Consider the following 49,431-nt stretch of genomic DNA (forward strand, 5'->3'; position numbering starts at 1 on the left):
AGCGCACCCAGAACCTGGGGTGGGTGGGCCGCGACCCTTTGTTTGTCGTGGGGGGGTGGTTCCAAAACAGCCCGCCGCAGGCACCAAGACCCGTCGGACGCCCTCCAGCCCCGGGTGGGCGACGCGGCCCGAGACGCATCAGCCCCGTCCCGGTCAACCGGCCGTGCCCCGGGGGCCCGTGCGTCGTCCTCGCGGGCCGTGGCGGTGATGTCCGGTGATCTAACATCTGGCAGGTGCCGCGCTCACATGTACACTCCGCCGAGGCCGCTCCCGACGGGGAAACCCTGAGCGCCCTGCTCCGCCGCTATGACACCGCCGGTGAGGCCGTCTCCTGCGAACCGCTCACCCAGGGGCTGCTCAACCGGGGCTACCGCCTCGCCACCACCCGCGGCCGGTTCTTCCTCAAACACCACCTCGACGGCGACCGCACCGCCATCGCCCGCCAGCACCGCGTCACCCAGCGGCTGGAGGCGCTGGGGGTGCCCGTCGCCCCGCCGGTTCCCGACGCCGACGGCCGTACGGTCGCCGTCATCGGCGGACGCTGCTACGCGTTACACCCCTGGATCGACGGGCGGCACCGCGACGGCGGTGAGCTGACCGCCCCGCAGTGCTGGCGGCTGGGCGGGCTGCTCGGGCTCGTCCACACCTGTCTGGAGCGCGTCATGCGGGCCCGTACGGGCGACCGCAGGCCGCCCGTGGAGGCCGCCGCCGACCCCGAGGACACCTTCGCCGTCATCGACGAGCTGCTCACGCTGATCCGGGGGCGCCGGAACCGCGACAGCTTCGACGAGCTCGCCGAGCACCGGCTGGTCGAGCGGCGGACGCTGGTGGAGCGGCACGCCCACCGCCGCCCGGAGGCGGACGCCGTCCCGGTCGCCGGCTGGGTGCACGGCGACTTCCACCCGCTGAACCTGCTCTACCGCGACACGGAACCGGCCGCCATCGTCGACTGGGACCGGCTCGGGGTGCAGCCGCGCGCCGAGGAGGCGGTCCGGGCCGCCGCGATCTTCTTCGTACGGCCCGACGGCACCCTGGAGCTCACCAAGGTGCGGTCCTACGCGCGGGCGTACCGCTGCGCGGCGGGGGCCGGGACCTCCGAGATGGCCGCGGCCGTGCACCGGGTGTGGTGGGAGCGACTCAACGACTTCTGGATGCTGCGCTGGCGCTACCAGCGCGGGGACCGGCGCGCCGATCCGCAGTTCCCGGCGGCCGCCGCACTGGTGGTGTGGTGGACCCGGGAGTACGACGCGGTCCGCGACGCCTTCTGCGGGTGACGGGGGCGCCTTCTGCGGGTGTTGGGGCCGCCTTCCGCGGATGACGGGGGCGCCGTGGGGCGCCCCCGGCCGTCAGGGGGTGCCGGCCCCACCGTCCGTGGCACCCGCCGTGCCACCGGTGGGCTCGCCGGTGCCCGGGTCCGTCTCCGGGCCCGTCGGCGTGGTGCTCTCCTGGCCGCCGCCCGGGGTGGTCTCCTCGCCCGTCGGCTCGCCGGTGCCGGGGTCCGTCTGCGAGTCCGTCGGCCCGTCCGTGGGCTCGTCCTGGTACGTCGGCGTCGGGTCCGCGGTCGGGGTGTAGTCGCCGCCCGTGTCCCCAGAGGTGGCCTCGCCGTCGCTCGGGGCCGTCTCGTCGTTCGAGGTGTGGCTCGGCTTGTCGGTCGGCTTCTCCGTCTTCTTCTGGGGGGCCGACGTCTGGTGCTTGCCCGGCTGCTTCCCGCCGTCCTTGTCGCCGGCCTGGAGGGCGAAGGCGACCCCCGCCGCGACCGCGATCACCGCGAGCACCGCGATCAGCCACATCCTGCCGCGGCCCTTACGGCGGCCGGAACCGCCGTGGTAGCCGCCGCCCCCGCCACCGGGGCCGGTGACGATCGGCTGCTGGGAGGTCTCGCCGTGGCCCGGGTGCGGCAGCGCGGTGGTGGCCCCGACGCCGGGCATGCCCATGGCGGGGGTGGCGGCGCCCAGGTGCTGGGTGACCGGGCCGGTGTTCCACATGCCGGTGTGGCCGCCGGCCTCGTGGAGCATCTGGAGCGCGTACTGGACCAGTCCGCGCATCTCCTCGGCGCTCTGGAACCGGTCGTCCGGGTCCTTGGCGAGGGAGCGCATGACCAGGCCGTCCAGCTCCGGCGGCACGGTGCCGGAGGTCTCCGACGGGGGCACCGGGATGTCCTGGACGTGCTGGTACACCACCGACAGCGGGGTCTCCCCGGTGAACGGCGGGCGCAGCGCCAGCAGCTCGTAGAGCAGGCAGCCGGTGGCGTAGAGGTCGGAGCGGTGGTCCACGGCCTTGCCGAGAGCCTGCTCCGGCGAGAGGTACTGCGGTGTGCCCATGACCATGCCGGTCTGGGTCATCGTGGACTGCGCGCCGTGCAGGGCGCGGGCGATGCCGAAGTCCATGACCTTGACCGCGCCGCTGTGGGTGATGATCACGTTGGCGGGATTGATGTCACGGTGCACGATGCCGTGCTGATGGCTGTAGGCGAGCGCCTCCAGCACCCCGGAGACGATGATCAGCGCCTGGTCCGGCGGCGGGGCCTCGGCGTTGAGCAGCAGATCGCGGATGGTCCGGCCCTCGACCAGCTCCATGACGATGTACGGCACGGTGTTCTGGCCGACCGTGTCCTCGCCGGAGTCGTAGACGGCCACCACGGCGTGGTGGTTCAGCCCGGCCACGGACTGTGCCTCGCGGGTGAAGCGGGCCTTGGACACCGGGTCCTCGGCCAGATCGGCGCGGAGCAGCTTCACCGCGACCGTACGGCCGAGCCGGAGGTCCTCGGCGGCGAACACCTCCGCCATACCGCCGCGGCCGAGTCGACTGGTAAGCCGATATCGGCCATCGCCGACAAGCCCCCCGTTACCCCACACCTCGGGCATATCCGGCATTCCGGACCCACTGGCGTCAGGTTCGGAGGGCCCCTGGGCGCCCTGGGTCTGTGCCATCGGTCCTCGCCGTCTCGTTCTCGGTGGGGGTGGGGTCGAGATCGCCCCGCCCACGGGCGGTACGGTTCCCGCTAGGCACGCTACAGCCTTCGCGCCGTATATCGGTTGGTGATGGACCGGCCATCAAACCTGTTGACGGTGAAGCGATGCAAATCGCGTGACGGGTTCTTACGCATCCGGTCACGGAACGGGCAACGCGGCTTGACGTGTCCGTGGCCTGGGGCAGACTTGGCCACGATATCCAGAACATCAAGATCAATGCGTCGAAACGTGCGCGTCAGAGTAGTGAGTGCGCCAAGGGGGAAGTACGAAATGAGCCAGTACGGCGCATCGGGCAGGCATCAAGGCCAATCTCTGGCGAACGGCCGATATCAGCTGCGTGACCTGCTGGGCGAGGGCGGCATGGCCTCCGTCCACCTGGCCTATGACACCGTGCTGGACCGCCAGGTCGCCATCAAGACGCTCCACACCGAGCTGGGACGCGAGCAGTCCTTCCGCGAGCGGTTCCGCCGCGAGGCCCAGGCGGTGGCGAAACTCACGCACACCAATATCGTCTCGGTCTTCGACACCGGCGAGGACGCCATGGACGGCTCCCTGATGCCGTACATCGTCATGGAGTACGTCGAGGGTCAGCCGCTGCGCTCGGTTCTGGACGGCGATGTCCGGCAATACGGCGCGATGCCGACCGAAAAGGCACTGAAGATCACCAGCGATGTGCTGGCGGCGCTGGAAATCAGCCATGAGATGGGGCTGGTCCACCGCGACATCAAGCCAGGTAACGTGATGATGACCAAGCGTAATGTGGTCAAAGTCATGGACTTCGGCATCGCCCGCGCCATGCAGTCCGGGGTCACCTCCATGACCCAGACCGGCATGGTCGTCGGCACCCCGCAGTACCTCTCGCCCGAGCAGGCGCTGGGCCGCGGCGTGGACGCCCGCAGCGACCTGTACTCGGTCGGCATCATGCTCTTCGAGCTGCTCACCGGCCGGCTGCCCTTCGACGCGGACTCGCCGCTGGCCATCGCGTACGCACACGTCCAGGAGGAGCCGGTCGCGCCCTCCTCGATCAACCAGTCCATCCCCCCGGCGGTGGACGCGCTGGTCGCCCGCGCGCTGAAGAAGAACCCGAACGAGCGCTTCCCGACCGCCGAGGCCATGCGCGACGAATGCGCACGAGTCGCCCGTACCGGGCAGACCGGCGCCTCCCCGATCATCATCAGCGGCGGCCCCCCGGCCCGCAGCGGCTCCGGTGTCGGCTCGGCGGTCTTCCCGCCGATCGACCAGCAGGCGCCCGCCCCCGGCCCCGGCAGCGTCCAGACGCCGTACCAGCCGCAGCACTCCCCCGGGCAGTTCGGCGCCTTCGGCCCGTCCACCCCGCCGCCCCCGGTCGGCCAGGGGCCGTCCACGACACCGCTGGGGCAGGGGGGGTATCAGACCCCGACGCCGTCGTACCAGGGCCCCAGCACCCCGCCGCCGTACAACATCTCGCCCTCGCCCTCCGGGAGCGGCGGCGGCAGCGGCAACAAGCGCGTGATCATAGGCTCGGCCGTCGTCGCGGCGATCGCGGTCATCGCCGTGATCCTGGTCATCGCGCTCCAAAGCGACGGCGGCTCCAAGGACCAGAGCAAGAAGGGCGGCCGCGCCAAGTCGGCGTCGCCGACGGCCTCCGACAACGCCGCGGGCTTCCGCATGGGCGACAAGACCAAGACCATCGAGGCGAAGAAGTGCACCGACGCGTACGAGGACACTGACGAGAAGGGCACGTATTCGGTGCCCGACTTCCAGAACCTCTACATCGACTCGGTGAAGAAGTGCATCCGCGCGGCGGGCTGGAAGTACCGCGTGGTGCCCCAGGACGAGAATCTGTGGGGCAAGGGCACCGTCCTCAATTACACGTACCGGAACTACGAGCCGTACAACCCCAAGACGGACACCATCGAGCTGACCGTCTCCACCGGCAACCCGGGGTAGGGGCGGCTCCCGCTCGCTCCGCCTCCGGCACGACGACGCCGCGGGCCTCATCGGAAGGTGAGGCCCCCCCCCGGGGTTTTGTGTGTGCGGGGCGTGTCCCGTAGTTGTGTCCGGGGCGGGGGCCGCGCCAGGGCCGGGGGGTGTGCCGGCCCCCCCTCCCCCCCCCGCCGCCCCGCGCCCCCCGGGGCCCCCTCGGATTGGTGAGGCCCGCGGCGTCGTTTTGTTGTGTCCGGTGCGTGTCCGGTCGTTGTGTCCGGGGCGGGTCCGGCGCATGGCTCGGGGAGCGGCTCAACGGCTCAACGGCTCAACGGCTCAGAGGTACGGCCCCGAGCGGGCGCCGCCCTGCTTGGGCAAGTCCTCGTCCTCCTCGCCCCCGCCGATCCCCGGCGGCAGCGCCCGGCGCATCTGCTCCAGCTGGGCGCGCGCCGCCATCTGCTGGGCGAACAGGGTGGTCTGGATGCCGTGGAACAGCCCCTCCAGCCAGCCGACCAACTGAGCCTGGGCGATGCGCAGTTCCGCCTCAGTGGGCACCGCATCGTCCGTGAAGGGCAGCGACAGCCGCTCCAGCTCCCCGATCAGCTCGGGGGCCAGCCCGTCCTCCAGCTCCTTCACCGAGCTGGAGTGGATCTCCTTGAGCCGGACCCGGCTGGCCTCGTCGAGAGGTGCGGCACGGACCTCCTCCAGAAGCTGCTTGATCATGCTGCCGATCCGCATGACCTTCGCCGGCTGTTCGACCATGTCCGTCACGGGAACCTCGCGCGACTCGTCGTCACCACTGCCCTCGCCAGAAGCAGGAGCGACGCCGCCGAGTGTCATGCCGTCCGGACCGACGACCAGGACGTGCGGGCTCTCCTGCGCTCGTTCGTTCATCGGCTGGTTCATACCCCTATTGTTCCGCACCGGCACCCGGTACGACGGGCGAGGGTCGAGGTTTCGGCGGCGATCACCGGCGACGGCCGTCAGCGGCGGCCATCAGAGCGGTCGCGGTGATCAGCGGCGGCGCAGTCGCAGGCCGAAGAACGCCAGGCCGAGGCCGAGGCCAGTGAGCGCGAGACCGGTGCCCAGCGGCAGCACCCGCATCGCCCGCCCGCTGGGCTCGGCGGCGGTCCGCCGAGCGCCGTAAGGCTGTCCGGACGGGAGCGATTCGCGCGCCTGGTGCCGGTCCGGCCGCTGCGGGACGGGGAGGGAGGACGGCGTCCACTCGGGCACCACCGAGAACCGCCCGGTGCCCTCGTCGTCCCCCGTGTCGGCCGAGGGGTCCCCGTCCGGCGACGAGGGGGTCGGCGTCCCGGTGCGGCCGGGGTGCGCACGGCCCTCGCCCGCGCGCGTGCCCGCCAGCCCGCCGCCGTCGTCGGCGGGGGCGGAGGCGGCGAGGGCGGCGGACGCGGCGGGGGCCGCGGCCAGGGCGGTGCCCGCCAGCAGGGCCGCAGCGGGGAGTGTGCGAAGCGTCGCAGGGTTCACGGTGGTCACCCTCCCGTGCCGAACCGTTGCGTAACGGGATCAGCATCACATGAGGGTAGGGACCGGGCATTCTGAACGCCGCCGTACGGACTCCGGTACGACCGTAAGGACCGCGGCGCCCGCCGTAAGGGCCGTGGCGGCGCCGTAAGGGCCGTGGCGGCGCCGTAAGGGCCGTGGCGGCGCCGTAAGGGCCGTGGGGGCGCGTAAGGGCCGTGGGGGCGCCGTAAGGGCCGTGGCGGCGCCGTAAGGATCGCGGCGGCGCCGCCGTACGGACCCGCGGCCCTCAGGTCGTCAGCAGGATCTTGCCCACATGCGTGCTGGACTCCAGCAGCCGGTGGGCCTCCGGGGCCTCCCGCATCGGGACGGTGCTGTCGACGATCGGGCGGACCCGGCCGCCGCCGATCAGCGGCCAGACATGCTCCCGTACCGCCGCGATGATCGCCGACTTCTGCGCCAGCGAGCGGCCCCGCAGCCCGGTGGCCGTCACGGCGGCGCTCTTGGACAGCAGGGTGGCCAGGTTCAGCTCGGCCTTCACACCGCCCTGGAGCCCGATGATCGCCAGCCGTCCGTTGAGGGCGAGCGACTCCAGATTCCGGGCGAGGTACTTCGCGCCGACGATGTCCAGGATGACGTCCGCGCCCGCGCCGTCGGTGGCCCGGCGGATCTCCTCGACGAAGTCCTGCTCGCGGTAGTCGATCAGGATGTCGGCGCCCAGCTCCTGGCAGGCGGCCAGCTTCTCCGGACCGCCCGCGGTCACCGCCACCCGCGCCCCGACCGCCTTCGCGAGCTGGATCGCCATGGTGCCGATGCCGCTCGATCCGCCGTGCGCCAACAGCGTCTCGCCCGGCCGGAGATGGGAGATCATGAAGACGTTGGACCATACGGTGGCGGTCACTTCGGGCAGCGCCGCGGCCGTGACCAGGTCCACGCCCTCGGGAAGGGGCAGCAGCTGCCCCGACGGAACCGCCACCTTCTCGGCGTATCCACCGCCCGCGAGCAGGGCGCACACCTCGTCGCCCACCGCCCAGCCGGTGACGCCGGGGCCGAGCGCCGAGATCCGGCCCGAGCACTCCAGACCGGCGTAGGGCGAGGCTCCGGGCGGCGGCGGGTAGTGGCCCTGGCGCTGGAGCACATCCGCGCGGTTGACACCGGCGGCCGCCACGTCGACCAGGACCTCGCCCTCACCGGGCACGGGATCGGGGACCTCCGCCCATACCAGGGCTTCGGGGCCACCGGGTTCGGGAATCGTGATCGCATGCATGGGCGCGAGGCTACTCCTGGACCATCGGCGCGCGAACGATCGTGATCAAGCGGTCGGCCGCCTGCAGCGGGCTGGCGTCGGGGTCGTCGTACGCGAGGAGGCGATGACCGCGCAGCACGGACACCACGAGGTCCTCCGTGTCCCGCACCGACTTGCCCACCTCGGCCTTCACCACCGTGCGCTCCACCAGGTCCAGGCCGGTGCCCTGCTGAATCAGATCCTCGATCACCGCACCGGCCGTCGGGCTCTGCACGCTCATGCCCAGCAGGCGGCCCGCCGCGCTGGCGCTGGTGATCACCGCGTCGGCCCCGGACTGGCGCAGCAGCGGCGCGTTCTCCTCCTCGCGCACCGCCGCCACGATGTTGGCGCCCCGGTTGAGCTGCCGGGCCGTCAGCGTGACCAGGACGGCGGTGTCATCGCGCTGGGTGGCGATCACGAACTGGCGGGCGCGCTGCGCCTCCGCCCGCAACAGCACATCGCTGCGGGTCGCGTCGCCGACCACCCCCGCGAACCCCTCCGCGTTGGCCGCCTCGATCACCTTGTGGTTGGGGTCGACCACGACCACCCGGTTCTTGGGCAGCCCCGTCGCGCAAAGGGTCTGCACCGCGGACCGCCCCTTCGTACCGAAGCCCACTACGACGGTGTGATCACGCAACGCTGACCTCCAGCGGTTCAGTCGGTACTGCTCGCGGGTGCGTTCGGCCAGGACTTCCAGGGTGGTGCCGACCAGGATGATCAGAAAGAGCACGCGCAGCGGCGTGACCAGCAGGATGTTACTGAGCCGCGCGCTGTCGCTGTACGGCACGATGTCGCCGTAACCGGTCGTGGACAGCGTGACGGTCGAGTAGTAGACGGAGTCGAGGAAGTCGACCTGGTCGTCGGCGTTGTCGTGGTAACCCGCGCGGTCGACGTACACGATGGCCACCGTCAGCACCAGCACCAGCAGCGCCAGCAGCAGCCGACGGCCGACCTGGCGCAGCGGGCCCGCGGGGAAGTGGGGCAGATGGACGCGGTGGCCGCCGTCCCCGGGGGTGCGGGCGGCCGCGTCATGGCTGGGCAGCTTCACGCCGGGCCCTCCTGGGGGGATATGTCCTCGCCATCGGCCGCCTGGGCCGTGCGTTGGCGTGCCTGGTCCGCGTGGCTCGGTTGCTCTGTCGCGCTCGCCGACCACGGGAGATCCAGTACGTCGACCTCCGTGCCGCGCTTCGCCCCGCCGGGCGGGATCACGGCGAGGCCGTCGGCCACCGCGATGCCGCGCAGCATCGCCGGGCCGTTGAAGCGCAGCGGCACGGCCGCGTCCTGCCGGAAGGTCACCGGGACCAGCCGGGTGTCCCGCGGATGCCCCTGCACGGCCTCGGCCAGCGGGGCCGGGCCGGGGTCGGGGGCCGGGCGGCCGGTCAGCGTCCGCAGCAACGGCTCGGCGAGGGTCAGCAGACCGGACACCGCCGCGAGCGGATTGCCCGGGAGCCCCACCAGATGCCGAGCCGGGCGGGACGGACGTTCGGGGGTTGCGGGGGGTTCGGCGGTTTTGGGTGCTTCGGTGCTTTCGCGGTTTCCGGGGTTCTCGCGGTTTCCGGGGTTCTCGCGGTTTCCGGGGTTCTCGCGGTTTCCGGAGTTTTCGCGGTTCGCGCGGGCGAGGCGGGCCAGCAGCATCGGGTGACCGGGGCGCACCGCCACCCCGTCCACCAGCAGTTCGGCGCCCAGGCGGCGCAGGGTGGGGTGGACATGGTCCACGGGGCCCGCGGCCGTGCCCCCGGTCGTCACGACGACATCGGCGGAGGACTCGGCCACCGCCGCGTACACCACGTCCGCCTCGTCGGCCAGCCGCCGGGTGCCCAAGACCTCGGCGCCGAGCGCCCGCAGCCATGGCCCGACCATCGGCCCCAGCGCGTCCCGGATCCGGCCGTCGTGCGGCAGTCCCTCGGTGAGCAGCTCGTCGCCGAGGACCAGCACCTCGACGCGCGGCCTGCGCACCGTCGGCAGCTCGTCATACCCGGCCGCGGCGGCCAGACCCAGGACGGCGGGGGTGACCAGGGTCCCGGCGGGGAGCAGCTGATCGCCGCTGCGGCACTCCTGGCCACGGGTGCGGATGTCCTGGCCGAGGACGACGGGGTGGGCGGCGGACGCGTGCAGCCAGCCGTCGCCCGCGTCGGTGCCGTACTCGCTGCGCAGTACGGCGGTGGCGCCGGGCGGGACGCGGGCGCCGGTGGCGATGCGGACCGCGTGGCCGTCGGGGAGGGGGGCCGTCTCGCCGTGTCCGGCGAGGATGCCCTGGTGGTCCTGGTCCTTTGTGCCGGTTGGCAGCCGCCAGGGGCCGGGGCCCGAGAGCGCCCAGCCGTCCATGGCGGAGGTGTCGAAGGGCGGCAGATCGGTGAGCGCGGCGAGCGGCGCGGCCAGCACCTGGCCGAGCGCCTCGAACAGCGGCCGCATCACCGGGGCCGCGTGGACGGCCTCCTTGACGGCGGCGCGGGCGGCGATGGCGCGGGCGTCGGGCCAGGAGACGGGGCTGCGGTGCGGTGGGTTCATGGAGGGATGCGGGTGGGGCGTCGGTGCGCCGGGGGCGCGTTTCGGGTGCGGGGCCGGGGCCTGATGGACGGGGGCCCTGGACCGCGTGCCTTTGGCGCCAGTGGCCTCCGATGTCGGACTACCCGAGGATCGGCTCCTCGAATACACCTCTGGCCTTCGGCGTACGTGGCCCTGGGCATCCAGGGCCGCCGCAGGCTCCTCCGCCGTTTCCCGTGCCGTTTCCCGCGCCAGGTCGAGCGCGGTCTCGACCCAGTCCGTCCGGATCGGGTCGCCGGTGTCGGCGATGTCGCCCGTGTTGCCAATACGGTCGATGTCGCCCATGTCGCCCACGTTGCCGATGCCGTCGGTCTCGCCGGGGCTTCGCTCCCGGGTGGGCTGGCCCGGGCGGCCATTGGCCAGGCTGAGGGCGGCGTCGGCCCAGTCCTCCTCCGATTCCGTTCCGGGCGGCTCCGGGCCCTGCGGCGGCGATTCATTGGCGAGCGCCAGCGCCTCGTCGACCTCGCGGTCGAGCGGGTCCCCGTCCCGGGGTTGGCGAGGTGTCACTGCTCCTCGGCCCAACGCGCCGCCAGCGCCGCGGCCTTCTCGGTGGCGGCGGCCAGCGCCTCGGGGCCGCCGCCCTTCTGGGCCGCGGCGTAGCCGACGAGAAAGGTGGTCAGGGGGGCGGCGGGCCGGGCGACGCCATGTGCGGCGTCACGGGCCAGATCGAGTAGGGCCGCGGTGTCGACATCCAGGTCGATCCCGAGCTCGGCCTTGACTGCGGCAATCCATTCGTCCAACACGTGTCCATGCTCCCTGATGCGTGCTCGAGCCGTGGTGATGTCTTCCCAGGTGTCGCAGTCGAACGACGCGGTGGGGTGCTGGAGGCGGGCCAGGGCCAGCTCGGAGACGAGGAGGCGGAGGGGCAGCCCGCCGAGGCCGCGGTGTTCGGTGGCGAGGAGGGCGATCTCGCGGCGCAGCGGCTCGGCGCGGTAGGCGGCGACAAGGGGCTGCTCCCGGCCGTCGGGGTCGATGAGCACGGCCCCTTCGGCGCCCTGGAGACCGGTGAGGAGGGTCTCGACGGTCTCGTGGGTGAGGAAGGGCAGATCGGCGGAGAGGACGAGGACGACCGGAGCCGTGGTCTGCCGGATGCCCGCGTCGACGGCCGCGACCGGGCCGCCGCCGGGGGGCTCCTCCCGGGCCCACCGCACCGGCCGCGCCGTGGGCCTGCGCGGGCCGACGACGACGGTCCGCCCGGCGCCGCGGCATGCGTCCAGCACCCGGTCGAGCAGGGCTCGTCCGCCCACCCGCAGCGCAGGCTTGTCCACCCCACCGAGCCGCCGAGCGGCGCCCCCGGCCAGGATCACTGCGTCATACGCACCTGGAGTCACCCCATGAGTATGGCGCCGCCGGACATCCGCTACAGCCGCCGCAACAACACCATGGGCCGCTCCACGCAGTCGGCCACGAACCGCAGGAATCCGCCGGCTGTGCCCCCGTCGCACACCCGGTGGTCGAAGGTGAACGACAGCTGCACCACCTGGCGCACCGCCAGCTCACCCTGGTGCACCCACGGCTTCGGGGCGATCCGCCCGACCCCGAGCATCGCCGCCTCGGGGTGGTTGATGATCGGCGTCGAGCCGTCGACCCCGAACACCCCGTAGTTGTTCAGGGTGAAGGTGCCGCCGGTGAGCTGCGCGGGGGCGAGGGTCCCGGTCCGCGCGGCCTCGGTCAGCCGGGCGATCTCCTCGGAGAGCCCCTCTATGGTCCGCGTGTGGGCGTCGCGCACCACCGGGACCACCAGACCCCGGTCCGTCTGGGCCGCGAAGCCGAGGTGGACGTCGGGGAGCCGGATGATCTCCCGGCCTTCCATGTCCACCGTGGCGTTGAGCTCGGGGAAGCGCGCGAGGGCCGCCGTGCAGATACGGGCCAGGAGGGCGAGCACGGAGACCTTGGCCTCGCCCGCGGCGTTCATCGCCGTACGGGCGGCGAGCAGTTCGGTCGCGTCGGCGTCCACCCAGCAGGTCGCGTCGGGGATCTCGCGCCGACTGCGCGCGAGCTTGTCGGCCACGGCGCCCCGCACCCCTCGCAGCGGGACCCGCTCCCCCTCCGGGGCGGGGGCCGCGGAGGCGGGCGCGGCGGGGGCGGGCGCGGCGGGCGCGGGCGCGGCGGAGGCGGGCGCCGTGCCCGCGACCGCCCGTTCGACGTCCGCCCGCAGAATCAGCCCCTCGGGGCCCGAGCCCCTGAGCCGCCGCAGATCGACATCGTGCTCCCGGGCCAGCCGCCGCACCAGGGGCGAGATCACCGGTAGGGGCCCGGCGGGGGCCGTCACGGTCTCGGGCACCGGCCTGGCGGAGGCCGCCGTCGTCTCGCGCACGGGCACGGCGGGGGCCGCCGCCGTCTTCGGCAGCGGTCCGCCAGGGGCCGTGGGCAGCTCGCGCGGCGGCCCGGGGGAGGGCCGGACGCGACGGCGCCGTGCGGCGGGACCGGCCGTGCCATAGCCGACCAGCACATTGCCCGACGCGCCGTCGATCGCGCCCTCGGTGACCGGCGGACCGGATCCGCCGTCCGAGCCCTCGGGCACGGCGACCGTGATCAGCGGCGCCCCGACCGGCACCTCCGCGCCCTCCTCGCCGTAACGGGCCGTCACCACACCGCCGTACGGGCAGGGCACATCCACCATCGCCTTGGCCGTCTCGACCTCGACCACCGGCTGGTCGACCGCGACCACATCGCCGACCTGGACCAGCCAGCGCACGATCTCGGCGCCGGTCAGCCCCTCGCCCAGATCGGGCAGGGTGAACTCCCGTACGACAGCCATCAGACCGCGCTCCCCTCGGTCCACTCCGACTCCCACTGGAGGCGGGCGACGGCGTCCAGCACCCGGTCCACCCCGGGCAGATGGTGCCGCTCCAGCATGGGCGGCGGGTAGGGGATGTCGAATCCGGCGACCCGCAGCACGGGCGCCTCCAGATGGTGGAAGCAGCGCTCGGTGACCCGGGCGGCGATCTCCCCGCCGGGCCCGCCGAAGCCCATGGACTCATGGACGACGACCGCGCGGCCGGTGCGGCGCACGGAGGCGCACACCGTCTCGTCGTCGAAGGGGACGAGCGAGCGCAGATCGACGACCTCCAGGTCCCAGCCCTCGGCCCGGGCCGCCTCGGCCGCGTCGAGGCACACCGGCACGGAGGGGCCGTAGGAGATCAAGGTGGCGCCGCGCCGACCGCCGCCGCCGGGCCCGCGGACCACCGCGCGCCCGATGGGCGGCACCTGCTCGGGGGCGTCGGCCGACCAGTCGGCCTTGGACCAGTACAGCCGCTTGGGCTCGAGGAAGATCACGGGGTCGTCGGAGGCGATGGCGGCGCGCAGCAGTCCGTAGGCGTCGGCGACGGTCGCGGGGGCGACGACATGGAGGCCGGGGGTGGCCATGTAGTAGATCTCGGAGGAGTCGCTGTGGTGCTCGACGCCGCCGATGCCGCCCCCGTAGGGCACTCGGACGGTGATCGGCATCGGCATCGCGCCCCGGGTGCGGTTGCGCATCCGCGAGACATGGCTGATGAGCTGCTCGAAGGACGGGTAGGCGAAGGCGTCGAACTGCATCTCGACCACCGGCCGCAGCCCGTACATCGCCATGCCCACGGCGGTACCGAGGATCCCCGCCTCGGCCAGCGGCGTGTCCGTGCAGCGGTTCTCGCCGAACTCCTCGGCGAGCCCGTCGGTGATCCGGAAGACGCCTCCCAGGGTGCCCACGTCCTCGCCGAGGACATGGACGGACGGGTCGGCGGCCATGGCGTCGCGCAGCGCGCGGCCGAGGGCCTGGGCCATGGTGGCGGGCTTACGGGCGGTGTCGGCCCCAACGGCGGTGGTCATCACTCCCCCTTCCCTGCGTCCGCGGCCTCGGCGTCGAGCTCGGCGCGCAGCTGGGCCGCCTGCTCGCGCAGCTGGCTGGTCCGGTCGGCGTAGACATGCTCGAAGAGCGCCATGGGGTCCAGGACCGGGTCCTGGTGCATCCGCGTCCGCAGATCGGCGGCGAGCCGCTCCGCGGACTCCCGCGCGGACCGGACCCCCTCGTCGTCCAGCAGATGGCGGTCCCGCATGGCCTCCTCCAGGAGCGCTATCGGGTCGTGGGCGCGCCATGCCTCGACCTCGGAGTCGGGGCGGTAGCGGGTGGCGTCGTCGGCGTTGGTGTGCGCCTCGATGCGATAGGTGACCGCCTCGACCAGGGTGGGGCCGCCTCCGCCGCGGGCCCGGCGCACCGCCTCCGCCAGGACCTCGTGGACGGCGGCCGCGTCATTGCCGTCCACGAGACGGCCGGGCATCCCGTATCCCACCGCCTTGTGGGCGAGGGAGGGCGCGGCGGTCTGCTTGGCGAGCGGGACGGAGATCGCGAAGCCGTTGTTCTGGACGAGGAAGACGACCGGGGCGTGCCAGACGGCCGCGAAGTTGAGGGCCTCGTGGAAGTCGCCCTCGCTGGTGCCGCCGTCGCCGACCAGGGCGAGGGCCACCACATCGTCGCCCTTGAGGCGGGCGGCGTGGGCGAGACCGACGGCGTGCGGCAGCTGGGTGGCCAGCGGGGTGCACAGCGGGGCGACGCGGTGGGCGTGGGGGTCGTACCCGGAGTGCCAGTCGCCGCGCAGCAGGGTCAGGGCGTCGACGGGGTCGAGGCCGCGGACGACGGCGGCCAGGGTGTCGCGGTAGCTGGGGAAGAGCCAGTCGCGGTCCTCCAGCACCAGCCCGGCCGCGACCTGGCAGGCCTCCTGCCCGGTGGAGGAGGGGTAGACGGCCAGCCGGCCCTGCCGGGTGAGGGCGGTGGCCTGCGTGTTGTACCGGCGGCCGCGCACCAGCTCGCGGTGGAGCCGGGTCAGCAGATCGGGGGAGATGTCGGCGGCAGCGGCGGCGCCCAGCAGGCGGTACGGCTCCGCGTCGGGCAGCAGCGGCGCGGCGTCGACGCGGGGCTGCCAGCCGGGCGGGGGAGTGGGCCGGTAGGCACCGGGCTGCTCAAGGACCGTCATGACGCGACCTCCTGGGCGTGGCGTACGGCGGGAGGGCGGGGCGTGCCGGGCGGCATCGCCCTCCCCTACCGATTGTTCGGTCGTTGACGCATTTTGGCTACAGGCGACCCAAGCCTGTGGACAAACGGTTCTGCTCCCCCTGTGATGAAGACAGGACGTCCATGAAGGGGAGGCGGGACGATATGCCGGGCGAACAGATGGCCAATCCGGACGGCAAACCCCCGGCACGCCCGCTGGACGCCATCGACCGCGACATCCTGCGTCTGCTCCAAATGGACGGCCGCGCCTCCATACGCTCCGTGGCCGAGCAGGTGCATGTCTCCCGCGCCAACGCCTACGCCCGGATCAACCGCCTGATCGACGACGGAGTGATCCGCGGCTTCAGCGCCCGGGTGGACCAGGAGCGGGCCGGGCAGGGCGCGTCCGCGTACATCACTCTGAAGATCGTCCAGAACTCCTGGCGCACCGTGCGCGAACAGCTCCGGCAGCTCCCCGGGGCCACTCACATCGCCCTGGTCAGCGGGGATTTCGATGTGCTGCTGCTGGTGCACACCGAGGACAACCGCTCACTGCGCGAGCTGGTCCTCACCCGGATCCAGGCCATACCGGAGGTGCTGAGCACCCGGACGCTGCTGGTCTTCGAGGAGACGGACCTGGACTCGGAGCCGTAGCGGGGGCCAGGGCCGGGCGCGGGCGCCGCGCGTCACGTCCGGGGGCGGGCGTACCACCCCGCGGGCGCCGCGCGTCAGGTCTGGATGCGGGCGTCGCGCGTCAGGTCTGGGTGCGCAGGCCCGCGAAGGCCGTACGGATCACGGCCTCGGCCACCTCATGGGAGGTAGCGGCCCCGCCGCGGCCCGGCCGGTACCACTCCACAATGGAGTTGATCATGCCGAAGAGCAGCCGGGTCGCCAGCCGGGCATCCACGTCCGACCGCAGGTCGCCGTCGGCCGCCGCCCGCTTGAGCAGCTCGGCCACCTGGTGGTCGAACTCCCGGCGCCGCTCCATGGCCCACCGCTCGGTGTCCGTGTTGCCCCGGACGCGCAGCAGCAGCGTGACGTAGGGCAGCTCCTCCATCAGCACCTCGGCGGTGCGCCGGGCCACGTGCTCCAGCCGCTCGATCGCCTGTCCCTCGCGTGCGGCGGGCTCTTGCAGGATGCCGAACAGCCCGTCCAGGGCACGGCTTATGGCCAGTCTGAGCAGCTCCTCCTTGCCCTTCACATGGTGGTAGATGGAGGACTTGGAGATCCCGGCGGCCCGGGACAGGTGCTCCATGGAGGTGCCGTCGTAGCCGCGCTCGTTGAACACCTCCACGGCGACCGCGAGCAGCGATTCGGGCGTGTAGGTGTCGCGCTTGGCCATGGTCATGATTAGAGCAGCTTCTCATCGGCGGCCGCACGCCGGATCAGTGCCTGGGAAGGGGCGTAGCGGCCGGTCGGACAGGTGTGGTGGAGGTTGCGCAGGGTGTCGCGCACCCAGGGGGCGCCGAGCGCGCGCCCCCAGGCCAGCGGTCCGCGCGGGTAGTTGACGCCGGTCAGCATGGCGGTGTCGATGTCCTCGGGGCTCGCCACCCCGCGGGCGGCGGCGTCCTCGGCGAAGTCCACGAGCATCGCGACCGTGCGGGCCACGACCATGCCGGGAACGTCCTGGACCACGCTGACCTCCTTACCGAGCGCCTGAAACAGGCCGATCGCGGACCGCAGGGACTCCTCGGGGGCGGCTGTGGACGCCGCGAGGGCGACGCGGGTGGCGGTCCGGTAGTCCAGCGCCAGGTCGAAGCGGACCGACGCGGCGAAGGGGTCCTCGGTGGCGGTCGTGCCGTCGGCCAGGGACAGGCGGGTGCCGTCGGGCAGGGCGAGATGGGCCCCGACGGGCTCGCGGGTCACCGGGATGCCCGCCGCCTCGATGACGCCGATCAGCCCTTGTGCGGGCCCCAGGTCGCCGTGGAGGGCGACCTTGCCGGGCGGGTCGCACGGCTCCGCGGTGTGCGGGGCGGGCCGCCCGGCGCCCTCGGAGTGGTCGTACCAGCCGTGGCCCGTCTTGCGTCCGTGCCGCCCGGAGGCGACGAGCTGCCGCTGGGCGAGGGACGGGGTGAATTTCGGATCGTGGAACAGCGCTTCCCACACGGATCGGGTGACGGCCTCGTTCACGTCCTGGCCGATCAGGTCGGTGAGCTCGAAGGGGCCCATCCTGAAGCCGCCGGACTCGCGCAGCACGGCGTCCAGGGTGGCGGGGCCGGCGGCGCGCTCCTCGTACGCCCGGAACGCCTCGGCGTAGAAGGGGCGGGCGATCCGGTTGACGATGAACCCGGGGGTGTCGGCGCAGCGCACCGGGGTCTTCCCCCAGGCCGCGACGGTGGCGTGGGCACGGTCGGCGGCGGCCTCGTCCGTGGCGGCACCGCGCACCACCTCCACCAGTGGCATCAGCGGGGCCGGATTGAAGAAGTGCAGACCGAGGAGGCGGCCGGGGCGGCGCAGGACGCCCGCGACGGCGGTGACGGAGAGGGAGGAGGTGTTGGTGGCGAGCAGACAGCCGTCGGAGACCACCGACTCCAGCGCGGTGAACAGCTGCTGCTTGGCGCCGAGTTCCTCCAGGATCGCCTCGACCACCAGCTCCGCCTCGGCCAGGTCCGCGAGGTCGGTTACGGGGGCGAGCCGGCCGAGGGCGGTGTCACGGTCGGCGGCGGTGAGGCGTTCCTTGGCGACCAGCCGGCCGAGCCGGTCCGCGATGGCGTCGGCGGCCCGGGAGGCCCGGCCGGGCGCGGCGTCGTAGAGCCGCACGGGATGGCCCGCGGCCAGCGCCACCTGGGCGATCCCCTGGCCCATCGTGCCGGTGCCGACGACGGCGACGAGGCCGGCGCGGTCGGTCCCACGGTCGATCGCAGTCATGCCGCAGATCCTTTTCGACGAAGTTGTCCACAGGGACGAAGTTGTCCACAGGTTCGCCAGGCCCTCTTGTCCCGACCGATCGTTCGGTTACTCTAACCCTGTCGCCCATTCCAGCCCAGCCCCAGCTCGACGAGGAGTTGGTCAGTCGTGACCGCCGCACTCACCACCGCGCAGTTGACGCAAGAGCACCGCCCCACCCTCGACCAGGCCCTGGAGGCGATCCGTACCCGCGCCTATTGGTCCCCGCACCCCGAGCACCCGAAGGCCTACGGCGGCGAGGGCCAGGGCGGGCGCCCGAGCCTGAGCGTCGCCGAGGGTCAGGCGGCGTTCGAGGCGCTGCGCGGCAAGCGCTTCGAGCTGGACCAGCCGGGCACCGACGGCTGGGCGGGCTCCGAGGTCTCTCCGTTCGGAGCGGAGATGGGCATGGAGTATCCGCATCCGGACATCGAGGTGCTCCTCCCGGCGATGCGGGCGGGGATGCCCGCCTGGCGAGACGCCGGTCCCGAGGCGCGGGCCATGGTGTGCCTGGAGATCCTGGCCCGGATCGGCGCCCGGTCGCATGAGTTCGCCCAGGCCGTCATGCACACCAGCGGACAGGCGTACATGATGGCGTTCCAGGCCGGCGGCCCCCACGCCCAGGACCGCGGCCTGGAGGCGGTGGCGTACGCGTTCGCCGAGCAGACCCGCACTCCGGGCGCCGCGGACTGGTCCAAGCCGCAGGGCAAGCGCGACCCGCTGCGCCTGCGCAAGACGTTCACGGCCGTCCCGCGCGGTATCGCCCTGCTGATCGGCTGCAACACCTTCCCGACGTGGAACGGCTATCCGGGGCTCTTCGCCTCGCTCGCCACCGGCAATCCGGTGCTGGTCAAGCCGCACCCCCAAGCCGTGCTGCCCCTGGCGCTGACCGTCCAGGTGGCGCGCCAGGTGCTGACGGAGGCGGGGTTCAGCCCCGATCTGGTGGCGCTGGCCGCCGAGCGGCCGGACGAGGGAATCGCCAAGGTCCTCGCCGTCCGCCCCGAGATCCGCGTCATCGACTACACGGGGTCCACCGCCTTCGGCGACTGGCTGGAGACCCACGCCCGCCAGGCCCAGGTCTTCACGGAGAAGGCGGGGGTCAACACGGTGGTGATCGACTCCACCGACGACTACCAGGGCATGCTCGCCAATCTGGCGTTCTCCCTGTCCCTCTACAGCGGCCAGATGTGCACCACCCCGCAGAATCTGCTGATCCCCCGCGACGGCATCACCACCGACGCCGGTCCCAAGACCTATGACGAGGTGGTGGCCGACCTGGCGGCGGCGGTGGACGGGCTGCTGGGCGACGACGCACGGGCGAGCGCGCTGCTCGGCGCGATCGTGGGGCCGCGGGTCCAGGAGCGGCTGGAGGCCGCCCCCGGCCTGGGCGCGGTCGCCCTGGCCTCCCGCACGGTGACCCACCCCGACTTCCCGGGCGCCACGGTCCGCACACCGCTGATGGTCAAGGCGGACGGCGCGCGGATGTTCTGGGAGGGGGCGGACGCGGACGCGCCCTATCTGGCCGAGTGCTTCGGCCCGGTCTCCTTCGCCGTCGCCGTCGCCTCCACGGAGGACGCGGTCGCGCTGCTGCGCCGGACCACCCGGGACAAGGGCGCGATGACGGTCGGGGCGTACACCACCTCGCCGGCGGCGGAGCGGCTGATCGAGGAGGCGTGTCTGGAGGAGTGCGCCCAGCTGTCGCTCAATCTGACCGGCGGGGTGTATGTGAACCAGACCGCGGCCTTCTCGGACTTCCACGGCACGGGTGGCAACCCGTCGGCCAACGCCGCGCTGTGCGACGGGGCGTTCGTGGCCGGCCGCTTCCGGATGGTCGAGGTCCGCCGCCCGGCGGAGTGACGGGTCCGGTGGGTGGGGCATGCTCGCGCACGCCCCACCCGGACGTGGCCTAGGCCGGGCGGTCGGGGCCGCCCCAGTGGAAGAGGGCCATGGCCACGCTGGTGGCCAGGTTGTAGCTGGACACCTGCGGCCGCATGGGAAGGGCCACCAGCCTGGTGGCCCGCTTCCGCAGCTCCGGCGAGATCCCGTGCCGCTCGGAGCCGAAGGCGAGCAGCGCGTCATCGGGGATGGTCAGGGACCGGATGTCCTCCCCCTCCGGGTCCAGGGCATACAGCGGCCCCTCCGGAAGCGCGTCGCCCGGCAGCCGCTCGACCGCGGTGGCGAAGTGCAGCCCGGCGCCCGAGCGCACGGCGTTCGGATGCCAGGGGTCGATATCGCCGGTGGTGACCACGCCGGTGGCCCCGAACCCGGCGGCGAGCCGGACCACGGCCCCGACGTTCCCCAGGTTGCGGGGGTTGTCCAGGACGACCACCGGGGCCTGCCGGGGCCGCTGGGACAGCTCGTCCAGATTCGCCCGGCGGCCGCGCCGGACCGCCAGGGCGGCGACCCGTGTGGGATGCACCCGGGGCACCAGATCGCGCAGGGTCCCGGCATCGACCTCCACCAGAAGGTCCGCGATCGCCTCGGTGAGGTCATCGGCCAGGTCATCGGCGAGTTCCACGGCGGCCGCCTTGTCGCTGGTGACCGCGGCCCGCACCTCCGCGCCGAACCGCAGCGCGTGCTTCAGCGCGTGGAAGCCGTCCAGCAGCACGGTGTCGGGGGCCGTCGCGCGCCAGTGCCGTACGGCCCGCGCGGACTCGTCATCGATCATCCCCTCAGCGTACGAGGGTGCCGGCCGCGGTTTCCTCGTCGCTCCCCCGCGTTCGCTGCCCCGGCAGCCACACGGCGCGCGCCGCCAGCCGGTCCCGGGCCCGGCCCAGCCGCGCCTCGGCCCAGCGCAGGAGGTTCGTCGGCAGGAAGACCGAGTCCGCGGCGATCACGGCGAGCGAGAAGAACGGCAGCCCCAGCATCACCGCGATGCCGAGGTGCTCCATCATCAGCAGGACGAGCATCGCGTTCTTGGCCCGCCGGTTGAGCAGGGTGAACGGAAAGGCCACCTGGACGATGACCGTGCCGTAGGTCAGCACCATCACCAGGGTGCCGCTGGACGCCATGATGTCGGCCAGCCAGGGCCAGGGCGAGAAGTAGTCCAGATGCAGCGGGTAGTAGAGGGCGGTGCCGTCCTGCCAGCGCGAACCCTGGACCTTGTACCAGCCGGCCGAGGCGTAGAGCAGACACACCTCGGCCATGATCACCAGCAGGGCGCCGTTGTGCGCCACATTGGCGAGCGCGTCCAGGACGGTGCGCGGCTCCCCCGGCGCGTAACGCCTGACGAACCACCATCCGGCCTGGACGAGCCACAGCCCCCACAGGACGGTGCCCCAGCCCAGCCCGGGCAGCGGGCCGTCGGCGGTCAGGGAGAGCCGAGCGTCGGTGAACAGCTGCGCCCAGAGCAGGGCGGTCCCGGTGACGGCCCACAGCACGACTCCGGTGGTGTCGCGCGGCGGCCATTCGCGGTCCGCGTGCCGGGCCGCCCGGCGCGCGTCCAGGGACCACATCTGACCGCATCGGGTCAGCACCAGATACATCGACATCAGATGGATGAGGTTGTCGCCGCCGTCCCCCACGAAGATGCTGCGGTTCTGCAGCGACAGCACCCCGATCATGAACAGCACGGACATGGTGCGGGTGCGCCAGCCCACCAGCAGCAGCGCGCTGGAGACGATGGCGAGGGCGTAGACGATCTCGAACCACACCGTGCTGTCGGACCACATGAGCGCGGTGAAGGCGCGGTTGCCGTCGATCAGCCGGGCGGCCATCTCCCAGTTCCACGGGCCGTCCGGCCCGTACAGCTCCCGGCGGTGGGGCCATTCGCGCACCAGGAAGAGCAGCCAGGTGAAGGAGAAGCCGATGCGCACGACGGCGCTCTGCCGGGGGCCGAGCGCGGACGCGGTGACGCGCGTGTAGCCACGCGCCACGGCGGTCTGGAGGCGGGCGGAGGGAGTCACCGGCGCTTCGCCTCCGGGAGGTCATCGGAGGTCACGGTCCACCAGGGCAGCGTGCGGTAGACCGTCTTGGTGTCGATCTTCTCGTCGCTCCAGGGCGGCGGGGCCACCGGAGCGGTCGCGGAGCGCACCTGTATTCGCTCCACGGTGCCGCCGTCCTCCTCGCGGCCGAGGCGGAGCATCACGATCCGGCGGATGTACTGCTCGGAGAGGTTGCCGCGCATCCCCTGCGGCCGCTCCCGCACATCATGCGAGCCGACGTAGAACTCCCAGCCGCGGCGCAGCTCGTTCTGCTGGGTGTGACTGGGCAGCGGGTTGTGGTGGATGGCCGCGCCGTCCTGGGCCGAGAGGTCGCGCCAGCCGGTGGTCGCGGTGCCGCCGTCGGAGGTGCGGATCTCGGCGCGGGCCTGGACGGCGATGTTCTGCTGGAGCGGGTTGGGGGCGAAGAGCTTCCAGACCCGTTCGAACTCCGGATAGACGTAGTCGTCTATCGCCGCGCCGTGCCGCTTGGTGAGGGTGTTGGGCGGTGAGACGTTCAGGAAGGCCGCCGAGAGATGGATCGCGGCGGCGACGGCGGCGACCGCGATGGCCACCGCGATGATCAGCTGTGCGGGCAGGGAGAGCGTGGTGAGCGGTTCCGCCACGTCGCCGTCCGGCGCCGATTCCGTCGAGTCCGTCGAGTCCGTCGAGTCCGATTCAGCCGGTTCCGGTTTCGTCGACTCCGCTCGCGTCGGCTCCGATCCCCCCGGCTCCGGTCCCGCCTGCTCCCCTTCCTGCGGCTCCGGTCCCGTCGGCTCCCGTTCCGCCGGTTCCGGCTCCGTGTCCGCCATACCCCGCCCCGCTCCCGATGGTCCAGGCCTTCGCGCACGCCGGTCGGCCGCGCGCCCCCGTGGCCCCCACGCCCCCGGCACCGTACCGATGCGGAACCACTCGGCACAGCGTCCTCAGCGTTATCCACAGGGTTGACACCCTACGTTCCTCAGCACACCATTGAACCGAACGATCGGTCGGTCGGCTGGCCGGTCGGCGGAGACGAACGGCGGAGGGGCTTCGCATGACGACGATGGCGGCGGACGCGGGAGCGTACGAGGCGGTGTTCGACGCCGCCCTGGCCGCGGACGAGCGCATCGAGCCGCGCGACTGGATGCCCGATGAGTACCGGGCCACGCTGGTGCGGCAGATGGCCCAGCACGCCCACTCCGAGATCATCGGCATGCAGCCGGAGGCGAACTGGATCACCCGTGCCCCCTCGCTGCGGCGCAAGGCGATCCTGATGGCCAAGGTCCAGGACGAGGCGGGCCACGGCCTGTATCTCTACAGCGCGGCGGAGACCCTGGGCACCAGCCGGGACGAGCTGCTGGACAAGCTCCACAGCGGCCGCCAGAAGTACTCCTCGATCTTCAACTACCCCACGCTGACCTGGGCCGACGTCGGCGCCATCGGCTGGCTGGTGGACGGCGCCGCGATCACCAACCAGGTCCCGCTGTGCCGCTGCTCCTACGGGCCCTACGCACGGGCGATGGTCCGCATCTGCAAGGAGGAGTCCTTCCACCAGCGCCAGGGGTATGAGCTGCTGCTGGCCCTGAGCCGGGGCACCGAGGCCCAGCACGCCATGGCGCAGGACGCGGTGGACCGCTGGTGGTGGCCGTCGCTGATGATGTTCGGCCCGCCGGACGACGCCTCGGCCCACTCCGCGCAGTCCATGGCCTGGAAGATCAAGCGCCACTCCAATGACGAGCTGCGCCAGCGCTTCGTCGACATCTGCGTCCCCCAGGCCGAATCCCTCGGCCTCACCCTCCCCGACCCCGAGCTGCGGTGGAGCGAGGAGCGGGGGCATTACGACTTCGGCCCGATCGACTGGGACGAGTTCCGCGAGGTGCTGCGGGGAAACGGGCCGTGCAACGCACAGCGGATCACCCAGCGGCGCCAGGCCCATGAGGAAGGCGCCTGGGTGCGCGAGGCAGCCGCGGCGTACGCGGCCAAGCACGGGAAGGCACAGGCATGAGCGGCAGCCCGAGCGCCGAGTGGCCACTGTGGGAGGTGTTCGTCCGCAGCAGGCGCGGACTCTCGCACACCCACGCCGGATCCCTCCACGCCCCGGACGCGGAAATGGCTCTGCGGAACGCACGGGATCTGTACACCCGCCGCTCCGAGGGCGTCTCGATCTGGGTGGTGCCGTCCGCCGAGATCACCGCCTCCTCCCCGGACGAGCGGGATCCGTTCTTCGAGCCGTCCGCCGACAAGCCCTACCGCCACCCCACCTTCTACGCGATCCCGGAAGGGGTGCGGCACCTATGACCGCGGCCCTCGCCCTGGGCGACGACGCGCTGGTGCTCTCTCACCGGCTGGGGGAGTGGGCCGGGCAGGCGCCCGTGCTGGAGGAGGAGGTGGCGCTCGCCAATATCGCCCTTGACCTGCTCGGCCAGGCCCGGGTGCTGCTCTCCCTCGCCGGCGACGAGGACGAGCTGGCGTATCTGCGCGAGGAGCGGGCGTTCCGCAACGTCCAGCTGGTCGAGCAGCCCAATGGGGACTTCGCCCGGACCATCGCCCGCCAGCTCTACTTCTCCACCTACCAAGAGCTGCTGTACGAGCGGCTGGCGCGCGGCTCCGGCCCCTTCGCCCCGCTGGCCGCCAAGGCGGTCAAGGAGGTGGCCTACCACCGCGACCACGCCGAGCACTGGACCCTGCGGCTCGGCGACGGCACGGACGAGAGCCATGAGCGGATGCGGCGCGGGCTGGACGCGCTCTGGCGGTTCACCGGTGAGCTCTTCGAACCGGTCGAGGGGTGCGAGGTGGAGTGGAGCACCCTGCACGACGCCTGGCTGACCCGGATCACCTCGGTCCTGGAGCGCGCCACCCTGACGGTGCCCGAGGGGCCGCGGCGCGGCGGCTGGGCGGCCGGCGCGGGGCGCCAGGGCATCCACAGCGAGCCGTTCGGCCGGATGCTCGCCGAGATGCAGCATCTGCACCGCAGCCACCCGGGGGCGACATGGTGACGCCCAGGCCCTCCACGGCGCCCGCGTCCTCCGCGTCCGGCACCGGCCTCACCCCGCTCGAGGAGGAGCTGCTGCGGCTGGCCGGATCCGTACCGGACCCGGAGCTGCCGATGGTGTCCCTGGCCGAGCTGGGGGTGATGCGCGGGCTGCGGCTGCTGGGGCCGGGCCGGGTCGAGGTCGAGCTGACCCCCACCTACACCGGCTGCCCGGCGCTGGAGTCGATGGCCACCGATATCGAGCGGGTGCTCCATGACCATGGCGTCCCCGAGGTCGCCGTGCGTACGGTCCTCGCCCCGCCCTGGACGACGGACGCGATCAGCGCCGAGGGCCGCCGCAAGCTGGCGGAGTCCGGGATAGCGCCGCCCGCGCCGCTCGACGCGACGGCGGGGGGCGGTCCGGTTCCGGTGACCCTGGCGGTGCGCTGTCCGCACTGCGGCTCGACCGAGACCGAGCTGCTCAGCCGCTTCTCCTCCACCGCCTGCAAGGCGCTGCGCCGCTGCGCGGCCTGCGGCGAACCGTTCGACCACTTCAAGGAGTTGTGATGGCCGCGGAGGCGGTGCAGCGGGTCACGCCCCGCCACGGCGCGTTCCACCCGCTGCGGGTGGCGGCGGTCGACCGGCTCACCGAGGACGCGGTGGCGGTCACCCTCCTGGTGCCGCCCGCGCTGCGGGAGACGTTCCGCTTCGCGGCGGGACAGCACATCGCGGTGCGCCGGTTCGCCGACGGCGCGGAGATCCGCCGGACGTACTCGATCTGCACCCCGGCCCCGGGCGTGGAGGGCCCGGAGTTCCTGCGGATCGGGGTGCGGCTGGTCGAGGGCGGTGAGTTCTCGACCTATGCCCTCAAGGAGCTGGCGGTCGGCGAGGTCATGGAGGTGATGGCCCCGGCCGGCCGTTTCGTCCTGGAGCCCCGTCCCGGTCACTTCGCGGCGGTCGTCGGCGGCAGCGGTATCACCCCCGTGCTGTCCATCGCCGCCACGCTGCTCGGCCGGCAGCCCGAGGCGCGTTTCTGCCTGATCCGCAGCGACCGCGCCGCGGCCTCGACGATGTTCCTGGAGGAGGTCGCCGACCTCAAGGACCGCTGGCCCGACCGGTTCCAGCTGGTGTGCGCGCTCTCCCGGGAGGAGCAGCAGGCCGGGCTGGTGTCCGGGCGGCTCGACGAGGAGCGGCTGACCGGACTGCTCCCGGCGCTGCTGCCGGTCGCCTCGGTGGACGGCTGGTTCCTGTGCGGGCCCTACGGTCTGGTGCGCGCCGCCGAGCGGGCGCTGCGCGGCCTCGGGGTCTCCCGCGGCCGGGTCCATCAGGAGATCTTCCATGTGGACGCGGCCCCCGCCGAGGGCGTCCCCATACCGGGCGCGGCCCTGGCCGCCTCGCACAGCTCGGTCACGGCGACCCTGGACGGCCGCTCGGGCACCTGGCCGGTCCAGGACGGGGAGCCGCTGCTGGAGACCGTGCTGCGCAATCGGTCCGACGCGCCGTACGCGTGCAAGGGCGGGGTCTGCGGCACCTGCCGGGCCTTCCTGGTCTCGGGCGAGGTGCGGATGGACCGGAACTTCGCGCTGGAGCCGGACGAGGTGGAGGCGGGCTATGTGCTGGCCTGTCAGTCCCATCCGGTGGGCGAGCGGGTGGAGCTGGACTTCGACCGCTGACGAGGTCCGGCACGGCACCGGCGTTCCCTTCTTGTAGAACCTGTTCTATCTTGACGGCCCGTCAGATATAGCCGCGGCGCGGGAGGTACGGACAGTGGACTTCACCTTCACCGAGGAGCAGCAGGCGGCCGTCGAGGCGGCGAAGGCCGTCTTCTCCTCCGTCACGCCGGACAGCGTGCCCAGCCCCGCGCTGACCGCGGGCGCCGTCGCCGACGACTTCGACCGCGCGCTGTGGCGGAAGCTCGCCGAGGGCGATCTGCTGGGCCTGACCCTCGACCCCCGGTACGGCGGCTCGGGCCTGGACCCGCTCGCCCTCTGCCTGATGCTGCGGGAAGGCGGCCGGGTGCTGGCCCGGGTGCCGCTGCTGGAATCCAGCGCCGCCGCGCTGGCCGTGCAGCGCTACGGCGGGGAGGAGCTGTGCGCCGACGTGCTGCCCCGGGCCGCCCGCGGTGAGCTGGTCCTCACCGCGGCCTCCAGCGGCCGCACCGGCCATGGCCCGGCCGAACTCGCCGTCCAGGCACGGCGGAACGGCGAGGGCTGGGTGCTGGACGGCGTCCAGACCGCGGTCCCCTGGGCCCATGGCGCCGATCGTGTGCTGATCCCGGCCCACACCGGGGAGGGCGGTACGGTCCTCGCCCTGGTCCCCCGCGACCATGAGGGCGTCGCCCTCGAGGAGCAGATCTCCACCAGCGGTGAGCGGCAGGCCGAGATCCGGCTGGACGGGATGCGGCTCGCCGACCGCGAGGTGCTGACCGCGGACGGTGCCTGGGAGTGGCTGCGCGATCTCCTCACCATCGGCACCTGCGCCCTCGCCCTGGGCCTCGGCTCGGCGGTGCTGGACCTCACCAGCTCGTATGTGAGCAAGCGCGAGCAGTTCGGCTTCCCGCTCGCCACCTTCCAGGCGGTCGCCGTACAGACCGCCGACCGCTATATCGATCTGCGGGCCATGGAGGCCACGCTGTGGCAGGCGGCCTGGCGGCTGTCCCTGGACGAGGAGCGGCCCACGGTGAGCGGGGCGCTGCCCATCGCGGGAGATATCGCCGTGGCCAAGATCTGGGCCGCCGAGGGCGTGCGCCGCGTCGTCCAGACCGCCCAGCATCTGCACGGCGGCTTCGGCGCGGTCACCGACTACCCCCTGCACCGCTATCACGCCTGGGGCAAGCAGCTGGAGCTCTCGCTGGGGTCCGCCGCCGCCCATGAGGAGGCACTGGGCGAACTCCTCGCCGCCCACCCCCTCGGCTGAGCGCCCGGGGGGGGCGGGGGGGCCCCCCCCCCCGCGGGGGCGGGGGGCGCGCGCCCGCGGGCGGGGGGCGCGGCGGGGGTCGGACCGGGGGGAGTCACACCCCCGCGCCCCCCCCCCCCCCCCCCCGCCCGCGCGCCGCGCCCCGCCGATCAGCGGGGAAGACCAGCGGGGAAGACCAGCAGGGAAGACCAGCAGGGAAGACCAGCAGGGAAGACCAGCAGGGAAGACCAGCAGGGAAGACCAGCGGCGAAGATCAGTAGGGAAACTTCTAGAGCACAAAGGCCCCTTCGGCGGTGCCGTCGGGGCCGCTCACCATCGGCCGGCCCGCCGCGTCCCAAGCGAGCATCCCGCCGTCCACATTCACCGCGTCCAGCCCCTGCGCGACCAGATACTGCGTCACCTGCGCGGAGCGGCCGCCGACCCGGCACATCACATGCACCCGGTGCCCCTCGCCGGCCGCCGCGGTCAGCTCGTCGAACCGCGCCACGACCTGGCCCATCGGGATGTGCAGCGCGCCCTCGACATGTCCGGCCGCCCACTCGTCGTCCTCCCGGACGTCCAGCAGAAGGCCATCGGCCGGTACCGCCGCCGCCTCCACCTGGGGAAGCTGGGCAAAATGCATCGGACACACCTCTCACACGACATCGACAGCTGCGGCAAACCTACTACCGCACCAGCTCCGCGAGCCGGGCCTCCTTCTCCGAGGCCTGGGCCAGCAGCTGCTCGGCGATCTCGTCCAGCAGCCCATCGGGGTCCTCGGGCGCCATCTTGATCATCGCGCCGATCGCGCTCGACTCCAGCTCCGCGGCGACCGCGGCCAGCATCTCCTTGCGCTCGGCCAGCCACTCCAGCCGGGCGTAGAGCTCCTCGCTGCGGCTCGCCCGCCGCTCCGGCGGCGGCGGACCGGCCTCCCACTCCTCGGCCAGCGCTCGCAGCGCCTCCTCGTCCCCAGCCGCGTACGCCGCGTTGACCCGCACGATGAAGGCACCGCGCCGCTCCCGCTCGGCCTCCTCCTCGGCCAGATCCGGATGGGCCTTACGGGCCAGCTCCCGGTAAATCCGGCGGGCTTCCTCGCTCGGCCGCACCCGCTGCGGCGGCTGCACGGGCCGCTCGGTGAGCATCGCGGCCGCCTCCGGCGAGAGCCCATCCGAGTCGATCCAGCCATGGAACAGCTCCTCCACGCCCGGCATCGGCTGCACCAGCCCCCGCGCCTCACGGGCCTTGCGAAGATCCTCCGGATCGCCGGTGCGGGCCGCGAGCGCCTCGGCGATCAGCGCGTCCAGCTCGTCGAGGCGCGAGTACATCGGCCCGAGCCGCTGGTGGTGCAGCCGGGAGAAGTTCTCCACCTCCACCCGGAAGGTCTCCACCGCTATCTCGAACTCGATCAGCGCCTGCTCGGCCGCGCGCACCGCCCGCTCCAGCCGCTCGGCGGCCTGAGTCTCCTCCTGCGACCGGTCGTGCGACTCCGCCTGGGGCTCCGCGTCCGACATCGACTGCCGTGCCTGCTGCTGCGCTTCCGGATTCGTCACCCGCTCAGACTACGTCCGGCGGTGATCGGCGACGGAGGTCACACCCCCGCCCGTGCCTCACACCCCCATCTCGGCCGCTATCCGTCCATTGCGCACCGCCATGACCAGCGCGGAGTGATCCGCTTCCGTGCGATCCGCGTACCCCACCGCGAAGGCGGCCACCGCCTCGTCCAGCTCCTCCCCCTTGCCGCAGTAACCGGCCAGCATCCGGGGGTCCGCGCTGTGGGAGTGCGCGCGGGCCAGCAGGGCCCCGGTCATCCGCCCGTAGTCATCCATCTGGTCCGCGGCCAGGGCCGCCGGGTCCACGCTTCCCTTGCGGTTGCGGAACTGGCGCACCTGGTAATGCCGCCCCCGCACCGTGGTCCACCCCAGCAGGATGTCGCTGACCACCTGCATCCGCTTCTGGCCGAGCACCACCCGCCGCCCCTCGTGTGTGACATCCGGCACCTCGAAGCCGGCCGTCGCCAGATGCGGCAGCAGCGCGGAGGGGCGCGCCTCCTTCACCTGGAGCACCAGCGGCTCGCCCCGGTGGTCGAGCAGCAGCACCACATAGGAGCGGGTGCCCACGCTGCCCGTGCCGACGACCCGGAACGCCACATCGTGTACCTCGTACCGCGAGAGCAGCGGCAGCCGGTCCTCCGGCAGCGTGCCCAGATACCCGGCGAGCGAGGAGGCCACCGCCGCCGCCTCCTCGTCCGGCACCTTCCGCAGCACCGGCGGCGCGTCCACGAAGCGCCGGGCCTCCAGTCGGCCGGAGGCGCCCTCCTCGCCGGGCACGGGCTCGGTGGCCCGGGCGGCGTACCGCGCGCTGGTGTTCCGCCGGGCCTTCTCGGAGATCCGCTCCAGCGTGCCCACCAGGTCCTTGGCGTCCGTGTGGGAGACCAGCTCCTCGTCCGCGATCGCGTTCCACGCCTCCGTCGCCGGGAGCTTGGCCAGCAGCCGCACCGTGCGCCGATAGGCACCCACCGCGTCCTGGGCGGCCGCCCGGCAGGTGTCCTCGTCGGCGCCCGCCTCCCGGCCGGCCAGCACCAGCGAGACCGCGAGCCGCTTCACATCCCACTCCCACGGACCGTGGACGGTCTCGTCGAAGTCGTTGAGATCGATGATCAGGCCACCGCGCGCATCCCCGTAGATCCCGAAGTTGGCAGCGTGGGCATCGCCACACAGCTGGGCCCCGATACCGGTCACCGGCGTGGACGTGAGGTCGTGCGCCATCAGCCCGGCGGCCCCGCGCAGAAAGGAGAAGGGGTTCGCGGCCATCCGCCCGACCCGGATCGGGGTGAGCTCCGGCAGCCGCCCGGCGTTGGACCGCTCGACCGCAGCCACCGGATCCGGCCGCCCGGTGTCCCTCGGCGGCTCGGCATGCGCCGAGCGCGGCACGCTCTTGCGCAGCGCCTTGCCCCGCTGCCGGGGAGAGGGGCCCTCACCGTGCCACACGGCGAAGCCCGGAACCGGCGGCAGCCGCCGGGCCACCCCGCCCGCTCCGTCCCCGCCGCTCGGCCCCCGCTCGCCGCCGCCGTCACCCCGGCCGCTCGCTCCGGCTCGGCCGCCCCCACCGCTTCCGTCGCCCTCAACGCTCCGGTCGTCCGTCATCGCGCCCCCGCCCTTCTCGCACACGCCATCGACTGAATCGACTGAGCCGACCGTACCCCCTGTCGACCCACCCCGTCAGAGCCTGTGGAAAACCTTGACGATCATGACGAAAGCCCAGATCAGAAGGTGAACCTCAGATCAGAAGGCAGGCTCCCAAATCGGAAGGCGGGCCCCAGACCGGAAGGCAGGCCCCCGGATCAGAAAGTGATCCGGCTCAGCCCCGGAACTGCTTCGGGCAGCCCTCGCTGCCCGAGGGCAGATTTTTCTCCGCCCACCGCGACAGCTCCTTCAGCGCGGGCTCCAGCGCCTTCCCCGCGTCCGTCAGCCGGTAGCCCACCCGCAGCGGCGGCCCGGCGTCGACCTCCCGCACCACCAGACCCGCCGTGGCGAGCTCGGTGAGCCGGTCCGACAGCATCCGCTCGCTGATCCCGGGGATGGCCCGCCGCAGGTCGGCGAAGTACGCCGCCTGCTCCGTCAGCACGGCCACGATGAGTCCCGTCCATCGCTTGCCGAACAGCTCGAAGAACCGCGTCATCTCGCCGTCGACCTGCTTGCAGGCCTGCTCGTTGTGGGCTCCACGATCCTTCGCCATGGAATACACACTACTGCGTTCCGGTTCGGGACTACGAAAAAGTAAGCTACTGTGCCTTCTGTAGGTACGTAGGTATTACTGGCTCCTTCCCGAGCCTTGTCATAGGAGGCATCCATGCCGACTCTTCTGCACCTCGACACCTCTGTCTTCCCCGGTGAAGCCTCCGCTTCCCGCTCGGTCACGGCCACCTTCCGCAAGGAATGGGAAGCCCAGCACCCGAACGGCACGGTGATCTATCGCGACCTGGCCGCCGAGCCGCTGCCGCACCTGGACGGCCTCGCGGCCGCCGCCGGTTTCGCCGCTGCCGACCAGCGCTCCCCCGAGCAGCACGCCGCCTTCGCCCTGCGGGAGACGCTTGCCGGCGAGCTCGAGCAGGCTGACGTGGTCCTGATCGGCGCCCCGATGTACAACTTCACGATTCCCTCCACGCTCAAGGCGTGGCTGGACCACGTGATCATCATGGGCCGCACCGCGGGCGCCGAGCAGACCACCACCTCGGGCACCCCGGCGATCGTCGTCGCCAGCCGCGGCGGCGGTTACGGCCCGGGCACCCCGCGGGAGAGCTTCGAGTTCGTGACGAACTACCTCGGGAAGGCCCTGGGCGACGGCCTCGGCCTCGATGTCACCTTCGTTGTGCCGGAACTCACGTTGGCCCGCAGCAATCCCGCCATGGCCGATCTGGTCGAGCTGTCGGACGCCTCCAAGGCGAAGGCCCATGAGGACGTCGCGGCCAAGGCCAAGGAGCTCGCCACGCGCTTCGCCGCCGCCTGATCCGACCGATCCGACCGACCCGTCTGATCCGGTCCCAACGGACATCGGGCCGCAGGGGCCTCCTCTTCTCCGGGAGGCCCCTGCCGCTTGTCCGGGAGACCCAGGAGGCCCCGGCGCACACGCGAAGCCGCGGCGCACGCGAAGCCGTCACAAACGCGAAGCGGGCCCCTCCGAGCGACTTTCGTCACTCCGGAGAGACCCGCTCCGACTGGTGCGCGAGGGGGGAGTTGAACCCCCACGCCCTTTCGGGCACTGGAACCTGAATCCAGCGCGTCTGCCTATTCCGCCACCCGCGCATGGGTGCTGCCGTCCGGCCACTCTCCCCGCTCCCCGGCCCGATCTTCTTGATCCGTCCGGTTCGTGTGGGGCGCCTTCCGACATCCAGAACATTAGCACGCCCCTCGGGGTGCAATCACACCCGTTACCGAGGCCCCCGCCCCCACCCGTCCGTAGAGCGTCACGGTTGCGGGACACTGTCGTCAGGGCACCTCTACGATCCCTGTGAGAGGTGACACTGCTCCACAGGGCCAGGAAGGGGAACCACCCGATTTCCCGACGCGTGGATACGATCAGTAAGCAGTACCAGGACGACGCAGAGCACGACTGAGGAAGGAGGTGCCCGGTGGGAGTACTGAAACGCTTCGAGCAGCGTCTCGAGGGCCTCGTGAACGGCACCTTCGCCAAGGTGTTCAAGTCCGAGGTCCAGCCGGTCGAGATCGCCGGCGCGCTCCAGCGCGAGTGCGACAACAACGCCACGATCTGGAACCGCGACCGGACGGTCGTCCCCAACGACTTCATCGTCGAGCTGAGCGCGCCCGACTACGAGCGGCTCAGCCCGTATTCCGGACAGCTCGGCGACGAGCTGGCCGGTATGGTCCGCGACTACGCCAAGCAGCAGCGATACACCTTCATGGGCGCCATCAAGGTGCATCTGCAGAAGGCCGAGGACCTCGACACCGGCCTGTACCGGGTGCGCAGCCGGACTCTGGCCTCCAGCGAGTCCCAGAGCGCGGAGGGCGCACAGCAGGCGCCGGGCCGCGCCGGCGCCGGCGCGGCCCCGCAGCAGCGCCCCGGCGGTTACGGCTACCCCGCCCAGCCCGCCGGTGCCCCGCCGATGCCGTCCGCGCCCCCCGGCGCCCGTCCGGCGCCCCGCAGCAGCGGAGCGGCGGCCGGTGTCGGAGCCCAGCCGCAGGGCCAGACCCGCCGCTGGATCGAGATCAACGGCACCCGCCACCAGATCTCCCGGCCCACGCTCGTCCTGGGCCGCTCCACCGACGCTGACGTGCGAATCGACGATCCCGGTGTCTCCCGCAGACACTGCGAGATCCGGGTCGGAACCCCACCGACCATCCAGGATCTCGGGTCGACGAACGGCATCGTGGTGGACGGACAGCACACCACGCGCGCTACGCTCCGCGACGGCTCGCGGATCGTCGTGGGCAGCACCACCATCGTTTACCGGCAAGCCGAAGGGTGAAGCGGGGGCAATGTCAGAGCTGACCCTCACGGTCATGCGGTTGGGTTTCCTCGCCGTACTGTGGCTGTTCGTCATCGTGGCCGTACAGGTCATTCGCAGCGATCTGTTCGGGACCCGCGTGACCCAGCGCGGTTCGGCGCGGCGCGGCGCCCCCGACCGGCCGCAAGCACAGCAGCAACAACGGCAACAGCAGAGCGCGCCGCCGCCGCAGCGCCAGCAGTCCGGGGGCCGCGGCCGCCGCGGTGCCCCCACCAAGCTGGTGGTCTCCGAGGGCACGCTCACCGGCACCACGGTCGCCCTGCAGGGGCAGACCATCACCCTCGGCCGTGCGCACGATTCAACAATCGTGCTGGACGACGACTACGCCTCCAGCCGGCATGCCAGGATCTACCCGGACCGTGATGGCCAGTGGATCGTCGAGGATCTCGGGTCCACCAACGGCACGTATCTCGACCGGACCCGACTCACCACACCGACACCGATTGCGCTGGGTGCGCCGATCCGTATCGGCAAGACCGTCATCGAGCTGCGGAAGTAGTAGGACCATGACGACCGGAGGGTGGGCAGCGTGGTTGGCAAGGGGCTGTACCCGGAGCCGACGGGCGAGGTGCGCATGAGTCTGTCACTGCGTTTCGCGGCCGGATCACACAAGGGCATGATCCGGGAGGGCAACGAGGACTCCGGCTACGCCGGTCCCCGGCTGCTCGCGATCGCCGACGGCATGGGTGGCCAGGCCGCCGGCGAGGTCGCCAGCTCCGAGGTGATCTCCACCCTCGTCCAGCTCGACGACGACGTCCCGGGCTCGGACATCCTGACGTCCCTCGGCAGTGCCGTGCAGCGGGCCAATGACCAGCTGCGCGTCATGGTCGAGGAGGACCCGCAGCTGGAGGGCATGGGCACCACGCTCACCGCCCTGCTGTGGACCGGCCAGCGGCTCGGTCTGGTGCACGTCGGCGACTCGCGCGCGTATCTGCTGCGCGACGGGGCGCTCACCCAGATCACCCAGGACCACACCTGGGTGCAGCGCCTGGTCGACGAGGGCCGGATCACCGAGGAGGAGGCGGGCACCCACCCGCAGCGCTCCCTGCTGATGCGCGCGCTGGGCAGCGGCGACCACGTCGAGCCCGATCTGTCCATCCGCGAGGTCCGGGCCGGTGACCGCTATCTGATCTGCTCCGACGGCCTGTCCGGCGTCGTGAGCCACCAGACCCTCGAGGACACCCTCGCCAGCTACCAGGGCCCCCACGAGACCGTGCAGGAGCTGATCCAGCTCGCGCTGCGCGGCGGCGGCCCCGACAACATCACCTGCATTGTCGCCGACGTCCTGGACGTCGACGGCGCCGACACCCTCGCCGCCCAGCTGAACGACACCCCCGTGATCGTGGGCGCGGTCGCCGAGAACCAGATCCCGCTCGGGGACGGCGGGGCCGCGCACACCCCCGCGGGCCGGGCCGCGGAGCTCGGCCGGTCCGTACCGCCGCAGCAGGGCGACGCGCACGGCGGCTTCGGACCGCCCGGCAGCGGCGATCCGGCCATCGGCGGTATGCCGCAGGGCAGTTACGGCGACTACGCCGAAGGCGACTTCACCAAGAAGAGCGGCCGCAAGACATGGGCCAAGCGGTCGCTCTTCATCGTGCTGGGTCTCGCCGTGATCGGTGGCGGCCTCTACGGCGGCTATCGCTGGACGCAGACGCAGTACTACGTGGGCGCCAACGGCGACCACGTCGCGGTCTATCAGGGCATCAGCCAGGATCTGGCCTGGATCAAGCTCAACAAGATCCATGAGGACCACCGCGAGATCGAACTCAAGTACCTCCCGGCCGACCAGCGCGGCCGTGTGGAGGACACCATCACGGTCAGCGGACTGGGCCAGGCCCAGGACAAGACCAAAGACCTCGCCACCCTCGCCAGCGCCTGTAAGAAGGCCGATGCCCAGGAGAAGGCCGAGGAGAGCCAGAAGGACCTCACCGGCGGCGACAAGGGCAAGGGCGACAAGCCGCCCAGCGGCGGGGCCTCCAGCAGCGCCGACCCGTCCCAGAGCAGCAGCGGCAAGCCCGCGAACGGGAAGACCGAGAGCCAGCTCGGAACGAACGCCGCCAAGGCCACGTCCAAGCCCACGCCGACGACGTCTCCCACTCCGAACCCCGGCCCCACCCTCTCGGAGGAGGAGAAGAAGTTGGTCCCGCAGTGCAGCAGCACCCAGCAGTGAAGCCGTAAGGGGCCGTCCACCCATGAGCAGTAGTACGACCAACACGACGACGATCAGTACGGCCGGGCCGCCGAGCAGGCGGAACACCGAGCTGGCCATGCTCGTCTTCGCGGTGATCATTCCGGTCTTCGCCTACGCCAACGCCGGCCTGGCGCTCAGCGACGAGATGCCCTCGGGCATGCTCAGCTACGGCCTCGGGCTCGGCCTGCTGGCAGGCGTCGGCCATCTGGTGGTCCGGAAGTTCGCGCCGTACGCGGACCCGCTGCTGCTGCCGATCGCCACGCTCCTCAACGGGCTGGGCCTGGTGCTCATCTGGCGGCTGGACCAGTCCAGGCGGCTGGCCCAGCGGGCGAAGGACGCCGGCATGGCCTTCGCGCCCTCGGCCCCCAACCAGCTGATCTACTCGGCACTGGGCGTCGCCCTCTTCGTCGGCGTCCTGATCCTGCTCAAGGACCACCGCATCCTCCAGCGCTACACCTACATCTCCATGGTGGTGGCGCTGATCCTGCTGATCCTTCCGATGTTCTTCCCGGCGCGTTTCGGCGCCCGCATCTGGATCACCCTCGGCAGCTTCTCCATCCAGCCCGGTGAGTTCGCCAAGATCATCATCGCCGTGTTCTTCTCCGGCTATCTGATGGTCAAGCGGGACGCGCTCGCCCTGGCCAGCCGCCGCTTCATGGGGCTGTACCTGCCGCGCGGCCGCGACCTCGGCCCGATCCTGGTGGTCTGGGGGATGAGCATCCTCATCCTGGTCTTCGAGACCGACCTGGGCACCTCGCTGCTGTTCTTCGGCCTCTTCGTGGTGATGCTGTACGTCGCCACCGAGCGCACCAGCTGGATCGTCTTCGGTCTGCTGATGTCCGCGGCCGGCGCGGTCGGCGTCGCCACCTTCGAGCCGCACGTCCAGTCGCGTGTGGACGCCTGGCTCCAGCCCTTCGAGGTGGCCAAGAACGGAGGCAGTGACCAGATCGCCCAGGCGCTGATGGCCTTCGGCTCCGGCGGCGTCTTCGGCACCGGCCTCGGCCAGGGCAACTCCGACCTCATCGGCTTCGCCGCCAACTCCGACTTCATCCTGGCCACCGTCGGCGAGGAGCTCGGGCTCGCGGGCACCATGGGGCTCCTGCTGCTCTACGGCCTGATCGTGGAGCGCGGTGTGCGCACCGCCCTCGCCGCCCGTGACCCGTTCGGCAAGCTGCTGGCCATCGGCCTGTCCGCGGCCTTCGCCATCCAGGTCTTCGTCGTGGCGGGCGGTGTGATGGGCCTCATCCCGCTGACCGGTATGACCATGCCGTTCATCGCGCAGGGCGGTTCGTCCGTCATCGCCAACTGGGCGCTCGTCGCCATCCTGATCAAGGTCAGCGACACCGCGCGCCGCCCGGCGCCGACGCCCGCTCCCACCACAGACGCCGAGATGACCCAGGTGGTCCGACCGTGAACAAGCCCCTGCGCCGAATCGCGATCTTCTGCGGACTCCTCGTCCTCGCCCTGCTGGTGCGGGACAACTGGCTCCAGTACGTCCAGGCCGACGAGCTGAAGAACCACGACGGAAACCACCGGGTTCTGATCGCCCGTTACAGCCAGCCGCGCGGCAACATCATCGTCGACGGCCAGCCGATCACCGGATCCGCCGAGACCAACGGCATCGACTTCAAGTACAAGCGCACCTACAAGGACGGCCCCATGTGGGCGCCGGTCACGGGGTTCGCCTCGCAGGCGTACGGCGCCAACCAGATCGAGAACATCGAAGACGGCATCCTTACGGGCAACGACGACCGCCTCTTCTTCAACCGGACGATCGACATGATCACCGGCAAGAAGCAGAAGGGCGGCGACGTCATCACCACCCTGAACCGCAAGGCCCAGGAGGCAGCGTTCGAGGGCCTCGGTGACAAGAAGGGCGCCGTCGCCGCGCTCGACCCGCGCACCGGCAAGATCCTCGCCCTCGCCTCCACCCCGAGCTACGACCCGTCGAAGATCTCGGGCGCCACCTCCAAGGACAAGGAGGCGTGGCTCGGGCTCCAGCCGAAGAAGGACAAGGACGACCCGATGCTCAACCGGGCGCTCCGTCAGACCTACCCGCCCGGCTCGACCTTCAAGGTCCTCACCGCCGCGGCCGCGCTGGAGAACGGCAAGTACACCGACATCGACGAGCCGACCAACTCCCCGGACCCCTGGAAGCTCCCGCTGTCCACCCAAAACCTGCCCAACGAGGGGAACATCCCCTGCAAGAACGCCTCGCTGCGGCAGGCACTCCGCTACTCCTGCAACACGGTCTTCGGCAAGCTCGGCGACGACCTCGGCGACAAGAAGATGCGGGAGCAGGCCGAGAAGTTCGGCTTCAACGAGACGGTCGACACCCCCGTCCGCGCCTACCCCAGCGTCTACCCCGAGAAAATGGACCGGCCGGGCAACGCGATGTCGGCCATCGGCCAGTTCGACAACCGGGCCACCCCGCTCCAGATGGCGATGATCGCCTCCGCGGTCGCCAACGACGGCAAGCTGATGAAGCCGTACATGGTCGACTCGCTCCGCGCCCCGAACCTCAACACCATCGAGCAGACCGACCCGGAGCAGATGAGCCAGCCGCTCAGCTCGGAGAACGCCCAGAAGCTGCAGAGCATGATGGAGACGGTGGTCAAGGAGGGCACCGGCACCGGCGCCCAGATCCCGGGCGTCACGGTCGGCGGCAAGACCGGCACCGCGCAGCACGGCGTCGCCAACAGCAAGAACCCCTATGCGTGGTTCATCTCCTACGCCAAGGGGGACGACGGCTCGCCGGTCGCGGTCGCGGTCGTCATCGAAGGGTCCAACACCCTCCGTGGCGACATCGCCGGTGGCAAGCTGGCCGCGCCGATCGCCAAGAACGTGATGAAGGCCGTACTGGAAACCGAGCGCGACAAGTGACCCCCGTCACGTCCGGATGCCAATCCCGCACGTCGCCGTACCGGTCCGGTATCAGATAGCCACTGAGGCCGGGTCCCGTAAGACGTGCCGGGTACGGTATGCGCGAGCAGCACTTCGCCGGCCCACAGGTGCGGCCGGGAACCACGGAAGAGGGCTGGAGTAGCTATGGAAGAGCCGCGTCGCCTCGGCGGCCGGTATGAGCTGGGCTCAGTGCTCGGCCGCGGTGGCATGGCGGAGGTCTACCTCGCGCACGACACCCGCCTCGGCCGTACTGTCGCTGTGAAGACGCTCCGGGCGGACCTTGCCCGCGACCCGTCCTTCCAGGCCCGGTTCCGCCGAGAGGCCCAGTCGGCCGCCTCGCTCAACCATCCCGCGATCGTCGCGGTCTACGACACCGGCGAGGACTACGTCGACGGCGTCTCGATCCCGTACATCGTGATGGAGTACGTCGATGGTTCCACTCTGCGTGAGCTTCTTCACTCGGGCAGAAAGCTGCTCCCCGAGCGCTCGATGGAGATGACCACCGGCATCCTCCAGGCCCTCGAGTACTCGCACCGCAACAACATCGTCCACCGGGACATCAAGCCGGCCAACGTCATGCTCACCCGGAGCGGCCAGGTCAAGGTGATGGACTTCGGCATCGCCCGGGCCATGGGCGACGCCGGTATGACCATGACGCAGACGGCCGCCGTCATCGGCACCGCCCAGTACCTCTCCCCCGAGCAGGCCAAGGGCGAGGCCGTCGACGCGCGCAGCGACCTGTACTCCACCGGCTGTCTGCTCTACGAGCTGCTGACCGTAAGGCCGCCGTTCGTGGGCGACTCCCCGGTGGCGGTCGCCTATCAGCACGTGCGGGAGGAACCGCAGCCGCCGAGCACGTACGACCCCGAGATCACCCCGGAGATGGACGCCATCGTCCTGCGGGCGCTGGTCAAGGACCCCGACTACCGCTACCAGTCGGCCGACGAGATGCGCGCCGACATCGAGGCGGCCCTGGAGGGCCAGCCGGTGGCCGCCACCGCCGCCCTGGGCGCGGTCGGCTACGGCTCCGACGACCAGCCCACCGCGATGCTGCGGCCGCAGAACTCCGGCGGCGGGGCACAGACCTCGATGCTCCCGCCGATGCGTGAGGACGACGGCGGCTTCGGCTACGACGAGCGGCCGGATCGCGGCCGGGGGCGCGGGGGCCCCGGCAAGAAGAGCAACCTCTCCACGATCCTGCTGATCATCGCCGGGATACTGGTGCTGGTCGGTGCGATCTTCATCGGGAAGTCGCTGTTCGCCGGCGGTAAGAACGACGGCATGGTCCAGGTCCCCAATCTCGTCGGTAAGACGATCGAGGACGCCAGGAGCCAAGGGGAGAACGGCGACTTCAAGGTCAAGAACGTCGGCTCCAAGTTCTGCGAGAACGCGGACAAGAACACCGTCTGTGAGCAGACCCCCAAGGGCGGCGACCAGGTCAAGCGGTACGGCACAGTCGAGCTGACCATGTCCAAGGGCCCCAAGCCCGCGGCCAGGGTCGAGGTGCCCGACGTCCTGAACGTGCAGTACGAATCGGCCAAGCAACAGCTCGAGGCCAAGGGCTTCAATGTCGACCAGAAGACCGAGCAGTCGGACCAGACCGCCGGCAAGGTGATCGACCAGGACCCGAAGGGCGGCAAGAAGGTCGCTAAGGGCGCCACGATCACCCTGACCGTCGCCGAGGCCCAGCAGAAGGTCGTCGTCCCGGACGTGACCACGCAGAAGGTCGAGGACGCCACGAAGTCGCTCCAGGGCAAGGGCCTCAAGGTCCAGACCCAGGAGGTCGAGAGCGGCGACGTCGAGGCCGGCACGGTCACCGACCAGACGCCCAAGGGCGGCCAGGAGGTCCTGCCCGGTTCGACGGTCACGCTGACCGTCGCCAAGGAGCCCGCGCAGGACGAGAACGTGCCGGTGCCCAACCTGGGCGGCCAGAAGCTCAAGGACGCCAAGAAGGCGCTCCAGGACCTGGGCCTCAACGTGGGCAACATCGCCGGCCCGCAGGACGACAACGCCACCGTGGTGGCCAGCCAGCCCGGCGCGGGCACCCAGGTGCCCAAGGGCCAGTCCGTGAACCTCATCACGGTCGCCGGCCAGGGTGGCGACGGCGGCGGCAACGGCGGCGGTGACAACGGCGGAGGCATCTTCGGCGGCCAGAACGGCTTCTAGCCGGCCTCCGGACACCATGACACGGGGAAGCCCCCGGCACCTTCTCAGGGTGCCGGGGGCTTCCCCGTGCCCGGGGCTCCCAGGGGGTGCTCGGCGCTCCCAGGGGCCGTGCGCTAGCGCAGTTCCTCGGGGGGCGTGCGGGCCGCGTCGACCTTCTCGGTGCGCTCCAGCTCGCCCCACACGATGTAGCGGTGGCGGGAGGTGTAGACGGGGGTGCAGGTCGAGAGCGTGATGTAGCGGCCCGGCCGCTTCCGGCCCGACTCCTTCGGGACCGCGTCCAGCACGTCCACGTTGTACTTCGAGGTCTCCGGCAGCGTCGCGTAGACCTTGTAGACGTACCAGGTGTCGCGGGTCTCGAAGACCACCGGGTCGCCCTCGTGGACCTTGTCGATGTTGTGGAACTTCGCGCCGTGCCCGTCCCGGTGCGCGGCCAGGCTGAAGTTGCCCTTCTCGGCCCACGGCATCGCGGACTTGACCGGCTTGGTGTAGTAGCCGGCCACGCCGTCGTTGAGGGTCTCGGTGCTGGTGCCCTTCTTGACCAGCACCTCGCCGTTGTGCATGGACGGTACGTGCAGGAAGCCGATGCCGGTCTTGGTGTCCAGCTTGCCCGGCCCCTGCTGCGCCCAGTGCCTGCGCACCCGGTCGCCCTGTTTCTTGGCCTCACGGTCGGCCAGGACGTTGGTCCACCACAGCGAGTAGACGACGAACAGGGCGAGGATGAGCCCCGCGGTGATCAGCAGTTCGCCGAAGACGGCGATGGCCGCGGCTACCCGTCCACGGCCGGGACGGCGGCTGGGCGTTGCGGGCGGGCCGGGGTGCCGGTCCTGCCGCTCGTCGTGGTCGGTCCGTGCCACCGCGTCGTACCCCTTTTTTCTGGTTACCCGGCTGTTCCCGCTCATTCGACCAGCGCGTCCGGCTTTCCCTCGCTACGCGGCCGCTCCTCGACCATCTTGCCCCAGACGATCATCCGGTAGGTGCTGGTGAACTCGGGGGTACAGGTGGTCAGCGTGATGTACCGCCCCGGTTCGGTGAAGCCGGAGCCGGGCGGCACCGGCTTGATGACGCCCGTGTTGGACGGCGACGTCTGCGGCAGGATGCTCTTCATCGCATAGGTGTAGTACCGGCTCTGCGTCTCGACAACGATCTCGTCGCCGGGCTTGAGGCGGTTGATGTAGCGGAACGGCTCGCCATGGGTGTTGCGGTGCCCGGCGAGCGCGAAGTTGCCCTTCTTGTCCCACGGCATGGCGGTCTTCAGCGGACTCTTGCCGTAGTGGCCGACCATGCCGCGGTCGAGGACCTTGTGCTTGTCGATGCCCTCCGCGATCGGGGCCTTCACATCCAGCTTGGGGATGTAGATGATCGCGAACCCCTGTCCGGGGGAGAAGGTGCCCGGGTTCCGCTCGTCACCGCTCTCGTCCCACTTCTTCTGCAGGTTGTTCGCGGCGCCGTTGGCCTGCTGATGGGCGAGGATGTTCGTCCACCACAGCTGATAGGTGACGAAGAGCAGCATCACCACGCCGAGCGTGATGAACAGCTCGCCGACCACCCGGCTCGCCACCACCCCGGGGCTGTCCTTGCGCGCCCGCGCGGCGCGCCTGGCCTCCATACGGGTGCGGGGCCGGGCGTCCCCGGCGCTCCCCGCGCCCTCCGCGGCCCGTGTGGCGTCCGCTTCCGCCGTGCCGCGCCGGGCGGCGCGGGAGCCATGCCTTCCGGCGCGCTTCCCGGCCCCCTGGGCCGCGGCCTTACGGCGGGCGGCCCGGCCGCCGGGCGCGGGCTCGGGATCGGGATCGCCGTCCCGGTCCGCCTCGACCTTGCGCAGCAACATGGTCCGGTCGGCGGGCGGTGTCTCCACTGCGCGCAGGGCGACCGTCTCGTCGTCGCCCCGGGGCGGCACCGGGGGCAGGACGGCCGTCTCGGCGGCCTCCGGGGCGCGCGCCGACGCCTCGGCGGGCCGTGGGGACGTCTCACCGGACCGTGGGGACGGCCCCGGGGCGCGAGTGGGTGTCTGGGGGGCGTGTGCGGGCCCTGACGGCCCCGTGGGGGCCGCACGAGCGCGGCGACGCCCTGTGGGCGGCCCAGCCGCCTCAGGAGCCTCCTCCGACCCCGAGGGGGCCGTACGGGCGCGTCTGCGCCCCGTGGGCGACCCGGCCGCCTCCCCCGAGGGAACCGTGCGAGCGCGGCGACGCCCCGTGGGCGACCCGGCCGCCTCAGCGGCCTCCTCCGGCCCCGCGGCGGCCGGGCGGGCGCGCCGTCTGCGGCCGGTGGGCGGCGGCACGGAGAGCGACGCGGTGCCCACGGCGCGCCCCGTCGGCCCGGCCGGGGCGGAGTCCGGCAGCGGATCGGTCAGCGGGTCCCGCAGGCCCTCCGCAGCCGCCGGGAACGCGTCCGGGTCTCCCTGGGTGCCATGCGCACCAGGGGCGGCAGGCTGCTCATGAGACCCGTACGGCGCGTACGGGGCGGGCTCCCGGGCGCCCTGGGCGGCGCCCTCGCGCTCGGGGCGCGGTCCGGTCACTCGCCGGCCTTACCGCCGACCGCCCCGACCACCGGGGCGAGCCCCGCGGACCGCCCCACGGCATCCGTGTCCCCGCACTCCACCAGCCAGTTGGCGAGCATCCGGTGGCCCCATTCGGTGAGGACCGACTCGGGGTGGAACTGGACGCCCTCGACCCGCAGTTCACGGTGGCGCAGACCCATGGCGATGCCGGTCTCCGTCCAGGCCGTGATCTCCAGCTCGGGGGGTACGGTCCCCCGTTCCACGGCCAGCGAGTGGTAGCGGGTGGCGGTGAAGGGGGTGGGCAGCCCGCTGAAGACGCCGGCTCCCTCATGGGTCACCAGCGAGGTCTTGCCGTGCAGCAGCTCCGGGGCCCGTCCGACGACTCCGCCGTACGCGACGGCCATGGACTGCATCCCGAGGCAGACGCCGAACACCGGTACGCCGGTGCTCGCGCAGTGCCGGACCATGTCGACGCAGACCCCGGCCTCCTCCGGGGTGCCGGGCCCGGGGGACAGCAGCACTCCGTCGAAGCCGTCCTGGGCGTGGCCGAGGGAGACCTCGTCGTTCCGCACCACCTCGCACTCGGCGCCGAGCTGGTAGAGGTACTGGACGAGGTTGAAGACGAAGCTGTCGTAGTTGTCCACGACCAGGATGCGCGTGCTCATCGCTGACCCGCCATTCCCTGGTCGACCGTCACGTCGTTGAACGGCAGCAGGGGCTCCGCCCAGGGGAAGACGTACTGGAAGAGCACGAAGACGATCGCCAGCACCAGCACGAGCGAAATCAGTGCCCGCACCCATGCGTTACCCGGCAGATGCCGCCAGATCCAGCCGTACATGCCATCCCTACTCACCGATGACGAAGTCGATTGCAGCACCGGAGTGCAGCACCAGAGTAAGGGGCGAGGGGTGGGGCCGGAGGGTCAGCTGTACAAAGCCTTGGGCTTGCCTTGGGCAACGGATTGGGTCGCGTCGAGGTGTGCCCAGGTGATCAGCCGGTGGCTGTGGCCCCACTCCGGCTCGCAGGTCGTCAGCGTGAGATAGCGGCCGGGGCGCCGGAAGCCGGACGCGCGCGGCACCGGATCGATCACCCCGGTGTCGGTCGGCAGGGTGCGGTAGGGCCGCCGGTCGATGCGGTAGGTGAACCAGGTGGTGCCGTCGGTCAGCACCACCGCGTCACCGGGGCGCAGGTCGGGGAAGTCCTTGAAGGGGTCGCCGTAGGTGCGGCGGTGCCCGGCGACGGCGAAGTTGCCGAGGGCGCCGAGGCGGGCGGTGCGGGTGTAGTGGCCGAGCCCCTTCTTCAGGGTGTCGGTGGCGGTGCCCTCGAGGACGGGCTTGGCCCAGTCGGCGCCGAAGCGCGGGATGTACATGATCGAGAAGGAGGCGCCGGGCTCGTAGCGGCGGGGTCGCGACGAGGGCTCGGCGCCCGCGCTGACCGTGCCGGTGGCCCAGCGGTCCTGGAGGTGGTCGATCTCGCCGTCCATGGCGCGGTCGGCCCGTACCGAGGTCCAGTACAGGACGTAGACCACCAAAAGGATGATCAGGACTCCGACCGTGACGCAGATCTCACTGAGCGTCCTGACGATCAGTCGCGTTCTCATCGGCCCCCACTGTCCGCCCCGCGGACCCGGTGCCGCACGCCGGTCCGCCGGTCCGCCGGTGCTATCCGATGGGCTGTGCCTGGTGCAGATCCACTGTGCCGGAGTAGCCGGGAAGAGTCACCGTGTCGTGCTGGTCGACTTTCCAGCCGAGGCCGTACGCGTCGACATAGCTGCGGTAGTTCTGGATCGCGGGCGAGGCGGCGAGGGCGGCGTCCAGCTTGTCCCGGTCACCCACGGCGGTGACCTTGTAGGGCGGCGAGTAGACCTGGCCCTGGAGGATCAGGGTGTTGCCGACGCAGCGCACCGCGCTGGTGGAGATCAGCCGCTGGTCCATGACCTTGATCCCTCCGGCGCCGCCCTGCCACAGCGCGTTGACCACGGCCTGGAGATCCTGCTGGTGGATGACGAGATCGTTGGGCTGGGGATCCGGGACGCCGGGGATCTGCGGGGTGGCGTTCGGCGGGGCGTCGGTGAGGGTGACGGTGAGCCCGGGGCCGGTGAGCTTCTTGGTGCCGGCGGTCTCCTCCAGCTCGGCCAGCTTGCGGCGCTCGGCCTGGGTGCTGCCGTTGTCCCGCCGGGCGAGGGCGTCGACCTCGGAGCGTATTTTGGCGGTGCTGTCGTCCAGGGTGCCGTTCTTACGGCTGCGCTCCTGGATGAGATCGGAGAGCCGCAGCATCGATTCATCACTGCGGAGATTGGTGCCCTGGGCCGTGTTGAAACTGGTCCAGAAGATCACTCCGGCCAGCGCGAAGACCGCTCCGGTCAGCAGCCGTACGGGGCGGAACCGGGGGCGGCGGGACGCCGGGGTGGGGGAGTCAGCGGAATTGCTCAACGTACCCTTACTCCTTACGACGCCGCGGAAGGACTACGCTAACGGACGTGTGGGGGAGGGACGTGGTACCCGTCGCTGTCCCGCCCCGGCGCCGTCCGTACACATCCCCGCGCGGTCACGCAGCGCATCGACAGGAGAGTTCCTCGTGCCGAAGTCACGGATCCGCAAGAAGGACGACTTCACGCCGCCGCCGGCGAAGCAGGCAGCCAGCATCAGTCTGAACAGCGGCCGCCGGTGGGTGGCACCGCTGATGCTGGCCATGTTCCTGATCGGCCTCGCGTGGATCGTCATCTTCTACGTGACCACGGGTGACATGCCGGTCGAATCGCTGGGCAACTGGAACATCGTGGTCGGCTTCGGCTTCATCGCCGCGGGGTTCGTCGTCTCCACCCAGTGGAAGTAACCCGGCGGTCCGCACGCCCGTCCCCAGGTTGTCCACAGAGTTATCCACAGCCGGGGAAAACTCAGAAGATCTGTGGATAACCTCTGCCGTGTTGACGCCGGTGTGACCGGTGGCGGGCGTCTGTTCGATCGTTCACACCCCCGCCTTCCTGCGAAAACGCAGGTCAGTCGGGGGGCGTACGCAAGTTCTCCACAGGTTACGTAAGATCCGCCACGCGCTGTGGACAACTGACCGGGTCCGGCTCATCCCAGGTGGCCTATGGCCGACCGCTCATCGGTCGGCCGCTCCGCTCAGCCGATGAGCTTCAGCCGGTGACTCAACCGGTAGCTTCAGCCGGTGACCTCAGCCGGTGAGCTGCACCGTCCGGATCCACACCATCGCGACGATCGCGAGCAGCACCAGGACGCAGGTCCCCCGCTGCACCAGCGCCCGCTTCTCCCGGGGCGCGTGCACCATCCCGTACGCCACCACCGTGCCCGCGACCAGGCCGCCGACATGGGCCTGCCAGGCGATGCCGGACCAGGTGAAGGTGAAGAGCAGATTCAGCGCCAGCAGCGCGATGACCGGCCGCATGTCGTAGTTCAGCCGACGCATCAGCACGGCGGTGGCGCCGAGCAGGCCGAAGATCGCGCCGGAGGCGCCCAGCGACGGCTGGTTCTGCGCGGCCAGGAGATACGACAGCGCACTGCCGCCCAGCCCCGACAGCATGTAGAGCACGATGAAGCGGACACGGCCGAGCGCGGCCTCCAGCGGACCGCCGATCCACCACAGCGAGAGCATGTTGAAGGCGATGTGCATCAGCTGCTGGTGGAGGAAGACCGAGGTCACCAGGCGCCACCACTGGCCCTCGGCGACGCCGACGATCTGTACCGTGCCGGGGTCGTAGGCCCGGCCTACCAGATCGAGATCGTTCACCAGCCGGTCGCCCACGGACAGCGCGACGAGCCACACCGCGATGTTGATGGCCACCAGGATCTTGGTGATCAGCCGGGGGTCCGAGGCCATCGTGCCGCCGGCCAGGGTGCGCGGCTGGGCGGCGCGCGGCGGGGGACCGGCGGCCGAGGCCCCGGACCCGACGGACGCCCGTCCGCTCACACACTCGGGGCACTGGAACCCCACAGACGCGCTGATCATGCACTCGGGGCAGATCGGGCGCTCACAGCGGGTGCAGCTGATGCCGGTCTCCCGCTGGGGGTGCCGGTAGCAACAGACCGCCTGGTCCTCCATGGTGTCCCCTCGCCCCTTGTCCACTTCTGATCGGGCGTTCCCCCGCCCCGCTTGTTCACACGGACACTTGTTCACACGGACAAGCGGGGCATGAAAGTTCCCGTACGGGTTCAGCCCTCGCGCGTCTCCACGACGACCGACTCGATCACGACGTCCTGAAGCGGACGGTCGGTGCGCGGGTTGGTCGCGGTGCCCGCGATCGCGTCGATGACCTTCTTGCTGCCCTCGTCGACGACCTCGCCGAAGATGGTGTGCTTACCGGTCAGCCACGCGGTCGGGGAGACCGTGATGAAGAACTGGGAGCCGTTGGTGCCCGGGCCGGCGTTGGCCATCGCCAGCAGGTACGGCTTGTTGAAGGCCAGGTCCGGGTGGAACTCGTCGCCGAACTCATAGCCGGGACCACCGGTCCCGTTGCCCAGCGGGTCTCCGCCCTGGATCATGAAGCCACTGATCACCCGGTGGAAGACCGTGCCGTCGTAGAGCTTCTCCTTGGCCTTCTTGCCAGTGGCTGGGTGGGTCCACTCGCGACTGCCTTCGGCCAGTTCGACAAAGTTCTTGACGGTCTTGGGCGCGTGGTTCGGCAGCAGCCGGACCACGATGTCGCCGTTGTTCGTCTTCAGGGTGGCGTATAGCTGCTCGGCCACGATCAACCTTCCATCGTCTTCACTTACGTCTCCTGATCCTCGCACGGACGCAAGGCGGACGAGTAGCCGCTGAGGCGGCGCCGGGCGTGCCGATCCGCGTGGTTTCCCCGAGAATCCTCCCTATGACCCAGATGCCCGACCACGCATGCTGGCCAAGCTTCGAACGGGCATGATCTCCACAAACAGGCATGATCTTTCTTGGGATGGAAACACGAAACTGGGCAAATAGAGCGCGCAACAAGAACGCACGACTCTGAACCCCGGAGCATGACCACGCCACCGAGGAGGAGGATCCCGTGACCCGCATTGACAGCGTGCGAGCCGCGACCGGCACAGCCAAGGGCAGCGTCCTGCACGCCGCGGAGGCGGTGGCGCCCTATGCCGGCACGGCCAAGGACACCGCGACGCGCTACGCGCACGAAGCCCGCGTCCGGCTGGCGCCCAAGGTCTCGACCGCGGCTCACCAGGCCCGGTGCACGGCCGGTGCTCAGTACCACGCCCATATCGCACCACGGCTCGACCAGGCCCGCGGCACCCTGCCGCCGAAGGTGGACCAGGCCGCCACACGGGCCGCCAAGCGGACCCGTAAGGCGGCACGCCACGCCGCCGACTACACCGCACCGCGGGTGGAGCAGGCGATGGCCGGGGTGCGCGCCGCCGCAGGACCGGCGCGCGAAGAGGCGACCGTCCGCACGGCGGCGGCCATCGCGGCGCTGCGCACCCATGTGACGGCCGCGGAGATCGAGAAACTCGCCCGGAAGCACCGCCGCCGGGCCCGGGCCGCCCGCTTCGCCAAGCGGGCGACCTTCATCGGGCTGGTCGGCGCGGGCGTCTACGCCGCGTGGAAGTGGTGGGACAAGCAGGCCAACCCCGACTGGCTGGTCGAGCCCCCGGCGGCGACCGAGGTGGGCGACCGCGAGCGGCTCTCGGCGGTGGACGGCAGCGACCAGAACGCCCTCGACCCCGAGGTGCAGGCCAAGCAGGCCGAGGCCGAGGCCCGCAGGGACGACGAGCGCTGACGGCGCCGCTCACGGCGCCCGGCGCAAGCCCTCCACGAGGGGGGGGGGGTGGACGGGGTATCGGCCCCCCCGGGCGGGTTGACGGGGCCTTTTTATTTTTTGCCGGGGGTGTTTTGGGGGGGCG

46 protein-coding genes and 1 tRNA gene are annotated in these 49,431 nt (G+C 71.6%); 19 read left to right on the plus strand and 28 right to left on the minus strand.

Features of this window, described 5'->3' with window-relative positions:
* The first annotated feature begins 233 nt into the window (after positions 1-233).
* Entirely contained in the window at positions 234-1,274 is a 1,041-nt protein-coding gene (locus ACFXB5_RS21895; protein ID WP_385210401.1) for a phosphotransferase, read from the plus strand.
* Between the two features lie 72 nt (positions 1,275-1,346).
* Here ACFXB5_RS21895 and ACFXB5_RS21900 read toward each other — a convergent pair whose 3' ends face one another.
* Positions 1,347-2,930, minus strand: coding sequence for a protein kinase (locus ACFXB5_RS21900; RefSeq protein ID WP_385210403.1), 1,584 nt, complete (start codon positions 2,928-2,930; stop codon positions 1,347-1,349).
* A gap of 312 nt (positions 2,931-3,242) precedes the next feature.
* Between ACFXB5_RS21900 and ACFXB5_RS21905 the strand changes: the two genes are divergently transcribed.
* Positions 3,243-4,901 carry a protein kinase gene (locus ACFXB5_RS21905; protein ID WP_385210405.1) on the plus strand — a complete coding sequence of 553 codons (1,659 nt, stop codon included), beginning with the start codon at positions 3,243-3,245 and terminating at the stop codon, positions 4,899-4,901.
* Between the two features lie 312 nt (positions 4,902-5,213).
* Here the strand turns inward: ACFXB5_RS21905 and ACFXB5_RS21910 are convergent, their stop codons facing one another.
* From ACFXB5_RS21910 to pdhA, 9 genes are all read right to left on the minus strand, one after another.
* Complete coding sequence (locus ACFXB5_RS21910; RefSeq protein WP_385210407.1) at positions 5,214-5,783, minus strand: bacterial proteasome activator family protein; 570 nt, start codon at positions 5,781-5,783, stop codon at positions 5,214-5,216.
* A 108-nt stretch (positions 5,784-5,891) separates the two neighbouring features.
* On the minus strand, positions 5,892-6,362 hold the full coding sequence (locus tag ACFXB5_RS21915; RefSeq protein WP_385210408.1) for a hypothetical protein: 471 nt from the start codon (positions 6,360-6,362) through the stop codon (positions 5,892-5,894).
* A gap of 283 nt (positions 6,363-6,645) precedes the next feature.
* Complete coding sequence (locus tag ACFXB5_RS21920; protein ID WP_385210410.1) at positions 6,646-7,623, minus strand: NAD(P)H-quinone oxidoreductase; 978 nt, start codon at positions 7,621-7,623, stop codon at positions 6,646-6,648.
* Positions 7,624-7,633: 10 nt separating this feature from the next.
* Entirely contained in the window at positions 7,634-8,689 is a 1,056-nt protein-coding gene (locus ACFXB5_RS21925; RefSeq protein WP_385210411.1) for a potassium channel family protein, read from the minus strand.
* Positions 8,686-10,470, minus strand: a complete 1,785-nt coding sequence (locus ACFXB5_RS21930) for a molybdopterin molybdotransferase MoeA (protein WP_385210491.1) — start codon at positions 10,468-10,470, stop codon at positions 8,686-8,688. Before ACFXB5_RS21930 ends, ACFXB5_RS21925 begins: the two co-directional genes overlap by 4 nt.
* A 218-nt stretch (positions 10,471-10,688) precedes the next feature.
* The gene (locus ACFXB5_RS21935) at positions 10,689-11,516 is read right to left on the minus strand and encodes an NTP transferase domain-containing protein (RefSeq protein WP_385210413.1); all 828 of its coding nucleotides are present in this window, start codon (positions 11,514-11,516) and stop codon (positions 10,689-10,691) included.
* A gap of 29 nt (positions 11,517-11,545) precedes the next feature.
* A complete protein-coding gene (locus ACFXB5_RS21940) occupies positions 11,546-12,946 on the minus strand; it encodes a dihydrolipoamide acetyltransferase family protein (RefSeq protein WP_385210415.1) in 1,401 nt (466 codons plus the stop codon).
* Positions 12,946-13,995 (minus strand): alpha-ketoacid dehydrogenase subunit beta, encoded by a 1,050-nt coding sequence (locus tag ACFXB5_RS21945; protein WP_385210417.1) that lies wholly within the window; start codon positions 13,993-13,995, stop codon positions 12,946-12,948. Before ACFXB5_RS21945 ends, ACFXB5_RS21940 begins: the two co-directional genes overlap by 1 nt.
* A complete protein-coding gene (pdhA, locus tag ACFXB5_RS21950) occupies positions 13,995-15,137 on the minus strand; it encodes a pyruvate dehydrogenase (acetyl-transferring) E1 component subunit alpha (RefSeq protein WP_385210420.1) in 1,143 nt (380 codons plus the stop codon). The genes ACFXB5_RS21945 and pdhA overlap by 1 nt, the downstream gene beginning before the upstream one ends.
* Positions 15,138-15,319: 182 nt before the next feature.
* Here pdhA and ACFXB5_RS21955 point away from each other — a divergent pair, with 182 nt between their 5' ends.
* A complete protein-coding gene (locus tag ACFXB5_RS21955; RefSeq protein ID WP_137978737.1) occupies positions 15,320-15,808 on the plus strand; it encodes an Lrp/AsnC family transcriptional regulator in 489 nt (162 codons plus the stop codon).
* Positions 15,809-15,908: 100 nt separating this feature from the next.
* Here the strand turns inward: ACFXB5_RS21955 and ACFXB5_RS21960 are convergent, their stop codons facing one another.
* Both ACFXB5_RS21960 and ACFXB5_RS21965 read right to left on the minus strand, forming a co-directional pair.
* Positions 15,909-16,502 carry a TetR/AcrR family transcriptional regulator gene (locus tag ACFXB5_RS21960; RefSeq protein ID WP_385210423.1) on the minus strand — a complete coding sequence of 198 codons (594 nt, stop codon included), beginning with the start codon at positions 16,500-16,502 and terminating at the stop codon, positions 15,909-15,911.
* 2 nt (positions 16,503-16,504) lie between these two features.
* Complete coding sequence (locus tag ACFXB5_RS21965; protein WP_385210425.1) at positions 16,505-18,022, minus strand: 3-hydroxyacyl-CoA dehydrogenase; 1,518 nt, start codon at positions 18,020-18,022, stop codon at positions 16,505-16,507.
* Positions 18,023-18,169: 147 nt separating this feature from the next.
* Here ACFXB5_RS21965 and paaN point away from each other — a divergent pair, with 147 nt between their 5' ends.
* The gene (gene paaN / locus ACFXB5_RS21970; RefSeq protein ID WP_385210427.1) at positions 18,170-19,894 is read left to right on the plus strand and encodes a phenylacetic acid degradation protein PaaN; all 1,725 of its coding nucleotides are present in this window, start codon (positions 18,170-18,172) and stop codon (positions 19,892-19,894) included.
* Positions 19,895-19,943: 49 nt separating this feature from the next.
* On the opposite strand, the gene ACFXB5_RS21975 is transcribed toward paaN, so the two are convergent.
* From ACFXB5_RS21975 to ACFXB5_RS21985, 3 genes are read right to left on the minus strand one after another with little or no spacing between them, the layout of a single operon-like run.
* On the minus strand, positions 19,944-20,705 hold the full coding sequence (locus ACFXB5_RS21975; RefSeq protein ID WP_385210429.1) for a TrmH family RNA methyltransferase: 762 nt from the start codon (positions 20,703-20,705) through the stop codon (positions 19,944-19,946).
* Positions 20,706-20,709: 4 nt separating this feature from the next.
* Entirely contained in the window at positions 20,710-21,942 is a 1,233-nt protein-coding gene (locus ACFXB5_RS21980) for an HTTM domain-containing protein (protein WP_385210431.1), read from the minus strand.
* On the minus strand, positions 21,939-22,769 hold the full coding sequence (locus ACFXB5_RS21985; RefSeq protein ID WP_385210434.1) for a DUF5819 family protein: 831 nt from the start codon (positions 22,767-22,769) through the stop codon (positions 21,939-21,941). The genes ACFXB5_RS21980 and ACFXB5_RS21985 overlap by 4 nt, the downstream gene beginning before the upstream one ends.
* Positions 22,770-22,993: 224 nt before the next feature.
* Between ACFXB5_RS21985 and paaA the strand changes: the two genes are divergently transcribed.
* From paaA to ACFXB5_RS22015, 6 genes are all read left to right on the plus strand, one after another.
* Entirely contained in the window at positions 22,994-23,944 is a 951-nt protein-coding gene (gene paaA / locus ACFXB5_RS21990; RefSeq protein ID WP_201854200.1) for a 1,2-phenylacetyl-CoA epoxidase subunit PaaA, read from the plus strand.
* Positions 23,941-24,237 (plus strand): 1,2-phenylacetyl-CoA epoxidase subunit PaaB, encoded by a 297-nt coding sequence (gene paaB / locus ACFXB5_RS21995; RefSeq protein ID WP_046088802.1) that lies wholly within the window; start codon positions 23,941-23,943, stop codon positions 24,235-24,237. Before paaA ends, paaB begins: the two co-directional genes overlap by 4 nt.
* Positions 24,234-24,935, plus strand: a complete 702-nt coding sequence (gene paaC, locus ACFXB5_RS22000) for a 1,2-phenylacetyl-CoA epoxidase subunit PaaC (RefSeq protein WP_201854201.1) — start codon at positions 24,234-24,236, stop codon at positions 24,933-24,935. Before paaB ends, paaC begins: the two co-directional genes overlap by 4 nt.
* Positions 24,929-25,477, plus strand: a complete 549-nt coding sequence (paaD, locus tag ACFXB5_RS22005; protein WP_385210437.1) for a 1,2-phenylacetyl-CoA epoxidase subunit PaaD — start codon at positions 24,929-24,931, stop codon at positions 25,475-25,477. Before paaC ends, paaD begins: the two co-directional genes overlap by 7 nt.
* On the plus strand, positions 25,477-26,583 hold the full coding sequence (locus ACFXB5_RS22010; RefSeq protein ID WP_385210440.1) for a 2Fe-2S iron-sulfur cluster-binding protein: 1,107 nt from the start codon (positions 25,477-25,479) through the stop codon (positions 26,581-26,583). The genes paaD and ACFXB5_RS22010 overlap by 1 nt, the downstream gene beginning before the upstream one ends.
* Before the next feature lie 94 nt (positions 26,584-26,677).
* Positions 26,678-27,826, plus strand: a complete 1,149-nt coding sequence (locus ACFXB5_RS22015) for an acyl-CoA dehydrogenase family protein (RefSeq protein WP_385210442.1) — start codon at positions 26,678-26,680, stop codon at positions 27,824-27,826.
* A 268-nt stretch (positions 27,827-28,094) separates the two neighbouring features.
* On the opposite strand, the gene ACFXB5_RS22020 is transcribed toward ACFXB5_RS22015, so the two are convergent.
* The 4 genes from ACFXB5_RS22020 to ACFXB5_RS22035 all read right to left on the minus strand — a co-directional run bounded on the left by ACFXB5_RS22020 (position 28,095) and on the right by ACFXB5_RS22035 (position 31,540).
* Positions 28,095-28,448, minus strand: a complete 354-nt coding sequence (locus ACFXB5_RS22020) for a rhodanese-like domain-containing protein (protein ID WP_201854204.1) — start codon at positions 28,446-28,448, stop codon at positions 28,095-28,097.
* 43 nt (positions 28,449-28,491) lie between these two features.
* On the minus strand, positions 28,492-29,316 hold the full coding sequence (locus ACFXB5_RS22025) for a hypothetical protein (RefSeq protein ID WP_201854236.1): 825 nt from the start codon (positions 29,314-29,316) through the stop codon (positions 28,492-28,494).
* 96 nt (positions 29,317-29,412) lie between these two features.
* Positions 29,413-30,948, minus strand: a complete 1,536-nt coding sequence (locus tag ACFXB5_RS22030; protein ID WP_385210444.1) for a DUF2252 domain-containing protein — start codon at positions 30,946-30,948, stop codon at positions 29,413-29,415.
* Positions 30,949-31,162: 214 nt separating this feature from the next.
* Entirely contained in the window at positions 31,163-31,540 is a 378-nt protein-coding gene (locus ACFXB5_RS22035; RefSeq protein ID WP_385210447.1) for a winged helix-turn-helix transcriptional regulator, read from the minus strand.
* 114 nt (positions 31,541-31,654) lie between these two features.
* On the opposite strand from ACFXB5_RS22035, the gene ACFXB5_RS22040 reads away from it, so the two are divergent.
* The gene (locus tag ACFXB5_RS22040; protein WP_385210449.1) at positions 31,655-32,311 is read left to right on the plus strand and encodes an FMN-dependent NADH-azoreductase; all 657 of its coding nucleotides are present in this window, start codon (positions 31,655-31,657) and stop codon (positions 32,309-32,311) included.
* A gap of 209 nt (positions 32,312-32,520) precedes the next feature.
* On the opposite strand, the gene ACFXB5_RS22045 is transcribed toward ACFXB5_RS22040, so the two are convergent.
* Positions 32,521-32,607: transfer RNA gene (locus tag ACFXB5_RS22045), tRNA-Leu, on the minus strand.
* A gap of 326 nt (positions 32,608-32,933) precedes the next feature.
* Between ACFXB5_RS22045 and ACFXB5_RS22050 the strand changes: the two genes are divergently transcribed.
* From ACFXB5_RS22050 to pknB, 6 genes are all read left to right on the plus strand, one after another.
* Positions 32,934-33,788 carry an FhaA domain-containing protein gene (locus tag ACFXB5_RS22050; protein ID WP_385210451.1) on the plus strand — a complete coding sequence of 285 codons (855 nt, stop codon included), beginning with the start codon at positions 32,934-32,936 and terminating at the stop codon, positions 33,786-33,788.
* 10 nt (positions 33,789-33,798) lie between these two features.
* The gene (locus ACFXB5_RS22055; RefSeq protein ID WP_385210454.1) at positions 33,799-34,326 is read left to right on the plus strand and encodes an FHA domain-containing protein; all 528 of its coding nucleotides are present in this window, start codon (positions 33,799-33,801) and stop codon (positions 34,324-34,326) included.
* A gap of 75 nt (positions 34,327-34,401) precedes the next feature.
* Positions 34,402-35,997, plus strand: coding sequence for a PP2C family protein-serine/threonine phosphatase (locus ACFXB5_RS22060; RefSeq protein WP_385210494.1), 1,596 nt, complete (start codon positions 34,402-34,404; stop codon positions 35,995-35,997).
* A gap of 22 nt (positions 35,998-36,019) precedes the next feature.
* Positions 36,020-37,432 carry an FtsW/RodA/SpoVE family cell cycle protein gene (locus tag ACFXB5_RS22065; RefSeq protein ID WP_138914783.1) on the plus strand — a complete coding sequence of 471 codons (1,413 nt, stop codon included), beginning with the start codon at positions 36,020-36,022 and terminating at the stop codon, positions 37,430-37,432.
* Complete coding sequence (locus tag ACFXB5_RS22070) at positions 37,429-38,901, plus strand: peptidoglycan D,D-transpeptidase FtsI family protein (protein ID WP_385210457.1); 1,473 nt, start codon at positions 37,429-37,431, stop codon at positions 38,899-38,901. Before ACFXB5_RS22065 ends, ACFXB5_RS22070 begins: the two co-directional genes overlap by 4 nt.
* Positions 38,902-39,066: 165 nt before the next feature.
* Entirely contained in the window at positions 39,067-41,088 is a 2,022-nt protein-coding gene (gene pknB / locus ACFXB5_RS22075; protein ID WP_385210459.1) for a Stk1 family PASTA domain-containing Ser/Thr kinase, read from the plus strand.
* A gap of 113 nt (positions 41,089-41,201) precedes the next feature.
* Here pknB and ACFXB5_RS22080 read toward each other — a convergent pair whose 3' ends face one another.
* The 6 genes from ACFXB5_RS22080 to ACFXB5_RS22105 form a co-directional block, all read right to left on the minus strand.
* Complete coding sequence (locus ACFXB5_RS22080) at positions 41,202-41,987, minus strand: class E sortase (RefSeq protein ID WP_385210462.1); 786 nt, start codon at positions 41,985-41,987, stop codon at positions 41,202-41,204.
* On the minus strand, positions 41,984-43,600 hold the full coding sequence (locus ACFXB5_RS22085) for a class E sortase (RefSeq protein ID WP_385210465.1): 1,617 nt from the start codon (positions 43,598-43,600) through the stop codon (positions 41,984-41,986). The genes ACFXB5_RS22080 and ACFXB5_RS22085 overlap by 4 nt, the downstream gene beginning before the upstream one ends.
* Positions 43,597-44,247, minus strand: a complete 651-nt coding sequence (locus ACFXB5_RS22090) for an aminodeoxychorismate/anthranilate synthase component II (RefSeq protein WP_385210468.1) — start codon at positions 44,245-44,247, stop codon at positions 43,597-43,599. Before ACFXB5_RS22090 ends, ACFXB5_RS22085 begins: the two co-directional genes overlap by 4 nt.
* Positions 44,244-44,420 (minus strand): hypothetical protein, encoded by a 177-nt coding sequence (locus tag ACFXB5_RS22095; RefSeq protein ID WP_385210470.1) that lies wholly within the window; start codon positions 44,418-44,420, stop codon positions 44,244-44,246. Before ACFXB5_RS22095 ends, ACFXB5_RS22090 begins: the two co-directional genes overlap by 4 nt.
* Before the next feature lie 84 nt (positions 44,421-44,504).
* Positions 44,505-45,182 carry a class E sortase gene (locus tag ACFXB5_RS22100; protein WP_385210473.1) on the minus strand — a complete coding sequence of 226 codons (678 nt, stop codon included), beginning with the start codon at positions 45,180-45,182 and terminating at the stop codon, positions 44,505-44,507.
* Positions 45,183-45,243: 61 nt separating this feature from the next.
* Entirely contained in the window at positions 45,244-46,014 is a 771-nt protein-coding gene (locus tag ACFXB5_RS22105) for a DUF881 domain-containing protein (protein ID WP_385210475.1), read from the minus strand.
* 145 nt (positions 46,015-46,159) lie between these two features.
* Here ACFXB5_RS22105 and crgA point away from each other — a divergent pair, with 145 nt between their 5' ends.
* Positions 46,160-46,417: a cell division protein CrgA gene (crgA, locus tag ACFXB5_RS22110; protein WP_020869949.1), complete on the plus strand. Its 258-nt coding sequence runs from the start codon at positions 46,160-46,162 to the stop codon at positions 46,415-46,417.
* Positions 46,418-46,759: 342 nt separating this feature from the next.
* Here crgA and ACFXB5_RS22115 read toward each other — a convergent pair whose 3' ends face one another.
* Together ACFXB5_RS22115 and ACFXB5_RS22120 are read right to left on the minus strand one after the other, a co-directional pair.
* The gene (locus tag ACFXB5_RS22115) at positions 46,760-47,644 is read right to left on the minus strand and encodes a rhomboid family intramembrane serine protease (RefSeq protein ID WP_201856588.1); all 885 of its coding nucleotides are present in this window, start codon (positions 47,642-47,644) and stop codon (positions 46,760-46,762) included.
* A gap of 110 nt (positions 47,645-47,754) precedes the next feature.
* Positions 47,755-48,288: a peptidylprolyl isomerase gene (locus ACFXB5_RS22120; protein ID WP_044581678.1), complete on the minus strand. Its 534-nt coding sequence runs from the start codon at positions 48,286-48,288 to the stop codon at positions 47,755-47,757.
* A gap of 296 nt (positions 48,289-48,584) precedes the next feature.
* Between ACFXB5_RS22120 and ACFXB5_RS22125 the strand changes: the two genes are divergently transcribed.
* Positions 48,585-49,307, plus strand: a complete 723-nt coding sequence (locus ACFXB5_RS22125) for a DUF5324 family protein (protein WP_385210479.1) — start codon at positions 48,585-48,587, stop codon at positions 49,305-49,307.
* The last annotated feature ends 124 nt before the right edge of the window (positions 49,308-49,431 follow it).

Source organism: Streptomyces sp. NPDC059455 (assembly GCF_042750115.1).
Lineage (GTDB): Bacteria > Actinomycetota > Actinomycetes > Streptomycetales > Streptomycetaceae > Streptomyces > Streptomyces endocoffeicus.

What these genes read in the sequence shown, in the direction of transcription:
- ACFXB5_RS22040 (WP_385210449.1), top strand. Translation starts at nt 31,655, where the DNA reads ATGCCGACTCTTCTGCACCTCGACACCTCTGTCTTCCCCGGTGAAGCC.
- ACFXB5_RS21960 (WP_385210423.1), bottom strand. Translation starts at nt 16,502, where the DNA reads ATGACCATGGCCAAGCGCGACACCTACACGCCCGAATCGCTGCTCGCG.
- ACFXB5_RS21965 (WP_385210425.1), bottom strand. Translation starts at nt 18,022, where the DNA reads ATGACTGCGATCGACCGTGGGACCGACCGCGCCGGCCTCGTCGCCGTC.
- ACFXB5_RS22030 (WP_385210444.1), bottom strand. Translation starts at nt 30,948, where the DNA reads ATGACGGACGACCGGAGCGTTGAGGGCGACGGAAGCGGTGGGGGCGGC.
- paaC (WP_201854201.1), top strand. Translation starts at nt 24,234, where the DNA reads ATGACCGCGGCCCTCGCCCTGGGCGACGACGCGCTGGTGCTCTCTCAC.
- ACFXB5_RS21910 (WP_385210407.1), bottom strand. Translation starts at nt 5,783, where the DNA reads ATGAACCAGCCGATGAACGAACGAGCGCAGGAGAGCCCGCACGTCCTG.
- ACFXB5_RS21905 (WP_385210405.1), top strand. Translation starts at nt 3,243, where the DNA reads ATGAGCCAGTACGGCGCATCGGGCAGGCATCAAGGCCAATCTCTGGCG.
- ACFXB5_RS22060 (WP_385210494.1), top strand. Translation starts at nt 34,402, where the DNA reads ATGAGTCTGTCACTGCGTTTCGCGGCCGGATCACACAAGGGCATGATC.
- ACFXB5_RS21945 (WP_385210417.1), bottom strand. Translation starts at nt 13,995, where the DNA reads ATGACCACCGCCGTTGGGGCCGACACCGCCCGTAAGCCCGCCACCATG.
- ACFXB5_RS21920 (WP_385210410.1), bottom strand. Translation starts at nt 7,623, where the DNA reads ATGCATGCGATCACGATTCCCGAACCCGGTGGCCCCGAAGCCCTGGTA.
- paaA (WP_201854200.1), top strand. Translation starts at nt 22,994, where the DNA reads ATGACGACGATGGCGGCGGACGCGGGAGCGTACGAGGCGGTGTTCGAC.
- ACFXB5_RS21985 (WP_385210434.1), bottom strand. Translation starts at nt 22,769, where the DNA reads ATGGCGGACACGGAGCCGGAACCGGCGGAACGGGAGCCGACGGGACCG.
- ACFXB5_RS22080 (WP_385210462.1), bottom strand. Translation starts at nt 41,987, where the DNA reads ATGAGCGGGAACAGCCGGGTAACCAGAAAAAAGGGGTACGACGCGGTG.
- ACFXB5_RS22020 (WP_201854204.1), bottom strand. Translation starts at nt 28,448, where the DNA reads ATGCATTTTGCCCAGCTTCCCCAGGTGGAGGCGGCGGCGGTACCGGCC.
- pdhA (WP_385210420.1), bottom strand. Translation starts at nt 15,137, where the DNA reads ATGACGGTCCTTGAGCAGCCCGGTGCCTACCGGCCCACTCCCCCGCCC.
- ACFXB5_RS22025 (WP_201854236.1), bottom strand. Translation starts at nt 29,316, where the DNA reads ATGTCGGACGCGGAGCCCCAGGCGGAGTCGCACGACCGGTCGCAGGAG.
- ACFXB5_RS22035 (WP_385210447.1), bottom strand. Translation starts at nt 31,540, where the DNA reads ATGGCGAAGGATCGTGGAGCCCACAACGAGCAGGCCTGCAAGCAGGTC.
- ACFXB5_RS21975 (WP_385210429.1), bottom strand. Translation starts at nt 20,705, where the DNA reads ATGATCGATGACGAGTCCGCGCGGGCCGTACGGCACTGGCGCGCGACG.
- ACFXB5_RS22095 (WP_385210470.1), bottom strand. Translation starts at nt 44,420, where the DNA reads ATGTACGGCTGGATCTGGCGGCATCTGCCGGGTAACGCATGGGTGCGG.
- ACFXB5_RS22100 (WP_385210473.1), bottom strand. Translation starts at nt 45,182, where the DNA reads ATGAGAACGCGACTGATCGTCAGGACGCTCAGTGAGATCTGCGTCACG.
- ACFXB5_RS21940 (WP_385210415.1), bottom strand. Translation starts at nt 12,946, where the DNA reads ATGGCTGTCGTACGGGAGTTCACCCTGCCCGATCTGGGCGAGGGGCTG.
- paaD (WP_385210437.1), top strand. Translation starts at nt 24,929, where the DNA reads ATGGTGACGCCCAGGCCCTCCACGGCGCCCGCGTCCTCCGCGTCCGGC.
- ACFXB5_RS21930 (WP_385210491.1), bottom strand. Translation starts at nt 10,470, where the DNA reads ATGGGCGACATCGACCGTATTGGCAACACGGGCGACATCGCCGACACC.
- ACFXB5_RS22055 (WP_385210454.1), top strand. Translation starts at nt 33,799, where the DNA reads ATGTCAGAGCTGACCCTCACGGTCATGCGGTTGGGTTTCCTCGCCGTA.
- ACFXB5_RS22115 (WP_201856588.1), bottom strand. Translation starts at nt 47,644, where the DNA reads ATGGAGGACCAGGCGGTCTGTTGCTACCGGCACCCCCAGCGGGAGACC.
- ACFXB5_RS22090 (WP_385210468.1), bottom strand. Translation starts at nt 44,247, where the DNA reads ATGAGCACGCGCATCCTGGTCGTGGACAACTACGACAGCTTCGTCTTC.
- ACFXB5_RS21900 (WP_385210403.1), bottom strand. Translation starts at nt 2,930, where the DNA reads ATGGCACAGACCCAGGGCGCCCAGGGGCCCTCCGAACCTGACGCCAGT.
- ACFXB5_RS22010 (WP_385210440.1), top strand. Translation starts at nt 25,477, where the DNA reads ATGGCCGCGGAGGCGGTGCAGCGGGTCACGCCCCGCCACGGCGCGTTC.
- paaB (WP_046088802.1), top strand. Translation starts at nt 23,941, where the DNA reads ATGAGCGGCAGCCCGAGCGCCGAGTGGCCACTGTGGGAGGTGTTCGTC.
- ACFXB5_RS22065 (WP_138914783.1), top strand. Translation starts at nt 36,020, where the DNA reads ATGAGCAGTAGTACGACCAACACGACGACGATCAGTACGGCCGGGCCG.
- ACFXB5_RS21955 (WP_137978737.1), top strand. Translation starts at nt 15,320, where the DNA reads ATGCCGGGCGAACAGATGGCCAATCCGGACGGCAAACCCCCGGCACGC.
- pknB (WP_385210459.1), top strand. Translation starts at nt 39,067, where the DNA reads ATGGAAGAGCCGCGTCGCCTCGGCGGCCGGTATGAGCTGGGCTCAGTG.